Origin of the sequence: Mesorhizobium sp. M0062, from assembly GCF_040323125.1 — a bacterium.
GTDB lineage: Bacteria > Pseudomonadota > Alphaproteobacteria > Rhizobiales > Rhizobiaceae > Mesorhizobium.
In genome coordinates this window covers 1-54250 of sequence record NZ_JAMYUO010000017.1, presented here as the reverse complement: position 1 = coordinate 54250, position 54250 = coordinate 1, and the positions used below count along the sequence as shown (strand labels likewise).

Genomic DNA, 54250 nt, shown 5'->3' with positions numbered 1-54250 from the left:
GATCCGCTTCGTCGGCGAGCCCAAGCGCGCCGTCAACGGCGCCTTCGAGCTCAACTACCAGATCGACGACGACTATGGCGCGGCCACCGCCAAGGCGGTTTTCGCGCTGGCCGATCCGGCGGCGCCCGATGCGCATCCGCTCTACGGCCCGCCTGACCTGCCGCTGGCGCTGCCGCGCCGCGGCGGCAAGGCGAACGCCGCCAAGACCACCAAGGACCTCACCGAGCACGTCTGGGCCGGCGCCAGCATCAAGCTGTCGCTTGTCGCCACCGACGATGCCGGACACACCGCGACCAGCGAAACCAAGACTATTGTGATGCCGGAGCGGCCCTTCGCCAACCCGCTGGCGCGGGCCGTGGTCGAGCAGCGCCGCCTACTGGCGCTCGACGCCAATGCCAAGCCGCGCGTGCTCGACCTGATGGACGCCATCACGCTGCGGCCCGAGGACACGTTCGACAACATGTCGCATTACCTCGCCATCATGAGCGCCCGCAGCCGGCTGAAGATGTCGGACAGCGACGATCAGTTGCGCAACGAGGTTGCCTATCTCTGGGAAATCGCGCTCGGCATCGAGGAAGGCAATCTCTCGTCCGCCGAAAAGCGGCTCCGCCAAGCCCAGCAGGCGCTGCAGGACGCCATCAAGCGCGGCGCCAGCGACGAAGAGATCGAAAAGGCGATGAAGGAACTGCGCGAGGCGATGAACGAATTCCTGCAGGAATTCGCCGAGCGCGCCAAGCAGAACCCGAACGCGCCGCAGATGCAACAGAATGGTCGCGAGCTGCGTCAGAGTGATATCGACCGCATGATGGACCAGATCGAGAACCTGGCGAAGTCGGGCGACCGCGACAAGGCGCAGGAGCTGCTGTCGCAGCTGGAAAACATGATGAACAACCTGCAGGCCGGCCGTCAGCAGCAGGGCGGCGAGCAGGACAGCGAGATGCGCCAGCAGATGGACAAGCTGGGCGAGATCATGCGCCGCCAGCAGGAGATGATGAACGACACCTACCGCATGGACCAGATGCAGCGCGGAGATAATCAGCAGCCCGGCGAAGGCAATGGCGACGACCCGGACCAGCCGGGCGTCGGCAAGGATCGCGATCCTCTCGCCCGGCCGAAGTCGATGACACCGCAGGAATTCGCCGATGCGATGAAGCAGCTGCAGGAAGGCCAGGGCCAGTTGCAGAGCGAACTCGACAAGCTGAAGAAGGGCTTGGAAGGCATGGGCATGCAACCCAATGAGGGGTTTGGCGACGCTGGCAAATCCATGGGCAATGCCGAAAAGTCGCTTGGCGAAGGCGAAGGCGACCAAGCAGTCGGCCACCAGGGTCGCGCGCTGGAAGCGCTGCGCAAGGGCGCCAAGGAGATGATGAAGCAGCTGCAGGCGATGCAGGGGGACCAGGGCGGCAGCCAGGAAGGCGGCCGCCAACAGGACGCCGGCCGCGATCCGCTGGGCCGACCGCGCGCCAGCCGCGGACCCGATTTCGGCGATTCGGTGAAGGTGCCCGACGAGATCGACGTGCAGCGCGCCCGCCAGATTCTCGAGGCGATTCGCAAGCGGCTCGGCAACGCGCTCAGCCCCGACATCGAGCGCAGCTACCTCGAGCGGCTGCTGGAGCTGAAGTAGCCTCCAAGGCAACATCCGTCGAACTGAATGGTATCAGCGCCATGCCGAAACTCGGTGCCGTCACGCCCATCCTGCGCATCTTCGACATCGCCAAGGCACGCGAATTCTATGTCGACTTTCTCGGCTTCAAGGTCGAGTTCGAGCACCGCTTCGACGACAATGCGCCGCTCTACATGGGTGTAATCCGCGACGGCTGTGTCCTGCATCTGAGCGAACATCATGGCGACGGCGCGCCGGGTATAGCCATGCGCATCAAGGTCGAGGACATCGCGGCATTGCATCGCGAACTGATCGGCAAGAGATACCGCTACGCCCGGCCGGGCCTCGAAACCACGTCGTGGCAGACCCGTGAAGTGTCGGTCGGCGACCCCTTCGGCAATCGCCTGCATTTCTACGAGGATGCAACAGACTAAGCCGGCCGGTTGACGAACGCCTCGCGGATCGCCTCCTGCATGCCGTCGATAGCTTCGCCTGAGGCATTTGGGCTGCGGTGCATCACCACATTCGAGGAATCGATATGGCCGAACCCGTCAGCGGCGGTGAGTTCACGACAGCCATCCGGAATATTGCTGTGCGAGATCGGCGCGATCGCCAGGCCAGAGGTGACGGCGAGCTTCAGGCCGCCGGTGGTGTCGCTGGTATAGGCGACACGGTAGGCCAGCCCACGCTGCTCAAGCGATTTGATGGCAAAGTCCTTGCACCAGCCGGCCCGGTTGTAGAGCGCGATCGGCACCGGCCGCTCCTCATGCATGTGATGCAGGCTCGATGTCACCCACACGGTCGGATCGTGCATCAGCACCTCGCCGCCGGAAGGATCCTGCCATTCGAACACCACGGCGAGGTCGAGTTCACCGGCCGCCAACGCTGCCAGCTGGGCGCCCGAATGTGCATAGCGCACGGTGACCTCGACCTTGGTGTGACGCTTCGAGAAGGCGCCGAGCGCGCGCGACAGGATGGCGTGACCATATTCCTCGGGAATGCCGATGCGCACAGGCCCGCCAAGCGGTGCCGCCGCCATCGATGCCGCCGTCTCGTCGAGCAGAGAGACGATGCGGCGGGCATTGACGATCAGCTCGCCGCCACGGCGCGTCAGCGCCACGCCGCGCGAGCCGCGTTCGAACAGGCTGTCGCCGACCAGCTCCTCGAGCTTCTTCATCTGCATCGACACCGCCGACTGGGTGCGCCCGGCCTGCTCCGCCGCCCGGGTGAAATTGCCCGCTTCGGCAATGGCGACGAAGGTGCGCAGGAGATCGCTGTCGAGGGGTGGCCGCATCGAATCCGTCATAAGCAAATTTGATCGCTGGTATCATTCCAATTCGTTTGCAACATGTCAAACGCCCCAGCATAGTCCGCTCGCCCATTGGATATGCCGCCGCGAAATCGGCTGCGGACCAATCAAAGAGTCCTCACTCATACCCGCTGCCCGAAACGGTAGCGGGTTCTTTTTACCCCATGGCCGGGCGGCTGCGGGCAGTTAAGGCAAGGGCCGGCAGAACAACATGCGCAACCGGATCGTTCTCGGCATCATCAGCCTGTGCCTTGGCGTGCTGGTGTTCTCGCTCCAGGACCCGCTGGTCAAGGCGGTGTCGGCCGGCTATCCCGTGACCGAGGTGATGTGGATCCGCTCGATCGTCGCTTTGCCGATCCTGATCTTTCTCGTTCGCGCCGACGTCGGCCTGCGGGCCATCGCCTCGAAGCGGTTCGGCCTGCTGACGATACGCGCCTTCATCCAGTTCTCCTCCTATACGGTTTACTATCTGGCGATCGCTGCCTTGCCGCTCGCCGACGCGGTGGCGCTCTATTTCATGGCGCCCCTGTTCATCATGGCGATAGCCGGGCCCTATCTCGGCGAGCGGGTATCCTGGCAGGCTCTCGCCACCGTGCTGATCGGCATGCTGGGCGTGGTCGTGATGCTGCGCCCGGGCGCCGGCCTGTTCGACTGGGCGGCGCTGCTTTCGTTGGGCTCGGCTTTGCTCTACGGCTTTTCACAGCTGATGGCGCGCAAGATCGGCGACACCGAATCCTCCACCGTCATGGCCTTCTACCAGAACGGCGCCTATCTGGTCGGCGCCGCTGCGGTTGCCGGCACATTCTGGCTTGCCGGCATAACCCATGCTGTCCACCCCAGCCTCGAATTCCTGGTGCGGCCGTGGGTCTGGCCGACGACCCCGGATTTCCTCAAGATGGCGGCCTGCGGCTTCGTCGCTTCGGCCGGCATGATTCTGCTGTCGCAGGCCTACAGGCTGGCGCCCGCCAACCGCGTCGCCACCTTCGAATACACCGGGATTATCTGGTCGCCGCTGTGGGGCTTCCTGTTCTTCGACGAGGTGCCGCGCTCGACCACCGCCATCGGTGCGGCGCTGATCATCGGCGCCGGTCTGCTGGCGCTCAACACCGAACGGCGCCGGAGCGCTGCGCCTGTCCTCGCCGCGTCTCAGGATGCCGCCTGAAGCGTGTCAGGCGAAGCAGTCGAGCGCCTGGTCGACCCGCGAGCGGATTTCGGCCAGCGTGAAAGGCTTTTGCACGACGTCGATAATGATGCCGTTCAATTCCTCGGCGCGCTCGCGCTGGTCGGCATAGCCGGTCATCAGCAGGATCTTCATGTCAGGGAAAAGCCTGGCTGCGGCGATCGCCATCTCGATGCCATCCATTTCCGGCATGCGGATATCGGAGACGACGAGGTCGTAACCGCCGCCTGCAGCACTGACCATCGCCAGCCCCTGCGCGCCGTCGGCGGCGATATCGATCGAGTGCCCGGCGCGTTCGAGCGCGCGGGCGGCGAGGGTGCGGACGGACTCATCGTCCTCGACGATCAGAAGCTTTGCCATGGGCCGGAATTTGGCGGGCAAAAGTTGACTTTTTCTGAAAATTTGAAGCGTCGGGGGCCTTTTCTCAGGCATCGCCTTTGACGACACCGACAAACGGCAGTTCGCGAAAAGCGTGAGCGACGTCCATGCCGTAGCCGACGACGAAGTAATCGGGACAGTCGAAGCCGACATAGTCGGCGTTCAGCTCGGTCTGGCGGCGCATGCGCTTGTCCAACAGCACCGCGATGGCGCAGCTTTTGGCGCCGCGCGACAGCATCAGGTTGCGGGTGAAGGAGAGCGTCTTGCCCGACTCCAGGATATCGTCGATCAGCAGCACGTCGCGGCCGGCGACCTCATTGTCGATGTCGCGCAGCACCCTCACCTCGCCGCTGGTGGTGCCGGCGCCATAGCTGGAAATGAAGATGAACTCGACCTCGGGCGACAGCCCGACATCGTGCATGGCGCGGATCAAATCGGCGGCGAAGATGAACGAGCCCTTCAGCACCGAAATCACCAGCAGGTCGTGATAGTCGTGCTCGGCGATCTCCTTGGCGAGTTCGAGATTGCGCCGCGCGATCGCGGACGCCGAAAACAGGACCTCGATGTCCTTGCCGCGCACAACTGGCATCAACAACCTTTCCAGAGAACCGACTAGCCGGCGAAGGTGACCGCCACGGCCTTGACGCCGTTTCTAGGCACATCGAGGCGGCTGGAAAAGCCGAATCTTTCGCCGGGCGCCAGAGAACGGTTGGATGTCCCCAGAGTATAACGGGTGATGCGGCTGTCATTGCCGGTGACACGTATCTCCAGCGGCGGCAATTGTCCCGCCTTCAAACCGTCATTGACGGCCTCGCCATCCACGAACAGCACCGGGGCGGGTCCTGAGGCGTCGACACGCGACGTGACGCCGGCAATGCTGAGTACGGCGCCCTCCGGCTGTTCGACTGACCAGAACGGCGTCTGGCGCACCAGCGCATGGCCACCCGAGACCCAGAAGGCGGCAAGCGCCGCACCGATGCCGGCAATCCAGAAGATCGGCCCGCCACGCGATGCCGGCCGCCCGGCTGACGCATCTGATTTGCGCAGCATCTCCATGCCTTCCATCGACGGCGTCGCGATGTCGCGCGCCGGCGTCGGCATGGCTTCTATCAGTGGGATCAGCTGCGGCAGCACCTCATAATCCGCATCGACGATGTCGGTCGCCACAGGACGCGATTCCGGTGCGACACTTGTCCCGGTCATGATTTCGCCGGAAACCGGGCGCGCGGTTCGTTGCTCAGCCATCATGGCCCCGCTGTTGCCTTTTCGTTTCTTTTGCGTAAATGGAAATGGTTAACGCTTCCCCACCGGAACCCTTGTGACGCATTCAAAAACAGAGAAAATTAACCGACGGTTAACCATGGCGGCCGATGGTCGTTGGACAGAAAGGGTTGGCACGCCGCCGCCACACACCTCAGGTCGTCGCACGTGATCCGCTTCGAAAATGTCGGCCTTCGCTATGGCATGGGTCCGGAAATCCTCCGCGACATCTCCCTGCACATTCCGGAGAGCTCCTTCCAGTTCCTGAGCGGGCCCTCGGGCGCCGGCAAGACGACGCTGCTGCGCCTTCTGTTCATGTCGCTGAAGCCGACACGCGGGCTGATCACCATCTTCGGCAAGGACCGCTCGCGCATCTCGCGCGCTGAACTGCCGCATCTCAGGCGCCGCATCGGCGTGGTGTTCCAGGATTTCCGCCTGCTCGACCACATGACCACCTATGAGAATGTCGCTCTGCCGCTGCGCGTGCGCGGCCGCGAGGAAGCGAGCTACCGCACCGACGTCACCGAACTTTTGAAATGGGTCGGCCTGGGCGAGCGCATGCATGTGCTGCCGCCGGTCCTTTCGGGCGGCGAAAAGCAGCGCGCGGCAATCGCTCGGGCCTTGATCGAACAGCCCGAAATCCTGCTTGCCGACGAGCCGACCGGCAATGTCGACCCGCCGCTGGCGCGCCGGTTGCTCAGGCTGTTCATTGAGCTCAACCGGCTCGGCACCGCGGTGGTGATCGCCACTCACGATCTCGGCCTGATGGAGCAGGTCGACGCGCGCCGCATGATCCTGGCCGGCGGAAGGCTGGATATTTATGACTGAGCTATCGGCCGAACAGCTGCATGAAGACGCCGCCGAGCCCGCAACGACGACGCAGCGCGTCCAGCGCCGCATGGCGCCGATCGTGCCGGCGCAGAATATTGCCGGCCGCGCCTTGGTGCTGGTCATCGCCATCATGACCTTCCTGTCCTGCCTGACTTTCGGCGCCGTCACGCTGGTGCGCGACACTGCCTCGGTCTGGGAAAACCAGATCTCGCGCGAGGCGACGATTCAGATCAAGCCGGTCGACGGCCTCGACATGGAGGCAGCCCTTGCCCAGGCCTCGCAGATCGTCGGCGAATTCCCCGGCGTGAAGGAAACCCGGATCATCGATCGCGACGCCACCGCGCGCCTTTTGGAGCCATGGCTGGGCTCGGGCCTGAATATCGACGAATTGCCGGTGCCGCGCCTGATCATCGTCACCATCGACGAGACCAGCCCGCCCGACTTCAGCGCCATCCGTGCGGCGCTCACGCCCAAGCTGCCGAGTGCTTCGCTCGACGATCACCGTACATGGGTCGACCGGCTGGTCGCCATGGCCCGCACCACGGTCACCATCGGCATCGCCGTGCTGGTCCTGATGCTGTCGGCGACGGTGCTGACCGTAGTGTTTGCGACGCGCGGCGCCATGGCGGGTAACGGCCATATCATCGAAGTGCTGCATTTCGTCGGCGCCGAGGCGCGCTTCATCGCGCGCGAATTCCGCTGGCATTTCCTGGTCACCGGGATGAAGGGCGCAGCCGCCGGCGGCGCAGCCGCGATCCTGGTTTTCATCGTCTTTTCCTGGTGGTCGTCGCGCAACATGGCAACGCCGCAGGCCGACCAGGCCACCGCTTTGTTCGGCAATTTCGCCATCGGATCGGCAGGCTATCTCGGCGTCGGCCTGATGGTGCTGGTGATCGGCGGACTGACGGCGGCGACCTCGCACGCCACCGTCGTCGCCTATCTCAGCGACATCGATGTCCGCCAGCCGGATGCGGGGTGAACCGTGAGGGCAGAAGCGAAAACAGTTCGGGGGCAAGGACAGGAATGGAAGGGACGATCACGGATCGAAAACCGACGTAACGCAATGTGCGCTTTTTTCCTTACCAAAAAGGCATTTCAGGATTAACCATAGGATGATGAACGCGCGGGAGTCGACCGGAACGGCTGGACAGATGCCAGTGGTGCGTTCGCGTGTGCGCACCGGGCTGGGCCGTTTGCGCACCGCCCTGCGTCTCGCCTCCCTCTGTCTACTGCTGCTGGTGGCCCTGTTTGCCGGTGGCTTCGGCTGGTTCGCCAGCAAGGTCAGCCACATGACGACCCCGACCAACCCGGCCAAGGCCGATGCGATCATCGTCTTGACCGGCGGTCAGGCCCGCCTCGACGCAGCACTCGATCTGCTTGCCTCCGGCAAGGGCGAGCGGCTGCTGATCTCAGGCGTGCATCCCTCTGCCAGCCGCCGCCAATTGCAGGCTGCTACCGGCGGCGACAAGGCGCTGTTTTCCTGCTGTGTCGACATCGACCGCGCCGCGCTCGACACGATCGGCAATGCCGAGGAAAGCGCTAAATGGGTGGAGAGCCACGCCTATGGCAGCGTCATCCTCGTCACCAACAATTACCACATGCCGCGCAGCCTGCTCGAGATGGGCCGCCTGCTGCATGGCGCCAGGCTTGAACCCTATCCGGTGGTCAACACCAATCTGGACAATGGCGACTGGCTGACCAAGCCGGAAGCGCTACGCGTGCTTCTGACCGAATACAGCAAATACCTGCTGGCGCTGGCGCGCGGCGTCGTCCCGGTCCGCCAGACCGCCGACAGCGTCGCACTGGCCGAGGTTTCGACCGCCAAGGACTAAAGCAATTCCAGGAAAAGTGTGTAGCGGTTTTCCCGGGAAAAGCACGTACGCTTTCCCTTGGGAATTGCGTCCAAACAGACGACTCTGACGGCGCTCGATTACCCCTTGGCCGTGCCGTCTTCCGCGCCACGCAGCCGCGCAATCTCCTGTTCGAGGCTTTCAATCCGCTTGTCGCGTTCGGCGAGTGCGGCCGCGACATCGGCGGCCTCGAATCGCTGCGGAATGTGTTGCGGGCAATTGGCATCCCAGGCCGAGACGGTGAACAGGATGACCTGCTCGGGGCGCGCCTTGTAGTCCTGCGGCATCAGCCTTGCCAGAAGCTCGGCATCGTCCTCGACGACGCGCGCCGTGCCCCAGATCTTGACGCGCTGGCGATGCGCATAGTCGATCAGGAACAGGAATGCCTGGTTGTTGTCGGCGAGATTCCCCTGTGTGATGAACTGCCTGTTCCCGGAGAAATCGGCAAAGCCGATGGTCTTCTCGTCCAGCACCTTGAGGAAGCCAGCTGGCCCGCCGCGATGCTGGATATAGGGCTGACCCTCGCCATTTGCCGTCGACAGGAAGACGCTGGTCTGCGCCGCGATGAAGTCGGCGAGGTCGGGCGTGATATGGGCGCGCCATCCGCCGCGCTCCTCGGCGCTGGCATAGCCCTTGCGCGAACCTTTGCGGGTCTGGATCGCCTTGACCGTCGGCGTGAAGGCGACATCGCTGGTGAAAGTATGTGCATTCATGGAAGCCTCCGCGAGACCGAAACACGGCCATTGTACGCGAAGAAGTAGGTCCTTCCATGTTTTGGATGTAGATGGCATAGTTGCAAGCTATCCTCCCAATTTCCGGAAGAAGCTATGGATCGGCTCGAAGCCATGTCGCTGTTCGTCGCCGCGGTAGAAGCGGGCAGCCTTTCCGCTGCCGGCCGCCATTTCGGCATTCCACTGGCAACGGTCAGCCGCAAGGTTTCCGACCTCGAGAAGCACCTTCAGGCGCGCCTGCTGAACCGTTCGACCCGGCAGCTCACGCTGACCGATGCCGGCCAGGCCTATCTCGCCGCCTGCCGCCGCATCCTCGGCGAGGTCGGCGAAGCCGAACGCACCGCTGCCGGCGAATACAGCACGCCGACCGGCGACCTGTTCATCACCGCGCCGGTCGTCTTTGGTCGCCTGCACGTGCTGCCTGTCGTCACCGAATTCCTGGCGGCTTATCCTCAAGTCAACATTCGCCTGACGCTGGCTGACCGGATAACCCAACTGGCGGAGGAACATCTCGACCTTGCCATCCGCATCGGCGAGCTTGCGCCTTCGAGCCTCGTTGCCATCCGCGTCGGCGCGATCCGTCGCGTCGTGTGCGCCAGCCCCGCCTATATCGCCGCGCATGGCATGCCGCGGACGCCGGACGATATGGCCGCGCATGAATGCATCAGTTTCGAAGGGCCTGCAGCGCTCGCCAGCTGGAGCTTTGCCGGCGACAAGGGCGAACTGATCGTGCCGATCCACTCACGGCTGCGCGTCAACACGGCAGAAGCTGCAATCGATGCCGCGATTGCAGGCGCCGGGATGACGCGGGTGCTCTCCTACCAGATCGCGGACGCAGTACGTTCCGGCGTGCTCGTCCCGGTCTTGCGACCCTTCGAGCCGCAGCCGTGGCCGGTGAGCCTCGTCCATGCCGGCCAAGGCCTGCTGGCGGTGAAACTCAGGGCGTTCCTCGATTTCGCCGCTCCGCGGCTGAAGCAGCGGCTATTGCAGGCGACGTGGTGAGTTGAGACTGGCTTGAGTCAGTGGCGAGCCGGCCTATGTCAGGCCATTGCGGCGTTTCCTTTTTGCCCGCGCTTGGTGTAACCAACGCACACCTCCTCAACGGGCCCTTCCCCGCATGCTCTATATCCGCTCGCTGGCGTTCAACTTCGTCTTCTATGTCAATCTGATCGTCCAGATGGTCCTCTGGACCCCTTACTACTTCCTCTCGCCACGCCATCGCGCCTGGTTCGTGCCGAAATTCTGGTCGCGCACCAGCCTGTGGCTCTACGACAAGATCGCCGGCACCAGGAGCGACATCACCGGCGTCGAGAACCTGCCGGAGGGCTCTTTCATCCTGGCGCCGAAACACCAGTCGTTTTGGGACGCGATCGCTTTCTTTCCCTTCCTCCACGATCCGCTTTATATCCTGAAGCGCGAGCTGACCTGGATCCCCTTCTTCGGCTGGTACATCCTGAAGATGCGGATGATCCCGGTTCACCGCGGCAGCCGCTCCAAGGCGTTGAAGCAGGTCGTTGCATCGACAAAGCAGGAGATGGCGCGCAATCCGCGCCAGCTGATTATCTACCCCGAAGGCACGCGCCGAGCGCCAGGCGACGAGCCGGCTTACAAATACGGCATTGTCGAGCTCTATACGCAGCTTGGCGTCCCGGTGGTACCGGTCGCCCATGTCGCCGGCCTCTATTGGCCTCGCCGCAAATTCTTGCGCTTTCCCGGCACCATCAAGGCCCGCTTCCTGCCGCCGATTCCGCCCGGGCTCGGCAAGGACGAATTCATGGACCGGCTGATCGGCGATACGGAAGTCGCCTGCGACCAGCTGCTGATTGAGGCATCGCAGGCTCCTAACCCGCCGCAAATGCCGCCGACGGCGGTCAAGCGGCTGGCCGAACTCGCCGCGGCCGCCAAAGCAATTCCAGGAAAAGTGTGAGCGGTTTTTTCCGTCCTGAATTGCGCCAAAACAAAAAAGACCAAAGCTTGATCTCTTCTGCGGGCCGGCTCAAGGCCACGCCGCCAGCGCCGTGGTCAGCACCAGCGTCGCCGCGAAGGCCAGATTGATGATCCGCGACGCCAGCGGCTGGCGCAGGGTGCGGGCGAAGGCCGCGCCGGCCAGCAGCCACAGCATATGGATGGCTACGATCATCAGGGTGAGAACCGCCAGCCTGGCCGGGATGCCGAGAGCATCGGCGCCGGCTGCGGTCGCGGAGCCAGCAAGGACCGCAGCAATCGCCACATAGGCTTTCGGGTTGGCAACGGCGAGCAGGAAGCCGCCGAGGAAGGTCGGCAGAACCGCGCTGCTGTCACGCGCGGCCAGCGGCGGCGCTGTCGCTATTCTGTAGGCGAGGTAGAGAATATAGGCGGCGGAAGCGACCGCCAGCACTGGCGCTACGCCCGGCATCGAGGTGAGGATAGCCTTGATGCCGGTGGCCACGACCAGCAGCACCGCGACCGTGCCTAAAATGATCCCCGATGTGTAGTGAAGCGAATTGCGCAGGCCGAAGGCGGCCCCTATCGCCGTGACGCTGATCGTCGCCGGGCCAGGACTGCCCATGACGACGGTTGCCGCCAGCACCAGCGCCAGCAATTGCTGCCAGGGCTGCGCCTGCGAAAGAATGTCTGCGGCCATGCTGCCTCTTCTCCACAATAATGGAGAACAGTGTGGCAAGGCGGACAGCCGTCGTCTTGAACGATCGTGCCGAACCTGCGCGGCTAGGCGCTGGCCTTGTCCAGCGCCACGAGATCCTCCGCGCTGAGCTTCAGCGATGCGGCGCGCACCAGGCTGTCGACCTGGTCCAGCGTCGTGGCGCTGGCGATCGGCGCGGTGATGCCGGGCTGCGCCATCACCCAGGCGAGTGCTACTTCCGCCTGCTTGGCCGAATGGCGCGCCGCCACAGTGTCGAGTGCGGCCAGAATGCGCATGCCGCGCGCATTGAGATAAGCCTTCACGCCGCCGCCGCGTTCACTTTTGCCGAGATCGGCCTCGCTACGGTATTTGCCGCTCAAAAACCCCTTGGCGAGGCTGAAATAGGTGATGACGCCGATATCCTCGGCCACGCACAGATCATGCAGCGGCCCGTCGAAGGATGAGCGGTCGTAGAGATTGTATTCCGGCTGCAGCACGCTGTAGCGCGGCAGCCCGCGCAGGCTGGCAACATCGAGCGCGGCGCGCAGCTGGCCGGCGTCAAGATTCGAGGCGCCGATATGGCGGACCTTGCCGGCAGCGAGCAGCTTCTGGTAGGCGCCGAGCGTCTCCTCATAAGGGGTTGTCGGGTCCGGCCAATGCGAGAGATAAAGGTCGATCACGTCGGTCTGCAATCGCTTGAGCGACGCCTCGACTGCCCTTTCGATATGGGCAGCGGACAGATCCTTCTTGCCTTGTCCCATATCCGAGCCGACTTTGGTGATGACGATGATCTTGTCACGGTTGCCGCGGCTTTTCATCCATTTGCCGATGATGGTCTCGGACTCGCCGCCCGCGTGGCCGGGCACCCAGCGCGAATAGGCATCGGCCGTATCGACAGCGTTGAGGCCGGCGTCGCCGAACCGGTCGAGCAGGTCGAAGGAGGTCTTCTCGTCCGCGGTCCAGCCGAAGACATTGCCGCCCAGGACCAGCGGCGCGATGGAAAGGTCGGTTTGACCGAGACGGCGTTTTTGCAAGACGGGGCTCCGTGGGCTGGCGGCGGGCGACCCGAATGCTCCGGGCCGCAGCTAAGCTAGGTCTCGCCGCGCCGAGGTCAAAGGCCTCAGCCAATTTTTCCAGCGGGCCAGCGCTTCACAAAGGCGCAAGAGCTTCGCCTGCAGGCTCGCCGTGGTCTACTGGCTCACGAGGCGATCCGCTTCGCCACCTCTTCCAGCCAGTGGTCGCTGATACCCAGCGCCGCGAGATGCTGCAGCGTGTTGAGCACATAGTCCTCGTTGTTTCCGGACTGGCCGACGGCGCCACGGATAACACCTGCCGCATGCGCGGGGTCGAGCCCGCCGGCATACTGCTCATGCTGGCGGTCGACGATATAGGCGACCGCTTTCACTCTCTCTCCCGCAGCCGCCCCATTCCCGTCGAGGCTGATATCGAGCACACGCTCGAGGTAGACGCTGGTCACCAATTCGCGCTCGCGCAGATAGGTCAGCACCTCATCGCGCAGCTCGCCGGGCACGCGAAAGGCCAGCCCGATGCAGGAGCCGCCACGGTCGAGGCCTAGCACCAGGCCCGGCCGCTCGCGCGTGCCGCGATGCACGAAGGAATAGACGCACAGCGACCGGCGGTAGCCGTAAAGCCGCGCGCGCCGTGTCTCGACATGGGCGAATCCCGGTCGCCAGATCAGCGAGCCGTAGCCAAAAACCCAAAAATCGCCCATATCGCCAAGCCTGATTGCACGAGAGTGACGCCGCCGCATCGGAATCGGTGCTCTTCTGTTCTTTTTGCTTGTTGCGTAAGCCACAGTCCACCCGCAACACGCCCGCGTTAATGAAAGCCGCAGCATGACGTCAAGTGACGAGCGTCCGTCGAAGTTTCGCCGCCGGCTGATGTGGCTCGCTGCCTTGGTCGTTATGCTGTTCGGCGTCTACAGCGCGGTCTGGTTCTATGTCGCCGGTCGCGTCAGCAGCGAAGCCGACAAGGCGGTGGCCTCGCTCAAGGACAAAGGCATCGAGGCCGGCTGCGCCAACCTCACCGTCAGCGGCTACCCCCTGCGTTTTGCCATCTCCTGTGACAATCTGGCTTACGAGGACGACGCCAGGAACGTTGCCGCCTCGGCAGGCAGCTTCAACTTCGTTGCAGAGCTCATCCGGCCTTTGTCGCCTGCCGCCGAGTTGCGTGGGCCGCTGCGCACCTCGGTGCCGGGGATGGCGCCGCTATGGATCGACTGGGACAATCTGCAGGCCAATGCCAAGCTCTCCTGGCCCCTGCCCCGGAGCATTTCGCTGCAGGCGGAGAGCTTGTCCGGCCAGACGGATCCGGCCGACGACACTGATCCGGTTTCACTGTTCAGCGCCGGAACCGCGGCGGGCGAGTTGCGACCCGACGGCCAGGACATCGGCTACGTCGGCAGCTTCACCGATCTTGAGATCGACGCCGACGCGATCGGGGGGCGCGTGCTGCCGCCGCTCGACGGCAGCGGCGACGCGACGCTGAAGAACGGCGTCGCGCTGATGAAGACGCAGGCCAGGAGCCTGCGCGGCCAGGCGGTCGACATCCACAAGCTCGATCTGTCGTCGCGAACCGCGCGCATCACCGTCTCCGGCCCGGTGTCGGTCGACGCCAACGGCCAGGTCAATGCCGACCTGACGATCAAGCTGCAGGATCCCAAAGCCGTGGCGGCAATTCTCGCCACCGCAATCCCCGAGCAGAAGAGCCAGATCGAGCAAGGCTTTGCCGGTCTGGCGCTGCTCGGCAACGAACCGTCGATGCCGCTCAAGGTGGTGAAGGGCAAGGTCTCGCTCGGCTTCATTCCGCTGGGCAAGATCAAGCCGCTCGATTAGAGCAATTCCAGGAAAAGTGTGAGCGGTTTTCCGTCCGGAATTGCGTTAAAACAAAGAGATAGAGCATGATCGCAAAGAGCGGGAACGGCTTTTGGGGAGAGATCATGCTCGAGCAAGCCGACGCATGAACCGACCGGTGAAACTGCTGAGCGTTGGCGCGCTGACGCTGGATACCATCCTGCGCGTCGAAACCCTGCCCACGCATCAGGGCAAGTTCATCGCCTCGGACGGCATCCAGATCGCCTCGGGCATGGCGACAAGTGCTGCCTGCGCCGCCCGCCGTCTCGGCGCCGAGGTGTTCCTGTGGGCAAGTGCAGGTGACGATGCCGTCGGCGACCAATTGCTGGCCGGCATCGAGGCCGAGGGCGTCGATTGCGACTTTGTCCGCCGCGTCGAAGGCGCCCGCTCGGCGCTGGCCGCGATCCTGGTCGACGCTCATGGCGAGCGCATCATCGTGCCCTTCTACGACCCAAAGGCGCAGGCCGACCCCGAGGCGGTGCCTGTCGCCGATCTTTCCGGCTTCGATGCCGTGCTGGTCGATGTGCGCTGGCCGGGCGCCGCCGCTCTTGCCTTGACCGCCGCGCGCGACGCCGGTTGCCCGGCAATCCTCGACGCCGACACGGCGCCGCTGGAGGTGCTGGAGCGTCTGTTGCCGCTGGCGTCGCACATCGTCGCTTCGGAGACGGCTGCACGCATCGTCTGCGGCCATGCGCTGGACCCCGAAACCGCCTGCGCCGACCTCGCCAGCCGCACAGACGCCTTTGTCGCGGTGACCGGCGGCGCCGCGGGAAGCTGGTGGCATGACCGGTCCGCCGGATGCGTGCGCCACATCGCGGCGCCGAAGATCAAGGCGGTCGACACGCTTGCCGCCGGCGACGTGTTTCACGGTGCCTTTGCCGTCGGGCTTGCCGAAGCCATGCCTATCGAGCAGGCCTTGCGCTTTGCCAGCGCGGCGGCCGCGCTCAAATGCCAGCGCTTCGGCGGCCGGCTGGGCGCGCCGGACCGGGCCGAGACAATGGCCATGGTCGCGGCGACCTGGCCCGTCTGAAACAGATTTAACTTTTCGCCGGGTGCTCGACCGCCTGCCGGCCGAAATCCGGCACGTCGATATCCTGGCCGGCCTCGATGATCGAACGGCGAACGGCCCGGGTGCGGGTGAACAGGTCGAACAGCTTGTCGCCGTCGCCCCAGCGGATCGCCCGCTGCAGCGAGGCGAGGTCCTCCGAAAAGCGCGCCAGCATTTCCAGGATGGCATCCTTGTTGTGCAGGCACACGTCGCGCCACATGGTCGGGTCGGAGGCGGCCAGACGGGTGAAGTCGCGGAAACCGGAAGCCGAATATTTGATCACTTCCGACTTGGTCACCGATTCCAGATCGTCGGCCGTGCCGACGATGTTGTAGGCAATGATGTGCGGAAGATGCGAAACGATGGCCAGCGTCATGTCATGATGCTGCGGGTCCATCGTGTCGATGTTGGAGCCGCAGCGCCGCCAGAATTCCGACAGCTTTTCCAGCGCGGCCGGATCGGTTCCCGGCAGCGGCGTGAAGATGCACCAGCGGTTTTCGAACAGCTCGGCGAAACCCGCATCCGGGCCCGATTTCTCCGTACCCGCCAGCGGGTGTCCCGGAATGAAGTGCACGCCGTCCGGCACATAGGGCTGCATTTGCGCAATGACGGAGGCCTTGGTCGAACCGACATCGGTGAGGATGGCGCCTTTTTTCAGCGCCGCTGCGATCTCTTGCGCCACCTCGCCCGACGACCCCACTGGCACCGAGACGATGATCAGGTCGGCGTCGCGGACCGCTTCCCTGGCGTAGGTGGTGTAGCTCTCGCCAAGACCGAGCTCCTTCGCCCGCGCCAGCGTGGCCGGGCTGCGCGTCGCGATGGCGACATGGCGGGCCAGGCCCTCGCGGCGGATGATGCGGGCCAGCGACGAGCCGATCAGGCCGATGCCGACCAGCGCGATCTTTTCAAACATCGGTGCTGTCATTGTTTCAGCTTTTCAGGAATGTCGTGAGGGCATCGATGACGCCGCGATTTGCTTCTTCGGTGCCGACGCTCATGCGCAGCGCATTGGGAAAGCCATAGCCGGTAACGCGCCGCAATATATAGCCGCGCTGGGTGAGGTAATCGTCCGCCGCCTCAGCCGAATGCCTCTTGTCGTCGGGAAAGTGGATGAGGACGAAATTGCCGACGCTGGGCGTCACGCGCAGCCCAAGCTTCGTCAGTTCTTCATTCAGCCAGATAAGCCAGGTCTCGTTGTGCAACGAACTGCGCTCGACATGGGCGCGGTCGCGGATGGCGGCAATGCCGGCCTCGATCGCTGTTGCGTTGACGTTGAAAGGGCCGCGGATGCGGTTGATGGCATCGACGATGTGCAGTGGGCCATACATCCAGCCGATGCGCGCGCCGCCAAGGCCGAGCTTGGACAAGGTGCGGGTCATGACCACATTCTGTGCGCTGCCCGCCAGCTCGATGCCGGCCTCATAGTCATTGCGCCTGACATATTCGGCATAGGCCGCGTCCAGCACCAGAAGCACGTTGCCCGGGAGCGCGGCATGCAGGCGGCGGACCTCCTGGAACGGCAGATAGGTGCCGGTCGGGTTGTTGGGATTGGCGAGGAAGATGATTTTGGTCCGCGGCGTCACCGCGGCCAGGATCGCGTCGACGTCGGCGCGCTCCTCGGTTTCCTTCACAGCAACCGGCTTGGCCCCCGCCGACTGAATGTAGATCTTGTAGACCATGAAGGCATGTTCGGTAAAAATCGCCTCATCGCCTGGCGCAAGATAGGTCTGCGCCAGCAGGCCAAGTATCTCGTCGGAACCGTTGGAGCAGATGATGTTTGCCGGGTTGAGGCCGTGCACCTCGGCGATCGCCTCGCGCAGCCGGCGGGCGGTGCCGTCGGGATAGACATCGAGCTTGCTGGCCACTTCGCGCGCGGCCTCGATCGCCTTCGGCGACGGGCCGAGCGGGTTCTCGTTCGACGACAATTTATGGACCTTGGCGACGCCGGCCGGTGCCGTGCTCTTGCCCGGCACATAGGCGTCGATGTCCATAATGCCCGCGCGGGGCGTCGGCCGTGCCTTGTCCGCTGTCTTGTCCATGTCGCAAATCCATCGAGAATGCCTCCGTCCGGAGGCCGCAGCGGAAATACAAGCCGTAGCCGCGAATGTCGAGAGGCGGGCAATAGCTGGCCGTTGACGCCGGGCCGCACGAGTTCTAGAAGAACGCAACAGTTCCGTGGTGATTTGGCCGGTCGGCTTGCAGCCACGTTAAACAACTCGCTAAAGGGCCGTTTGCGTGACGTAACCGGCTTTGCGATCGCATTGCCGGTTTTTTATTGCCTGACGGCGGGCAAGGAGAGTCACATGGCCGCGCTCCGCGCTACAAAAACCAACAACGAGGCCGACAACCCGTCGAGCCCTGTGTTGCGTTTTGGCCCTGACAAGCCGCTGAAGCTCGACGCCGGCACGCTTTTGTCGCGGTTCCAGATCGCCTACCAGACATATGGCGCCCTCAACGATGCCCGCACCAACGCCATCCTGGTCTGCCACGCGCTGACCGGCGACCAGCATGTCGCCAGCACCAATCCGGTGACCGGCAAGCCCGGCTGGTGGGAAGTGCTGATCGGTCCCGGCAAGATCATCGACACCAACCGCTTCTTCGTCATTTGCTCCAACGTCATCGGCGGCTGCCTCGGCTCCACCGGTCCGGCCTCGACCAATCCCGCCACCGGCAAGCCCTACGGCCTCGACCTGCCAATCATCACCATCCGCGACATGGTGCGGGCGCAACTGATGCTGGTCGACCATTTCGGCATCGAAAAGCTGTTTTGCGTGCTCGGCGGCTCGATGGGCGGCATGCAGGTGCTGGAATGGGCGTCATGCTATTCCGAGCGCGTCTTCTCGGCCCTGCCGATCGCCACAGGCGCACGCCATTCCTCGCAAAACATCGCCTTCCACGAGGTCGGCCGCCAGGCTGTCATGGCTGATCCGGACTGGCATGGCGGCAAATATTTCGAGCACGGCAAGCGCCCGGAAAAGGGGCTCGCCGTGGCGCGCATGGCCGCCCACATCACCTATCTGTCGGAAGCCGCCCTGCATCGGAAATTCGGCCGCAATCTGCAGGACCGCGAAGCGCTGACCTTCGGTTTCGACGCAGATTTCCAGATCGAAAGCTATCTGCGCCACCAGGGCATGACATTCGTCGACCGCTTCGACGCCAACTCCTACCTCTACATGACCCGTTCGATGGATTATTTCGACCTCGCCGCCGACCATGGCGGCCGGTTGGCCGATGCCTTTGCCGGGACCAAGACCCGCTTCTGCCTGGTGTCCTTCACCTCGGACTGGTTGTTCCCGACCGAGGAGAGCCGCTCGATCGTGCATGCGCTCAACGCCGCCGGCGCCTCCGTCTCCTTTGTCGAGATCGACACCGACCGCGGCCATGATGCCTTCCTGCTCGATGAACCCGAACTGTTTGCCGCCATCAAGGGCTTCATCGGCTCGGCGGCCCGCGCAAGGGGGCTCGCCTCATGAGCGTCAATGGCAGCCAGCGCGTCGACCTCGAAGTCGTGGCCAACCTGATACCGCCGCAGTCGCGGGTGCTCGATGTCGGCTCCGGCGACGGCCTGCTGCTCGAACTCCTGCAGGAGACCAAGCAGGTCGACGGCCGCGGGCTGGAGCTGTCACAGCGAGGCGTCAATGAATGCGTTGCGCGCGGCCTCTCGGTCATCCAGGGCGATGCCGACACCGACCTCGAATTCTATCCGGACAAGGGTTTTGACTTCGTCGTCCTGTCACAGACGCTGCAGGCGACCCGCAACCCGAAGCTGGTGCTCGACGAGCTGCTACGAATCGGCAACCGCGCCATCGTCTCCTTCCCCAATTTCGGCCACTGGCGGGTGCGGCTGTCGCTGTTCGTCAAGGGCCGGATGCCGGTGACCGCGGACCTGCCCTATTCCTGGTACGACACGCCCAACATCCATTTCTGCACCATCCGCGACTTCGTCAATCTGGTCGAGGAACTCGGCGCTTCGGTCGAGAAAGCCACCGCGCTCGACGGCAACGGCCAGAAGATCGGCCTGTCAATGCCATGGTGGTTCTGGAATTTCTTCGGCCAGCAAGCGGTGTTCTTGCTGAAGCGGTAGTTTGCCCCTATTCCAGCACGTCCGTCGCCTTGTGCGGGTGCTGAACGCCATCGGCGATGATCACATCGGCGTGGGAGTTGTCGGTGCGCAAGACCAGAATCTCCCGATAGGCTGATGAATCGTACCAGCCCCACGCATGCGCCCTGTCCGGAAACTCGATGACGATCAGATGCCCGGGCCATTCGTTTTCGACCACGTCCATGTCGCCGCCGTGGACAAGGAAGCGGCCGCCGAACGGCTCCAATGTGGCGTCGATCCTCTGCAGATACTCGACAATCTGCGGGCCCATTGTGACTTGACGCATATGGGCGACGGCGTAGGCGGCCATGGCTGAACTCCCTGTGAGATCGAAGCCCGACGACCGGCTTCGTTGGCGCAATCTGCAGACATGATGGCCATCGGTCGATTACGTCTGGGGTAATCGGCCGGCTTACCGGCGTCCTGGCTCAACAGTTTGTGATGACATTGCCGCTGGTTTTTTGTAGCGTCGAATCGAATGCCATCCCGGGGTAAGGCTTGGACGGCGACCATCAAAACCTCCGGCCTCCAGGCATTTCGGGGCACAATCGAAGCAACATGTCCAAGGCAACCGACCTCGCTCCGCTGATCTCGGTGATCACACCGACGCACAATCGCCGCAGCAAGGTGGTGCGCGCCGTGGAGAGCGTGCTGGCGCAGAATTTTCCCCGGTTCGAACACATTGTCGTCGATGACGGCTCGACCGACGGTACGGCAGCCGCACTTGCCGAAATCCGCGATCCACGGCTGATCTATGTTGGCTCGAAATGGCGCGGCGCCAATGCCGCCCGCAATGCCGGCATCGAGCGGGCGCAGGCGCCGGTGGTGACATTCCTCGATTCCGACGACGTCTATTTGCCGGATCGCCTGGCGCGGACGCTGGAGCAGTTCGACAACAATCCCTCGCTCGAAGTGCTGATCAGTTCCTTCGTGTCGCTGAAGGGCAATCGCCGCACCAACTGCGTCAACCGCGAAGCGCTGCTGAGCCGCGACTCGCTGGAGCGGGCCCTTGTCGCGCAGACCATCTTCATTGCCGGGTCGGCAATCACCGCCCGGCGCGAGTCGCTGCTGGCCATCGGCGGCTACGACAGTGACGTCACGCGCATGCAGGATCGCGAATTGTTGCTGCGCTTTGCCCGTCGCAGCGGCGCGCAGCTGTCCGAAGTGATCGACTGGAAAAAGTACAACTCGGAGAATTCGATCTCCGGTCGCCGGGACGGCTATGTCGAAGCCTATGCGAGCTTGATCGACAAGCACCCCTATATCGCCGACCGCTACCCCTACATTCCGCCTTACATGATCGCCCGGCAGCTCATCGCCGATGCACTCAAGGGCAGGGTTTCGCAGGCGTTCTCCGGCTATATGGCCAACCGGTCGTCGAAGGCGCTTGGCTATTCGCTGCCGCAGCTGTTGCGTGGCTATGTCGGCGGCCGGCGCTGGCGCCGCGATCTCTATGCCGAATTTCGCGACAAATACGGTGCACGGCCGGCCTGAAGTTTGCCGACAAGCCGCGCAGCGGCTTTCCCCTCCGAACTGCCTCAAACCTCATTTGTCGAGTTCCGGCAGATATGGGTCGGAATATAGCCGCCGGTCGCGTTCGCCCTGCAGGCAGTCCATGGGTGCGGCGGCATCGATCGGGACCACGGTCGCATCGGCGATGCCGCTCACCTCCAGGATCAGCTTGCGGCGTATGGCGGTGGCGAATTCCGAGGCCGCATAGATCGGCAACACGAAGGAGCCGGGCCCACCGGTGACGCAGTCGTCATAATACTGGTCGAGATGGCTGAAGGTCGGCGACGGGCTGATCAGGATCGGCAGGCCGTTGATGACGATGCCCTTGGCCACCGCCGCATCGCGTGTCGTGGCGACGGGCAGCCCGGTGTTGTTGGGACCGTCGCCGGAAATGTCGATGACGCTGCGTGGCGCATCGAACCCCGTGCCCTCGAACAGCCCGGCGCCGAAGGCAAGCGCACCGGAAATCGAGGTGCCGCGAAAGCTGCGGAACGGCCGCGCTTCTATTCTGTCGGCGAAGGCGTTGGCGCTCTCTGCGCTGTCGATCACCTGCCAGGCGATGACGCCATCCTCGCGCACGACGCCCGCCCATTCGAAATAGGCAAGCGCGATGCGCCCGGTGGTTCCCGAGCGCACGGCCTTGATGAAATCGGGATGCCTGAGGGCCTCGACATAGCCAGCGCGCTGCAGCGCGAACTCCCTCTCGTCCATCGACTGTGAGATGTCGACGGCCAGCACCAGTTCGACATCCACGGCAACGGCCGGGGCAGCCACGGGCGTGGTGCAGGCAAGGCAAGCTAACAGACTGAACGCGTTGAGCATGGCCGCACCACCGATATTTCGATCCGTGATCTTCGCCGCGATCGCGGCGAAATAAAGCCCCTTCTACTTCTTTCGCCGCACGGCCGCTTTCGGCGGCGGGTCGATGGCGCCGGTCCTGACTCGGGCGGGTTTCAGTGGCGCAGCACCCGTATCCTTCACGATGTTCAATGCGCGTGGAAAGAAATGACCATTGTGCAGTCCGCGCCCGATGTTGAGGATCGCGGTTTCCGGCAGGCGTTTCTCCAGCATGGACAGTACCCTTCGCAGCGAAGGACCATCGAACGCGTCCATCGCTTCGTCGATGATCACCCATTTCGGCTGCCGCAAGGCCAGTCTGGCGAAGGCCAGCGACCGCTGTTCGTCATCGTTGAGTTCACGCTCCCAGCGTGCGGAACGGTCGAGCGAGGATGACAGCCGCTCGAGGCCGACCTCGGCCAGCACCGCCCCAAAATCAGCATCGCCAGCCGGCGCCGAGGCATTCGGATGCAGCACTTCGCGTAACGTGCCGGCAGGAAAATACGGAACACGCGGCACGAAAATCGGCGTTTCTCCGGCCGGCAAGCCGATCCGCCCGCTGCCCCAGGGCCAAAGGCCGGCAATGGCGCGGAAGAACAATGTCTTGCCGGCGCCTGGGTCGCCGGTGATCATGACGCGCTCGCCGGGATGGATCTCGACATGGCTGTCTGAAAGTTTGGTGCAGCCCTCCGGCGAGGCCACTTGGAGCTTCTCGAAGGTCAGGCTGCCATTGGCGTTATCGCCGAATTCGATGCGCTTTTCCTTGTCGTGCAACACATCGGTTTCATCGAGCGCAATGCGGAAGTCGGCAACGCGCATCAGCGTGGCGCGCCAGTCGGCGATGCCGCCGATATTGTTGATGAACCAGCGCAGCGACGAGTGCACCTGGTTGAAGGCGCCGACCGCCATCATCAACCCGCCAAAGCTGATATCGCCTGAAAAATAGACCGGCGATGCCACAAGGATCGGCGCCACCACGGTGATCCAGCCATAGGTATCGGTCACCCAGGACAGGTTGATCTGCGCTTTGTAGATGTTTCGCATCGCGCCCAGCACCGTGCCAAGGTCGATTTCGAGCCGTCTCTTGGCATCGGCTTCGCCGTGATAGAGCGCGATGGCGTCGACATTCTCGTTGACGCGCACCATCCCGGAACGCAGCTCGGCCTCGCGGGTGTAGCGGTCGCTGTTGAGGCGGATCAGCGGCCGCCCGACCAGCCAGCTCAGCCAGGAGGCGATGCCGGCATAGAGGAACGCGGCCCAGACCATGTAGCCCGGTATCGCCAGCGACCAGCCGTTGATGTGGAAGACGAAGCCCGACGAGAGTTGCCAAAGCACGCCGACGAACGACACCAGCAGGACGAAGGATTGCAGCAGGCCGACGCCGAGGTCCGTCGACAGATCGGACAGATGCGCAGCATCCTGCTGCATGCGCTGGTCGGGATTGACGCCGATGGCGCCGGCATTGGCGAGCCGGAAGGCCCGCGCCGGCCGCATCCATTGGTCGATCAGGTCGAGCGTCAGCGCCTCGCGCAGCTTCAGCCGGATCATCTGGTTGAGCCAGGTCTGAGCGATGTTGAGCAGCAGCAGCGTGCCGGCAATCACGGCAAAGATCATCAGCTGATGCAGGAAGGCCGCCATGTCGCGACGCGCCAGCGCATCGTAGAAAGGCTGGTTCCAGCGGTTGAGCAGAACCTGGCCGATCGACGTCGCGACGATGACCGCCATAATGCCGACCGACGTCCAGACCAGCCACTTGCGCACCGGTGAGCCTATCAGCGCCCGTTTTATCGTCGCCACCTGATCGCGCAGGCTGCTGGCTTCGACGGTTACCGGCTGAGCGGTGGCGGACTTGTCCGGTTGATCAGCCATGCACGAGGTCCTTGCGTTCAGAAGCGTTGCTGAAACCAGATGGAGAGACTTGAAGGCATCCGCCGCTCAAACGGACCGCGAATGCATCTGCGACAGATAGGTGGGAAAAACCCACGCAACACCAGTTTTCATGATGATCACGAAGGTGTCACCTGACGCGTCGTCGATGTCACCCCTTCCGCCCGGCGGCCAAGCCGCGTCGCACCGTGCGGTGACAGTACCGGCACGAAGACACGGCGCGAGGCGCGCTGCGCGACCGGCACGCCCTGATAGAGCCGCTTCTGCGCCTCGACCACGATGACGCCGGAAAAGATCGGCCAGAACCGCCGGCCGGCGCGCTCCAGCACATTGTGGAACCGCATCATGAAGCGCCGCGGCGATGGCGGGAAGAACAGCGCGTCGGACCAGGAAGCCGGTGTGAAATTCGCCTCGCGCAGCAATTCTGTCAGCTGGCCGCGCGAGAACGGCCGGCCATTGCCGAACGGCGTGTGCTCGAACCGCGCCCAGACACCGCGCCGGTTGGGCACGACGATGACGACGCGCCCTGCCGGCGACAGCACCCGCCAGATCTCGTTCAGCGTCTCGCGCGGGTTTTCGACATGTTCAAGCGAATGCACGAGCAGCATGCGGTCGATGCAGGAATCGACCAGCGGCAATTCCTCGTCGAAGACCAGCGCCGTCGCCGTCGGTCCGTTCGCCGGCCAGACGACGGCCCCTTGCGTGGCAGGCATGAAGGCAAACACCCGCTCGGCATCGGTGCCGAACCGCTCCAGCCACGGCAAGGTATAGCCGAGCCCGACCAGCCGCTCATTGGGCACTGTTGCCCATATTGAGGACAGCGCCATGGTGATCGAGCGTTCAGCCAGGCGGCCGAGCGTGGTCGAATAGAAGGAGCGGAGATCGACGATATCGGAATGCATGCGCGGGACGGTAGCTGCGATGCCGCCCAAGTTCAACAAAGCCGGCACGTTCTGCAAAGCTAGAGTGACATCGGCGGCCAAGCGCCCTATGTCTGCGCCAACAGATGGAGAGATGCCAATGCCCGTCGAAATCGAACAGTTCATGTGCCGCAGCGACAATTTCGGCGTGCTGGTGCATGACCCGAAAAGCGGCGAGACCGCCATTATCGACGCGCCCGAAGAAGCGCCGATCATTGCCGCGATCGAGCGTACCGGCTGGAAGCCGACGATGATCCTGACCACCCACCACCATGTAGACCATGTCGAGGCCAATCTGGCGCTGAAGGAGCGCTTCAAGCTGCGCATCGTCGGACCGGAGGCGGAAAAGGAAAAGATCCCCGGCATCGACGAGACCGTCGGGCAAGGCTCGGTCGTCCATCTCGGCGGTGAGCGGATCGATGTCATCGCCACGCCCGGCCACACAGCGGGCCATGTCTCCTATCATTTTCCGGCCTCGAAAGTGGCGTTCACCGCCGACACTTTGTTCGCGCTCGGCTGCGGCCGGCTGTTCGAATGCAAGCCGCCGGTGATGTATGAGTCGCTGAAGAAGCTCGCCGCACTCCCGGCCGACACGGTCATCTATTGCGGCCATGAGTATACGCTTTCGAACGCCCGCTTTGCGTTGACCGTCGACCCGACCAATTCGGCGCTGAAAGAACGCGCCGCCAAGATCGAGACCCTGCGCGCCGACAACAAGGCGACGCTGCCGACCACGATCGGCGAGGAATTGTCGACCAATCCGTTCCTGCGCTGGCACGACCCGGCGATCCGCAAGCATCTCGGTATGGAGGCGGCCTCCGACGCCGAAGTGTTCGCGGAAATCCGCAAGCGCAAGGACAATTTCTGAGCATCATTCCGGGATCAGCCATGACCAGCGCCGCTGAAATCATCGCCACGCTCGGCCTCAAGCCACATCCGGAAGGCGGCTGGTATGCCGAGACCTTTCGCGACGGCGCCGGGCGCGGCCATTCGACGGCGATCTATTTCCTCCTTGAACAGGACCAGATTTCGGCCTGGCACCGGGTCAAGGACGCGGCCGAGGTCTGGCACTTCCATGCCGGAGCGCCGCTGGCGCTGTCGATGTGCGAGGAAGGTAGTCCAATGCTTAACCAGGTGATCGAGCAGGTGCTCGGCATTGAGCTTGCGGCGGGCGAGCGGCCGCAGATCGTCGTGCCGGCCGGCTGGTGGCAATCGGCGCGCAGCCTCGGCGAATGGACGTTGGTCGGCTGCACCGTGGCGCCGGGCTTCGACTTCGCCGCGTTTGAAATGGCCGAGCCGGGCTGGCAGCCTTAGGCCAGAAGAAAACCAAGAGTTATGCAGAGCTGGGCGGCATAGTAGAGCACCCAGACCGCATAACGGATGCCGGCGCGATAGGGTGCTATTGCCGGAACCAGGAATTTCTCCGCGGCAAGCAGCCCGTCCGATGCCATGAACATAACAGCGCCGCCGATGACCCACGGATTGGCGAGCGTCAACGCCGAGATGCCCATCGCCAGAATGGCCGCGATATAGATGGCGATCGGCACCCGCAGGCCGGGACTGACACGGCGCCAGAGCGCCGCCAGCATGACGACTGCGAAGGCCGCCATGGCAAGCGCGATGGCGCCGCGCCATGTCTCGGTGCTGAGCACATCCAGCCCGCCGCCGCCGAGCAGGAAGAGCGGCACATAGAGGACATGCGCCGCAAGGAAGCTGGCCAGCCCGCCGAGGAAGGCCTTTTCGCCGTCACGCGACAGGAAGGCATCGCCGACGCCGCTGAGCAGCAGTGCGACGACGAGCAACAGCGGCCCACCTTGCATGAAGGCGAGTGCCGCAAGCATGGCCACGGCCAGCGTCTTTGCCGCCGAGCGGGCCAGCGTCGGCCGCATATCCAGGGTGAAGGCGTAGATCACTGCCGCCACCAGCGAAAAAATCAATGTTGCATTTGCGTTGGCGTCGATGCCGCCGGCAAACGGCATCGTCATGCGCTTGCCCCGCCAGTTGCCGCCTTGCGCAGGAACAACGATTTCGCCGCCAGCGCCGCGCCGCCGGTGATCAGTACGCAGGCAGCCAGGATACGCAGCGACGGCTCGGCAACGCCCGCCGCGATCAGCACCAATGTCGACAGCAGTGGCGCCGCATAGCTTGCCGCGCCGAGCACCTGGATGTTGCCTCGTTTGACGCCGATATCCCAGGCGTAGAAGGCGGCACCCACCGGCATCAACCCCAAACCAACCACCGCCAGCCACTGGCCGGGGCCATCGGGCAGCACCGTCTTTTCCAGCAGAAGATGGCAGATGAGGGACAGGGCTGCCGTGGCGGCGCAGAACCAGGTGACGATCGAGGTCGGCACCGCCGGAAAGCGCCGCGACAGCAGTGAATAGGACGACCACAGCAGCGCACAGACGGCCGCCATCGCATAGCCGAAGGTGTAGCGAGCATCGAAGGCGAGGCCGCCACCCTTGGTGACGATCAGCACGGTCCCGGCGAGCCCGAGCAGCGCGCCGACGACATGGTTCCAGGCCAGCTTCTCGCCCGGCATCAGCGCTGATCCCAGCACGATCAGCAGCGGCCACAGATAGGCGATCAGGCTTGCCTCGACCGCCGGCGCGTTGCGCAGCGCGGTGAAATAGAAGAAATGGTAGCCGAACAGTCCGGCAATGCCGATCACCCAGACCTGGCGTGGGATCTTCAGGCTTTTATCGGTCGCCGGCATGAACAGCCGGGCAACCAACCCGACGGCGGTGCCGATGGTGAAGGTGATGGCCGAGAGCAAGAATGGCGGCACGGCGCCCGACGCATCGGTGAGCAACGCCAGCAGCGCCCATATGGCGACCGCCGAGAAACCGATCAGTGTTGCGCGCCCCATGCCCGTCTCCGGCGACTCGCCCCATTCTATTCGGGTGGGCGCGTCTATTCAGTAGCTTCGAACCGCCCCGCGCTGACAGTCAAGGTGCCGATCTGCGTCCCGACCGTGGCGTGGATCGGCGCATATATGCCGGTTTGGCCGAGCGGTGCAAACGTCACCATCATCTGGCTCTTCTTCTTCAGGTAATTCAGCGCCTTGCGGCCCTTGCGGTAGCCTGCCACCGGCTCGAAGCTCATCTTGCAGGTAACGGTGTCGCCCTTGTAGCCCTTGACCGAGATCGATCCTTTCGAGGCGTAGGTCAGCGTCAGGTCGGCGCGCATCTCGCCGTCATAGAATTTCACCTTGCGCCCACAGACCTGGTCGAGGCTGTCAGCATGGATGACGGTAGCCGCCATCGGATCGAGCACCGATGCCAGATCGTTGCTGCCCAGCGGTATCCAGTTTTTGGGATTGCGCTTTTTCGGCTCGGGAATGATCTGGGTGGCGGTCACCGCGCCATTGGCAAAGCGGATATCGACCATGGAAGCCTTCTTGCCGGACTTATAATCGGCGCGAAATACCTGCGGCTGCATCTGCTTGCCCAGGATCTTGCCCTTTGACGAGATCGTGCCGCTCGTGTCGTCGAACAAGGTGGCGAGACCCGCGCTGGAGACGGTGCCGTCTATGGAATAGCTATCGCCTTCGTAGTGGCTGGAAAATGTCGCCTTGGCCACGGAAAGGCCCAGGAACGACACCGTGTATTCGCCCTTGAAGGACTGTGCGGTGGCTGCGGGCGCGGCGGCAAGGGTTGATGTTGGCAAGGCGGCGACAAATATGGCGACAACGGCATGTGACGGGCGAAGCATGGCGGGCTCGGTCCTTGATTTTTTTAACCGGAGGCGGGCGACTCCGGCTTGAAATGTCCCTGTCCGACCGCTTATAGGCTGAATTCCGGCCTTTATGTGAAACGCCCGTCACAGTCGTGGGCAAGCCGGAGCTTGACGCATTGGCGAAATGCAACTAAGGAACGCCAACTTTTCCATAAGGCCGCCTGACTGAAACCGCGCGCCACCCGGCGCGGGCGAACAAGGTTTGGCAGGCTAGACAGAACTGAAGGTTAGAACCATGTCCCGCACCTGCGAACTCACTGCCAAGGCAGTCCAGACCGGCAACAATGTGAGCCACGCCAACAACAAGACCAAGCGCCGCTTCCTGCCGAACCTCGTCAATGTGACGCTGATTTCGGAAGCGCTGAACCAGAATGTGCGCCTGCGCATTTCGGCCAACGCGCTGCGTTCGGTCGAGCATCGCGGCGGCCTCGACGCCTTCCTGGCCAAGGCCGACGCCAAGGAATTGTCGCAGCGCGCGCGCCTGTTGAAGAAGCAGATCGCCAAGAAGCTGGCCGACCAGCCCGCCGCTTAACGATATCAAGGCGGGGGACGACCGCCCTGAGCATCGGAGCAATCCGATGCTCAAAACTTCTAAGGCAGCAGCATCGGAGCAATCCGATGCTCAAAACTTGCAAGGCAGCGCGACCCGAACTTCGGCTAGCGCCTGGCTGGTTCCATTACCCAGGATAAAAAAATGACTTCCTTCTCGCGATATCTGCCCTTTGTGGCCGCCATGGCGCTTGTCGTCGTGGCATCGAACATCCTCGTGCAGTTCCCGATGCAGGGCCAGGCCGGCGGTCTGTCGCTGGGCGACATCCTGACCTGGGGCGCCTTCACCTATCCCTTCTCCTTCCTGGTCACCGACCTTGCCAACCGCCGCTACGGGCCGACCGTGGCGCGCCGCATCGTCCTTGTCGGCTTCATGACCGCTGTGGTCTGCTCGATCCTCGTCCCGCCCTTCCTGTTTCGCCACGGCCTGATCGAGTTCGAGACATCAGCCGACCGGCTGGTGCGCATCGCCACAGCTTCCGGCGCGGCCTTCCTTTGCGCGCAATTGCTCGACGTCACCGTGTTCAACCGGTTGCGCCGGCAGAGCTGGTGGCGCGCGCCGATCGTCGGCACGCTGGTCGGCTCGGTGTTCGACACCCTGGTGTTCTTCAGCATCGCCTTTTCGGCCGCCTTCGCTTTTGCCGGCCCGAACGACAGCTTTGCGCTGGAGACGGCGCCGCTGATGGGCGTGCTGCCGGTCGAGTCCATGCGCTGGGTCTCCTGGGCGCTGGGCGACCTCTCGGTGAAGCTGATCATCGCTGTTGTGGCCCTGATCCCCTACCGGCTGCTCGCCGCCCACTGGAGCCAGCCGGCCGTGGCTGTCTAGGCCGTGATTCCCTGGGTCCAGCTCGGCTCGGCCAAAACGCCTGACGGCGGACAGGAACTGCGCCTCAAGCAGCGCGGCAGCGAATTCTCGATCATGCTCGGCACCAATGAGCTGATGAACAGCCGCCTCAGCGGCTCCGAGGAAGCGCTGGCCAAGCTCTCCTGTGAAAAGATCGGCGGCCGCGCCCAACCGAGAATCCTGATCGGCGGCCTCGGCATGGGTTTTACGCTGCGCGCTGCGCTTGCCCAAATGGGCGCCGACGCAGGCATCACCGTTGCCGAGCTTGTCCCCGCCGTCATCGCCTGGGCGCGCGGCCCCATGGAGGCGGTCTTCGCCGGCTGTCTCGACGATCCCCGTGTGACGGTTCGCGAAGCCGACGCCGGGCACATCATAAGATCCGACAAGGCAGCCTGGGACGCCATCCTGCTCGATATCGACAATGGCCCCCAAGGCATCGTCTACAGGGGCAACGACGCCCTCTATGGCGCTGCCGGCCTCGGCGCGGCGCGTGCAGCGCTCAGGCCCGGGGGCGTGCTGGCTGTTTGGTCGCAAGGCCCCGATGCCGGCTTCACACTTAGGCTCAAGCAGGCGGGCTTTGTCGTGGACGAGGTGAAGACGCGCGCCAATGGCAAGCGCGGCGCGCGCCACGTCATCTGGATCGCCACCAAGCCTTAGGGCTCTCAATCCTGGTGCAGGATGAATTCCAGATAGAGGTTGCGCTGCAGGATCGAATGGTTGTCGTCCGAGATCAGCGACACCATCAGCGCTCCGTCATCGCGGGTCCAGACGTCGAGCCCTTCCATATTGTCGATCTGGTAGCCCATGTCGGCTTCCATCAGCACCGGCCCGTCGGCAACCGCGCCCTTCTCGACGCTATCGCCATAGATGCGCCTTAGCCGCATCCTGACACCGCCGGCCATCGAGAAACTGCGCTCCAAAAGCAGCAGGTCGCCATCCGGCAGGAAAGCGCCGTCGGTGATGTCGAAATCGCCGTTGCGCTTGATCGTGAAGACGCCCTTGTGCGGCCCTTCGATGATGGCGGCATAGATGTTGCCAGCCTTGTCCAAGCTCTTTTCCGAGACCACGACGAGGCCGCCCTCGTGCTGGCCGTTGGGATTGGCGTGGGTGACGGTCTCGAAACCGCGGTTCTGTCGCAGTTCGCGGGCTGGAACCAGAAAGTTCAGTTGCTTGAACGGCGCCGTCATGTTGCTGGGGTCGATCTTGAACTGGGCGACGCGGTGATCGCGCTCGAAGCCGACGGTGGCGATGCCGTCCTTGACTGCAAGGCCCTCGGCATCGACTTCCCATTTCCTGTCGATCGGCCGGCCCTTCTCATCGACCATCTGCTGCATGCGGAAATTCTGGATGCCGGACGGCCGCTTGTCGGCATTATGGGTGATAGAGCCGAAGAACCAGAAGCCCGTATCGGCGACGCCGATGAAATCGCTGCCGGGTTTGACGAACCGAAATGCCGACAGCGCGCCGAAATCGCGCGTCGTCGAGTTCATCTCAAGACCGCCGACGAATTCCAGCGGCCCAAACTGCTTGTCGGCGCTGCCGATATGGAAGGTGGTGATCGGCCGCGCCGAGACTTCGACCGGCTCGACCGCGCTTGGGCCGGCGGCGATGGCCGGCGCAAACGCCATGCCAGACAAGGCAGTGACCGCGAAGAGCATCTGCCGAAACCCGCCGCGCAAAAAAATCATCCGGCGCGCCGGTAGCCGCCGCGGCGTGTATCGCGCACGTTTTCCTCGGCGAACAGCGAGGCCAGCTGCTCGGTCATGGCGCCGGCCAGTTCCTCGGCATCGACGATGGTGACGGCGCGCCTGTAATAGCGGGTGACGTCGTGGCCGATGCCGATGGCCAGAAGCTCGACCGGCGAGCGCGTCTCGATCAGCTCGATGACGGCGCGCAGGTGCCGCTCGAGATAGTTGCCAGGATTGACCGACAGCGTCGAATCGTCAACCGGCGCGCCGTCCGAGATCATCATCAGGATCTTGCGCTGTTCGGGCCGGGCGATCAGCCGGTTGTGCGCCCATAACAACGCCTCGCCGTCGATGTTTTCCTTGAGCAGGCCCTCGCGCATCATCAGGCCGAGATTGCGCCGGGCGCGACGCCACGGATGATCGGCGGATTTGTAGATGATGTGGCGCAGATCGTTGAGCCGGCCGGGGTTCGGCGGCTTGCCGTCCTTCAGCCACTTCTCGCGAGCCTGTCCGCCCTTCCACGCCCGCGTGGTGAAGCCGAGGATCTCGACCGAGACGCCGCAGCGCTCCAGCGTGCGCGCCAGAATGTCGGCACAGGTGGCGGCAACCGTGATCGGCCGACCGCGCATCGAGCCCGAATTGTCGAGCACCAGCGTCACCACCGTGTCGCGGAATTTGGTGTCGCGCTCCTGCTTGAACGACAAGGGCTGCATCGGGTCGATGACGACACGAACCAGGCGTGCCGGATCGAGATAACCCTCTTCGAGGTCGAAATCCCAGGAACGGTTCTGCTGCGCCATCAGGCGGCGCTGCAGCCGGTTGGCGAGCCGTCCGACGACGCCGGAGAGATTGGCCAGTTGCTTGTCGAGGAAGGCGCGCAGCCGGTCGAGTTCTTCTTCCTCGCACAGCTCTTCCGCACCGACCGTCTCGTCGAAGGCGGTGGTGAAAACCTTGTAGTCGATCTCTTTCGGCAGGTTGGCGAACGGGTTGTCGTTACGGCGCGCCTCGCCCGGCGTTTCGGCGTCCGCATCGTCATCGTCGGAAAGATCGTCGGCAGTGGCGTCGGAGGCCTCAGTCTCGGACGACTGTTCGTCGTCGGCCGAGGCCTCGGCATCCTCGGATTGCGACTGCTCGGAGCCGGAATCCTCTTCGCCGCCCTCCTCGCTCTGCTCCTCGCCTTGCGGCTGGTTCTCGTCATTGTCCTCGGAGTCTTCGGTCTCCTGATCGTCGCCGAGTTCCTCGGCCATCTCCATGGACGCCAGCATCTCACGCACGACGCGGGCGAAGGCCTGCTGGTCGCCGAGCTTGGCCGACAGTCCGTCGAGATCGGCCTTGGCTTTTTCCTCGACCCAGGGCCGCCAGAGGTCGACCAGCCGTTCGCCGCTCTTCGGGATCGGCCGTCCGGTCAGCTTTTCGCGCACCATCAGCGCCAGCGCCTCCTCGATCGGCGCGTCGGCCTTGTCCTTGACGTCGACAAAGTTGGCCTTGGCGTATTTGTCCTCCAGCATCGAGCCGATATTGTCGGCGACGCCTTGCATGGCGCGGCTGCCGATCGCCTCGACGCGGGCCTGTTCCACGGCGTCATAGATCGAGCGCGCCAGCTTGCCTTCCGGCGCCAGTTTGGTGTGGATGCGCTGATCGTGGCAGGCGCGCTTCAGCGCCATGGAATCACCCAGGCCACGAGTAATCGCGATGTCTGTCTTGGACGCTTTCTTCGGCAGTTCGGGCAGTCGGGCGCGGCTGCCGGCGAGCGCCGGGCGGTCCTTGGCGAAACCGACTTCGAGCTCCTTGTCGCCGGCGATGGCGCGCATGCAGACGGTGACGGCACGCTTGAAGCTGTCGGCTTCAGACCCCGTCTTCGACTTGTTGCGCGTGTTGTCGCCCGGACCCGCCATCGAGGCTCTGCTCAGCCCAGCACCACGTTGGCGGCGCTCTCGGGCAGGTCCTCGCCGAAGGCGCGCTGGTAGAACTCGGCCACCACCGAACGCTCCAGCTCGTCGCACTTGTTGAGGAAGGTCAGCCGGAACGCCATGCCGATATTGCCGAAGATCTCGGCATTTTCGGCCCAGGTGATGACGGTACGCGGGCTCATCACGGTCGACAGATCGCCATTGATGAAGGCCGAGCGCGTCATGTCGGCGACCCGCACCATCTTGTTGACGATGTCCTTGCCCTTGCCGTCGCGATAGTGCTTGGCCTTGGCCAGCACTATGTTCACCTCATTGTCGTGCGGCAGGTAGTTCAGCGTGGTGACGATCGACCAGCGATCCATCTGCGCCTGGTTGATCTGCTGCGTGCCGTGATAGAGGCCGGTAGTGTCGCCGAGGCCGACCGTGTTGGCGGTCGAAAACAGCCGGAACGCCGGATGCGGGCGGATGACCCGGCTCTGGTCGAGCAGCGTCAGGCGGCCCGACGATTCCAGCACGCGCTGGATGACGAACATCACGTCCGGACGGCCTGCATCGTACTCGTCGAAGCAGAGCGCGACATTGTGCTGGTAGGCCCAGGGCAGGATGCCGTCGCGGAATTCGGTGATCTGCAGGCCATCCTTGACGACGATGGCGTCCTTGCCGACGAGGTCGATACGGCTGACGTGGCTGTCGAGGTTGACGCGCACGCAGGGCCAGTTAAGGCGGGCGGCGACCTGTTCGATATGGGTCGATTTGCCGGTGCCGTGATAGCCAGACACCATGACGCGGCGATTGTAGGCAAAGCCGGCAAGGATCGCCAGCGTCGTCGCCTTGTCGAACAGATAGTCCGGATCGATGTCCGGCACATGTTCCGAGGTCACCGAATAGGCCGGCACCACCATCTTGGACTCGAAGCCGAATTTGTCTTTCACCGACACCGTCGTGTCGGGCAAATTGGCGATGTCGCGATCGACCTTGTTCATCTCTATCCAAGTCTCCACTGGCGAAATGCCTGATTTCGCCGGCAATCGATTTTGTCCGGGGGCGGTCTTAGAGCCTTTTCCACCCTTATGAAAGTTGGAAAACGACACGAACCGTTAGGTTGCTCAGCACAAACCCGCCTGCTTGAGCACGCGATAGGCCTGCAGCACATCGCGGAACCGGTCTTCCGAACCTCTATCGCCGCCATTCGCATCCGGATGGTGGCGCTTCACAAGTTCCTTATAGCGCGCCTTGATGTCCTTGCCAGTCGCCTTTGTATCAAGGCCAAGCGTTTCCAGCGCCTTGGCCTCAAGCGGCTTGGCCTTGCGTTCGCGCGCCTCGCGCGGGTCCTTCGGCCCTTTGAACAGGTCGAAAGGATCGCGCATGCGGTTGTAATAGCCGGCGCGACCGGAACGCTGCTGGGCGAAATCGGGCGAGGAGCGCGTCGAGGCGCCGGCGACGCCCATCTTCCATGTCGGCCGGTGGCCGGTCATCGCTTCCTTCTGGAAGCGGGCTATCTCGGTGTCCGGCACGCCGGAGAAGTAGTTGAAACCCTTGTTGTATTCGCGCACATGATCGAAGCAGAACTGAAAATACTCGCCTTCCTTCATGCGTCCGACCGGCGCCCGGTGGGTACCGGCCTCCTTGCAGCCGTCCCACTGGCAGATCGGCGAGTGCGACTTCAGCTCCGCATCCTTGTCGGGACGGACCCGAATTTTCTCGAAATATTTGGGGTACGGTTTCATCTCACCCATTTATGGGCTGTTCGCACGTGCGAAACAAGAATTGACATTTTCGCGATCATCGCCCTAACCGCTGAATCGCGGCATAAAGCAGGGCGAAATGGCGATTTTTTGAGGCGGCCCGGCGGGATCGATCCCGATTTCCCGATCACGCCTTGCAGATATGGTGAAGGGAGATGGCGATGTCCATACAGGCGACTATGGAAGACAAGCTGAACAAGGCGTTTTCGCCGGAGCGCCTGGCGATCGTCAATGAAAGCCATCTCCATGCCGGTCATCACCACCACGGCTCCGACCATCACGCTGCCTATGACGGCACTGGCGAGACGCATTTTCGCGTCCGCATCGTCTCATCCGTCTTTGCCGGCATGAGCCGCATCGACCGCCACCGCGCCGTCAACGAATTGCTGGCAGCGGAGCTGCAAGCCGGCGTCCATGCGCTGGCAATCGAACCGGCTGCACCCGGCGAAAAGACCCGTTGGTAAGTCTCTCCGCCTCAGATCACCGCTTCGATGAGAAACGGTCCCGGACGCGACAGGGCACTGTCGAGCAGCGCGTCGAACCGCTCGCACGTGTCGGCGCGGGCCGCCTCGACGCCCATGCCTTTGGCCAGCGCAACCCAGTCCAGCGCCGGATGGTCGAGATCGAGCATGCGCCTGGCGTTCTCGCCGATCTCATTGACCCCGACATTCTTCATTTCGCCATGCAGGATGGCGTAGGTCCGGTTGGAAAAGATGATGGTCACGACGTCAAGCTTTTCCCTGGCCTGGGTCCACAGTCCCTGCACCGTGTACATGCCACTGCCGTCGGCTTCGAGATTGATCACCTTGCGGTCCGGGCAGGCGATCGCCGCGCCGGTAGCCATGGGAATGCCGCCGCCGATCGATCCGCCCGTACCCATCATGTAGTCGTGCGGCGCCGCAAAGGCGGATAGCGTGAAGAACCGTCTCGCCGAGGTGACTGCTTCGTCGCAGACGATGGCATTGGCCGGAAGTTTGCGCGCCACCGACAGCGCGATGGCATCGTCCGTCAGTCTGCCGCTCAGCGTCGGTTCGTCTGGAAAGGCGGTTGCGGCGGCGAATTGCTGCGTCGGCTTGATGCCGAGCTCGTCGGCCAGCGCCTCCAGCGCCGCTTTCAGATCCTGGCCATGCGCCGCCAGCGAAAGCACCTTGCAATCGTCCCGAACCAGCCGCCCGGGCTTGCCGGGATAAGCGAAGAAGGCAACCGGCTCCTTGGCGCCGACCAGCACCAGCAAATCGATATCCCGGAGCGTGGCCGTCGCCGCATCGACCGGATAGGGAATGCGGGTCGGGGCGAACCGCCCGCGGCCGCGCTGCATGCGGGCGATCAGAACCTCACTGAACAGCCTGACATCGCTTCCCGATGAGATTCTCCCTGCGATTTCAAGTCCATCGGCGCGCGCCGCCTGCCCACGCACCACCATGCCGACACGGCCCGGCGCGGCGCGGATTGCTTCGGCGATCGTGCGCACAACAGCCATGTCGACGGCGGGCGGCGGCTCCAGCTCCACCTTGCCAGGTGAAATCGCAGCAACTTCGCCCCAGGCGGCATCCGCAGGCAGGATCAGCGTCGTGACGCCAGGCGGCGTGAGTGAGGCGCGGAAAGCCGCCTCTGCGGCCGGCACAATATCGGCCGGCCCCTTGACGCGGCCAACCCAGTTCGACATCGGCGACGCCAGGCCTTCTATGTCGCTGGTCAGCGGGGCATCGAGCGGCAGATGGTAAGAAGCATGGTCGCCGACAATGTTGATCATCGGGCTGCGCGCACGCCTTGCGTTGTGCATGTTGGCCAAACCGTTGGCGAGACCCGGTCCGGTATGCAGCAACGTTGCTGCCGGGCGGTCGGTCATGCGCGCATAGCCGTCGGCGGCGCCGGTCACCACGCCCTCGAACAGGCCGAGCACGCAGCGCATCTGAGGTTTGCGGTCCAGTGCGGCAACGAAATGCATTTCGGATGTGCCAGGATTGGCGAAGCAGACCGTGACGTCATTGGCCAGGAGCACGTCGCACAGCAGATCGGCGCCATTCATGATTTTCTTTCCCAATCGACAATTCAGGAACAATTGCACCTGTAGGCGCCGGGTCGGCAATGTCCCGCCGGGGCTTTTGGTCTGATCCAGGACGCCTCGCGGGGATCCGGGATCAACCGACGGTCCATTCAGGAATGGCCAGCATCGCGGCGGTCAACGCGTCGCCGTCCTCGCCGAAGTCGTGATTGATCGACATATGCGTGTAGGCGTTGCCGTCGAACAGCGTCACTTCAGTGCCGGTGGCGCGCAGGCGTTTGGCAAAGCCTTCGATTGGTCGTCGCGGCCTTCGGCGCGCGAATAGGCGATGAAGGTCGGCGGATGCTTGTGTCCATCGAGATAGCTGGCCGGCGACAACGCCGCCCATCAACTCCGCAGCACCGGGCAACCCACCATTCCAGCCACTCCGAATGTTTCCTCCCAAGCCTTCTACCCGGATTGCAGCCACTCTCCTTCATGTGAAGGGAACCAACAATGCTTTCCGACAGTTGAAGGTGATGAGGCGATTGGAATCCAGATCGGCTCCGAGGGCAGAACATCATGCGTGCAACCCAATCCGACGTCTTCGATCTTTTTTCGGAAATTTATGCCAATGCGGCGGACGAAGAGGTCAGCATCCAACAGTATCTTCTTGCCTGTCGGGAAGACAAATCGATGTACGCTTCGGCGCCCGAAAGGATGGTCGACGCAATCGGCGAACCAAAACTGGTTGACACCAGCAAAGACGAGCGGCTCGGCCGCATTTTCTCGAATCGGACCCTCAAGGTCTACCCTCATTTTTCCGACTTCTATGGAATGGAGGATACGATCGAGCGCATAGCCGGATATTTCCGCTATGCCTCGCAGGGGCTCGAAGAACGCAAGCAGATCCTCTATCTCCTCGGCCCGGTCGGCGGCGGCAAATCCTCTCTGGCCGAGCGTCTGAAGAAACTGATGGAGCAGCGCCCGATCTACACGCTGAAGGTCGGCAACCAGATCAGCCCGGTTTTCGAGTCGCCGCTTGGGCTGTTCCATCCCGATCACATGGGTGATCTGCTAGAGGATAAATACGGCATAGCCCGGCGCCGGCTGAACGGATTGATTTCGCCATGGGCGGCCAAGCGCCTCGACGAATTGTCTGGCGACATTTCCAAATTCAGCGTCGTCAAGCTGATGCCTTCGCGGCTGCGCCAGATCGGCATTGCCAAGACCGAACCTGGCGATGAGAACAATCAGGATGTCTCGGCCCTGGTCGGCAAGGTCGACATCAGGCAATTGGAAAATTTTAGCCAGTCCGACCCCGATGCCTATTCCTATAGCGGTGGCCTGAACCGGACCACGCAAGGTCTGCTTGAATTCGTCGAGATGTTCAAGGCACCCATCAAGGTTCTGCATCCGCTGCTGACCGCGACACAGGAAGGCAGCTACAACGGCACTGAAAATTTCGGCGCCTTTCCCTACCAGGGGATCATCGTCGCCCATTCCAACGAGTCGGAATGGCAACAGTTCAAGAGCAACAAGAACAACGAGGCGTTTCTCGATCGCATCCTGGTGGTCAAGGTACCCTATTGCCTGCGGATCACCGAAGAGAGGCAGATCTATGAGAAATTGCTGCGTGAGAGCGAGTTGGCCGCCAGCCCCTGTGCCCCTGAAGTTTTGGACATCCTCAGCCGCTTTGCAGTTTCGACGCGCTTGGCCGAGCACGACAACTCGCCGCTCTACACCAAGATGCGCGCCTATGACGGCGAAAATCTGAAGGAAGTCGATCCCAGGGCAAAGTCGGTCCAAGAATATCGCGACGCCGCCGGCGTCGATGAAGGCATGACGGGCGTCAGCACGCGCTTTGCCTTTAAGATCCTTTCGCAGACATTCAACTTCGATAATGAGGAGGTGGCCGCCGATCCTGTGCATCTGATGTACATTCTGGAGGAGGCGATCAAGCGGGAGCAGTTCCCGAAGGAAACGGAAGCGGCCTATCTTGAATTCATCAAGTCGGAGCTTGCGGCGCGCTACGCCGAGTTCATCGGCCACGAAATCCAGAAGGCCTATCTGGAGTCCTATAGCGAATACGGCCAGAACCTCTTCGACCGCTACATCGCCTATGCGGATGCCTGGATTGAGGACCAGGACTACAAGGACCCCGACACCGGCCAGATCCTCAACCGGGAGATCCTGGACAACGAACTTTCGCAGGTCGAGAAACCGGCAGGCATCGCCAATCCCAAGGACTTCCGTAACGAGGTGGTGAAGTTCACTCTGCGCGCTCGCGCAAGAAACCACGGCCGCAACCCGTCATGGACCAGCTATGAAAAACTGCGCGAGGTCATCGAGAAGCGGATGTTCGGACAGGTCGAGGACCTCTTGCCGGTGATCAGCTTCGGCTCCAAGCAAGACAGCGTTACGGAAAAGCGCCATAACGAATTCGTACAGCGCATGATCGAGCGTGGCTACACAGAACGGCAGGTACGCCGGCTGGTGGACTGGTACATGCGGGTGAACAAGGCGGGTTGACAGAGCCGGATGGTTCCATGCCGATCTTCATCGACCGTCGCCTGAACCCCAAGGACAAGAGTCTTGGCAATCGACAGCGCTTCCTCAGGCGTGCTCGCGAGGAGTTGAAGCGGAGCATTCGCGATCAAATCCGCACTGGCAGGATCGCCGACGTGGATACCGAGCACGCCGTGCCCATGCCTGAAAGGAAAACAGCCGAGCCGAGCTTCAACGATGACAGGGCCAGCGGACGGCGCCGACACATCCTTCCGGGCAACAGGCATTTTTCCCCTGGAGACCTGCTCCCGAAGCCGCATGGGGGCGGCGCGGCGTCGTCGCCAGGAAACACGGCGTCGGAAGACGATTTTCGTTTCGTGCTGTCACGCGAGGAGGTGCTCGAACTCTTTTTTGAGGATCTCGAACTGCCCGACCTGGTTAAGCTCAATCTCAAGGAAATCCTTGCCTTCAAGCCGCGCCGGGCCGGCTTCGCGGCAACCGGTTCCCCGACCAACATCAATGCCGGCCGCACCATGCGCAACAGCCTAGGCCGGCGCATTGCGCTGAGGCGCCCCACGCAGCAGGAACTGGAGGCGATCCTCCGGGAAATCGTCACGCTTGAGTCGGCCCCGGCCGGCGCGGCGGTGCGCCAGCGCATCGCGGAATTACGCGACGAGCTTGACCGGCTGGAGCGACGGCGCAGGCGAATTGCCTTTGTCGATCCGGTCGATATCCGATTCAACCGCTTCGACGCCCGGCCGGTGCCGAATGCCAATGCCGTCATGTTCTGCCTTATGGACGTGTCCGGATCGATGGGCCAACGCGAAAAGGACTTGGCCAAACGCTTCTTCGTGCTGCTGCACCTGTTCTTGAAACGGCGCTACGAACGCACGGAGATCGTCTTCATCCGCCATACCCATGAGGCGCACGAAGTGGATGAGGACACGTTCTTCTACAACACGCAGAGCGGCGGTACGATCGTCTCCACCGCGCTCGACGAAATGCACCGCATTATCGGCCAGCGCTATCCTGCCAGCGAGTGGAACATTTACGCCGCGCAGGCCTCTGACGGGGACAATTTCACCACCGATTCCGAGCGATGCATAGAGCTCATGAACGGCAAGCTCATGCGCCTGTGCCAGTATTTCGCCTATGTCGAGATCATCGACGAACGCGAGAGCCACATATTCGGTGCTACCGAAAACGGGACGTCGCTTTGGCGCGCCTACAGTACGATCGAGCTGAAATGGCCCAACTTCCAGATGAGCCGCATCGCTGCTCCCGCGGATATTTACCCGGTCTTCCACCGGCTCTTCGCCAGGCAGCCGGTGTCCATCAAGAGCGCTTGAGAGAGAGAGATGGTCAGGCGAGCCAACGAAACGAATTTGTTGTTTTCCGGTTCCGACTGGAATTTCGAGAAATTATCGCGGGCTTTTGAAGAGATCGAGGCGATCGCGGTCGACGAGTTGCATCTCGATACTTACCCGGTCCAGATGGAGATAATCTCCTCCCAGCAGATGCTCGACGCCTACTCATCTATCGGCATGCCACTGATGTATCGGCATTGGTCGTTCGGCAAACATTTCCTTCACCAGGAGCTTCTTTACCGTAAGGGTGGTCGGGGGCTGGCCTATGAACTGGTCATCAACTCCAATCCCTGCATCGTCTACCTCATGGAGGAAAACACCATGGCGTTGCAGGCCCTTGTGACGGCCCACGCGGCGCTTGGCCACAATCATTTCTTCAAGAACAATCATCTGTTTCAGCAATGGACCGACGCCGGGGCAATCCTGGGTTATCTGGACTTCGCCAAGGGCTACATCGCCCGGTGCGAGGAGCGGCACGGCCTTGCAGCAGTGGAGGCCATTCTCGATTCCGCCCATGCGCTGATGGAACAAGGGGTGTTCCGCTACCACCGGCCGCCAAAGCTCTCGTCGGAGCGACAGCGCGAAGGGCTTCGCGAGCGCCTCGAATACGAAGAGCGCTCCTACAACGATCTGTGGCGCACGCTGCCGCCGTCGCAGAACAAAAACAAGTCCGGCAATGAGGATCAAGGGATGGCGGAGCGCAAGAGATCGCTCAACCTGCCCGAGGAAAACCTCCTGTATTTCCTCGAGAAGAACAGCCTGATCCTGGAACCCTGGCAGCGCGAGATCATCAGGATCGTCCGCGTCATCGCGCAATATTTCTACCCGCAGCGACAGACTCAAGTGATGAATGAAGGCTGCGCCACCTTCGTGCATTATACGCTCATGAACATGCTATTCGATCGTGGCCGGATCGGCGAAGGTGCCATGCTCGAAATCCTGCGCAACCATTCGAACGTGATCTTCCAGCCGGCCTTTGACGATCCCCGGTTTTCAGGCATCAATCCCTATGCCCTCGGCCTCGACATGATGCAGGACATACAGCGCATTTCGACCGAGCCGACGGCGGAGGACCGCGACTGGTTCCCGGACATTGCAGGACATGGCAACTGGCGCGAGGTCCTGCTTGAGGCTTGGGCCAACCACCGCGATGAATCCTTTATCCGCCAGTATCTCAGCCCGAGCTTGATCCGAAAATGGCGGTTCTTCGTGCTTGGCGATGGAGCCGACCAACCGCATTTCGAAGTCGCCTCGATCCACAACGAACGTGGCTATCACAAGATACGCGCCCAGCTAGCCCACGGTTACGACCTTGGAGCGAATCGGCCGGACATCCAGGTGATTGATGTCGACCTGCTCGGCGACCGGCAGTTGCGGCTGCAACACAGGGTAAAGGATGGTGTTGTGCTCGAAGGGGCCAGCCGTGACGCGACGCTCCGCCATGTCCGCAGCCTCTGGGGCTACGAGGTCAGCCTGGTCGCAGTTGACGCTCAAACCGGTGCGACAATCCACGAACGGTCTACGAGCCAGATCGCGGCATAAGCTCGGCAAAGAGCGTCCTGTTGCGGGCCTGCTCGTTACCTCAGGCTTCGCCCGCCGGCCTGATCCTGATCCTTGCGATCCGGTTCTTGTCGCGCTTCATCACCACGAAGCGCTTGCCGTGGAAGGTGAAAGCCTGCTTTTCCTCGGGGATCGACTGCGTCTCGTGGATGACCAGGCCGGCAATGGTGGTCGCTTCCTCATCAGGCAGGTTCCAGTCGAGCGCCCGGTTGAGATCGCGGATCGGCACGGTGCCGTCGACGACCACGGAACCGTCCGCCTCCTGCTTGACGCCCTGAATGTCGACATCGTGCTCGTCGGCGATCTCGCCAACGATCTCCTCGATAATGTCCTCCAGCGTCACCAGCCCTTCGACCTCGCCATATTCGTCGACGACGATGGCGAAATGCGCCTTGGCGCGCAGGAAGGCGTTGAGCTGTTCCTGCAGCGTGGTGGTGTCGGGCACGAACCAAGGCTTCGAAGCGATCTTCATCACGTCGATCCGGGAAAAGTCGTTGCCGACCTCGTTCAGCGCTCGCAGCAGGTCCTTGGCGTGCAGCACGCCGACAATGTTGTCGAGAGAGCCTTTCCACAACGGCATGCGGGTGTGCGGGCTTTGCAGGATCTCGCGTACCACCGCTTCCGGCCCATTGTCGGCATTGACCGAGCGCATATTGGTGCGGTGGACCATGATGTCGGAGACTTCGAGCTCGGCGAGATCGAACAGCCCGCCGACGCGGTCGCGGTCCTCTCGCACCATCTGGCCGTCGCGGCGGAAATCGTCGACCGCGCCGCGCAACTCGTCCTGGGTCGAGCGCTGCGGCTCGATGCGCGACAACTCATAGCCGAACATGGCAAGCAGGCGCGTGCGCACGGCCAGGACCAGCAGGATGAGGATGGCAAGGAAGGCGACGACGGTCCAGCCGGGCTCGTTGATCATCGCGACCGGCTTTCCTGGCCCGGGTGGTTCTCCCTGAGGAACGAAAGCACTTCCGACGCCGGTACATCCTTGGCAATAAAAGCCTGGCCAACGCCGCGCGTCAGGATGAAGGTCAGCGCGCCGCGCGACACTTTCTTGTCCTGGGTGATGAAGCCAAGCAGCGCCTCGGCATCGGGCAACTCACCAGGGATGTCGGCCATCCGCCAGGGTAGACCGACGGCGCGAAGATGCGCCTCGACCCGCGCCGCGTCGTCCGGGCTGGCCAGATTGAGCCTTGCGGAAAAGCGGTGCGCCAGCGCCATGCCGATGGCGACGCCTTCGCCATGGACGAGGCGGGCGCCATCATACTGTGTGGCGCCTTCCAGCGCATGGCCGAACGTGTGGCCAAGATTGAGCAGTGCGCGGTCGCCGGTTTCGAACTCGTCGCGGGCGACGACATCGGCCTTGGCGCGGCAGGCCTCGGCAATCGCCTCCGCCCGTTCCGCACCACCGGCGAACACCTTTTCCCAGTTCGCTTCCAGCCAGGCGAAAAACGCCGGTCGGTCGATCAACCCGTATTTGGCAAGCTCGGCATAGCCGGCGCGAAATTCGCGGATCGGCAGCGTGTCGAGCACTTCGGTGTCTGCCAGCACCAGCTTCGGCTGATGGAAGACGCCGACCAGATTCTTGCCGCGCGGGCTGTTGATGCCGGTCTTCCCACCGACCGAGGAATCGACCTGCGCCAGCAGCGAGGTTGGAATCTGGACGAAATTCATGCCGCGGCGCACGATGCCGGCGGCAAAGCCGGTGAGGTCGCCGATGACGCCACCGCCGAGCGCAATGACGACATCGCCGCGCTCCAGCTTGGCGGCGAGCACGCCGTCGACCACCTCTTCGAGATGGGCAAAGCTCTTGGTCTTTTCGCCGGCCGGCAAAGTGATGACGGCAGGCTGGATGCCGCGTGTTTCCAGACCGGCCTTCAGCGCGTCGAGATGTGCCGCCGCGACATTATCGTCCGTGACCACCGCCGCTCTCGTGCCGGGCAGGCGGCGCGAAATCTCGGCGCCGGCGCGCGCCAAAAGGCCGGGGCCGATCAGGATGTCATAGGCACGCTCGCCAAGGCCGACCTCTACAGTGACCGGTTCGCTCACAGCCGCACCTCGCCCGGCGCAGTCGGAGCCGGAATGCCGAAATGCCCGCACAGCGCGTCGACAACCTCGGTCGCAATGACCTCCTTGCGGTCGTCGCGTGTCGGCACGGTGATGTTGGACGTGGCATAGACCGGGTAGCGCTCGCCCATCAGTCGCTCGAGCACGGCGCGCGGATCGGCGCTTTTGAGCAACGGCCGGTTCTGCTTCTTGGACACGCGTTCCATCAATAGGTCGATCTCGGCCTTCAGCCACACCGACACGCCATGCCCGGCGATCGCTTCCCGCGTCTGCGCATTCATGAACGCGCCGCCGCCGGTCGACAGCACCTGCGGCCCACTCTCCAGCACGCGCAGGATGACGCGCTGCTCCAATGCCCGGAATTCGGTCTCGCCATAGCGTTCGAACAGTTCCGGCACCGTCATGCGCGACACGGTTTCGATCTCCTGGTCGCTGTCGACGAAGGGCAGCGACAGCATCGTCGCCACCTTGCGGCCGATCGCCGTCTTGCCGGCGCCCATCAGGCCGACAAAGACGATCGAGCGGCTTCCCAGCCTGTCGAGCAGCGCGGCATGGCTATCGCCGGGAGGATTTGCTGGTAACGCGTTCATGAGACCATGCTGTTTCTAAGCCGTCTTTGCCGGCGTATCGACATCAAAAGCCCGTTTGCGTCAAGCATAGCGCCTTTCGCACGCAGAGCCCTTCGTCCTTGAATTGACGGAATTAGCGTCCCATAAGGACACGGGCTTGGAATCGCAGAGCAAGAAGACGGGCGAAGATTGATGCCGACACTGTTCCGCTTTGTCGTGACGATGATGATTCTTGCCGGCATTGCCTATGGTACGATGGTGGCGCTGGCGATGTTCGTCGAGCCGAAAAAAGCCGAAATCACCGTGCGCATCCCACCGGAAAAGCTGAACCCCAAGAAAAACTGACCCAAACTGACCCCTGGAACATGAACAGCGCGGCTCGCATCGAAGCCTTTCTCGAGATGATGAGCGCCGAACGCGGTGCCGCTGCAAACACGCTGTCTTCCTACCGCCGTGATCTCGAAGACGCATCGCAGCAGATTGCCGGCGGGCTTGCCGCTGCCGCCGCAGCCGACATCCGCGCCTATCTCGACGATATCGCGGCGCGCGGCTTTGCGTCGACGTCGCAGGCGCGCAAACTGTCGGCGATCCGCCAGTTCTTCAAGTTTCTCTACGCCGAGGGCTTGCGCGGCGACGACCCGACCGGCACGCTGGACAGTCCGAAAAAGGGCCGGCCGCTGCCCAAGACGATGAGCGAGGCCGATACCGGTCGGCTGCTCGACCGTGCGGCGCTTGAGACAGGCGATGGCGTCAATGGCGACCGGGTGGCGGCACTGCGCCTGCACGCTTTGGTCGAGGTGCTCTATGCCACCGGCCTGCGCGTCTCCGAACTTGTCGGCCTGCCGGTGACCGTCGCCCAGCGCGACGACCGCTTCTTCATGGTGCGCGGCAAGGGCGACAAGGAGCGCATGGTGCCGCTGTCGGCCAAGGCCCGCATGGCAATGCGGGCATGGCTCACGGCCCGGGCGTCGGTGCCGGCTTTCGCCGACAGCCCGTTTCTGTTCCCGGCCGCCGGCGACAGCGGCTTTCTCTCCCGGCAGGTCTTTGCCCGCGATCTCAAAGGCCTTGCCGCGCGAGCCGGCATATCGGCGGCGAAAATATCGCCGCATGTGCTGCGCCATGCTTTTGCCAGCCATCTCCTGCAGAACGGCGCCGATCTCAGGGCGGTGCAGCAGCTGCTCGGCCACGCCGATATCTCGACCACGCAGATTTACACGCATGTGCTGGAAGAGCGGCTGGTGCGTCTGGTCAACGATCATCATCCGCTTGCCGACTAGGCCTCATATCGCTATGTGAGGGCAACGTGCCCGCGCGGAGCCTACGTCTGCGCGATGTTTGCCTTCCGACGCATCGGTCCGCTCAAGAATGTACAATTACCTCGATTTCGAAAAGCCGGTGCAGGACCTTGAACTCAAGATCCTCGAGCTGAAGAAGCTTGCCGAGAATGGCGAGGCGGTCGATGTCGGCGACGAAATCAGCCGGCTCGAGAAGCGCGTGCGCGACGCGCTGCGCGACATCTACAAGGCGCTGACGCCGTGGCAGAAGGTGCAGGTCGCGCGCCACACCGACAGGCCGCATTGCCTCGACTACATCAAGGGCCTGTTCAGCGATTTCACGCCGCTCGCCGGCGACCGCAATTTCGGCGAGGACCAGGCGATCATCGGCGGCTTCGCTCGCTTCCGCGGCGAACCGGTGGCCGTCATCGGCCAGGAAAAGGGCTCCGACACGGCGAGCCGGCTCAAGCACAATTTCGGCTCGGTGCGTCCTGAAGGCTACCGCAAGGCCGTGCGGCTGATGGAACTTGCCGACCGCTTCCGGATTCCACTTCTGACGCTGGTCGACACCGCCGGCGCCTACCCCGGCGTTGGCGCCGAGGAACGCGGCCAGGCTGAAGCCATCGCCCGCTCAACCTCGGCCTGCCTCGGCCTCAAAGTGCCATCGATTTCGGTCGTCATCGGCGAAGGCGGTTCGGGCGGCGCCATCGCGATCGCCACCGCCAACCGCGTCTACATGCTGGAACACGCCATCTATTCGGTGATCTCGCCGGAAGGCGCTGCCTCGATCCTGTGGCGCGACACGACGCGCTCGAAAGATGCGGCGACCAACATGAAGATCACCGCCCAGGACCTTCTGGAAATGAAGATCATCGACGCCATCATTGCCGAGCCGCTCGGCGGCGCCCAGCGCGCGCCCGAAACGGTGATCGCCGCCACCGGCGACCTCATCGCCAAGACGATGAAGGATTTTGCCGGCGCCAACACCGATTTTCGCGAACAGCGCCGCGAAAAATACCTGGCGATGGGCCGCAGCCTCTGATTTTGGCCGGCAGCGCACCGCAATGTGGCGTCAAGGAGCAATTTCGCCACAAAAATGCCGCCGCATTCGGCTCAATAAAAAATCCATGACACCGGGCGAATTGCCGTGGGGGGCGCCGTCCGACGCTTGCGGTAAGGAATTTTCAAGGTTAACGGGCTTAGGGTCCGTCAGTGTTCAGCATGCAGGCCCGGGCGCTATCCGGCCGTGCCGCGAGAAAAAGACATAGCCGTATCCATGTTTACCAAGCTTGCCCGCACTGGACTTCTGATCGCCGCGCTTGGCGTTGCCGGCTGCAACGATTCCTCTATGAAGAATTTTGCGCCGGAAGCCAGCAAACCGCTGCCGGACAAGATCCTGGCCGACATGAAGGCCAAGGGCATGATCCGCACCTCGTCGGTGATGGCTCGCATCTTCAAGGAAGAAGGCAAGCTCGAAATCTGGAAGGCCAAGACCACCGGCCGCTACGAGATGGTCGCCAGCTACGACATCTGCAAATGGTCGGGCAAGCTCGGCCCGAAATACACCGAGGGCGACCGCCAGGCGCCGGAAGGTTTCTATACGGTCCGCCCGTCGCAGATGAATCCGCGCTCGAACTATCACCTGTCCTTCAACATCGGCTATCCCAACGCCTATGACCGTGCCAATGGCCGCACCGGCGCCAATCTGATGGTGCACGGCGCCTGCTCGTCGTCGGGCTGTTATTCGATGACCGATCCGCAGATCGAGCAGATCTACGCTTTTGGTCGCGATGCCTTCCAGGGCGGCCAGACCGAGTTCCAGATCCAGGCCTTCCCATTCCGCATGACCGCCGCCAACATGGCGCGTTACCGCAACGACCCGAACTATGAGTTCTGGAAGATGCTGAAGGTCGGTTACGACAATTTCGAGATCACCAAGGTGCCGCCGAAAGTCGATGTCTGCGACAAGCGCTATGTCTTCAACCAGGTGGCGCCCGAGGGCACGACATTCGATCCGACCGGCGCCTGCCCGGCGACCACGCAGCCGGATTCGCTGAAGAGCGCACTCAACGCCTATCAAAGCAGCTATGACGCGGCCTTCACCGGCGCGGTCAAAGCCAGCGTGCCGGCGCCCAAGCCGACCATTGCCGGCATCAAGGAAGCCGCCATCGTTTCCGAATGGTCGAAGCGCCGCGCCCGGGGCGAGCGCGTGCCGATCGAACCGCCGTCGCTGAATTCCGACGGCACGCTGACCGAGACGGCGCGCATGGGCCGCATCGATTCGCCCGCCGGCCGCAAGATGGCGGCGCTGGACGCAGAGAAGGAAGCCAAGCGCAAGGCCGAGGAACAGCGGGTTGCTGCCATCGAGGCTGCGAAAGCCGCCAAGGCCCAGGCACTGGCTGAAAAGCAAGCCGCAAAGGCCCAAGCGCTGGCCGAAAAGGAAGCAGCCAAGCAGGCCCCCCAGCAGCCGGTCGCCACTGCGAGCGTCGAGGCGGCGCCTGCAGAACCGCCGGCGGACGAAAGCCGGATGTCGAAGATCAAGAACAAGCTGCTAGGCATGTTCGGCGGCTGAGGTTTTCGCCTTGCCGATGCATGCCGCCCAAAAGTGCGCAGCGGTTTTGGGACAAAGACATGCATGAAAACAAACAAACAAATCACACCGCAATCTATGACCTCAAGGGCCTGAACTGCCCCCTGCCCGTTCTCAAGGCGAAAAAACGCCTGGCGGCAATGCAGCCGGGCAGCCGGCTTTGGCTGGAGACCACCGACCCGCTGGCGGTCATCGACATCCCCGCCTTTTGCGCCGACGCTGGTCACCAACTGGTTGAAACGTCAGCCGTCAGCGGCGGCCACCGCTTCCTGGTCGAACGCGGCGCAGAGCGAGCCTGAGAATCAGCCCCCGGCTATCGCCAGCGGATTGCTCTCCAGCGCCGCGCGATCCGGCGTGTCGATCGACGGCCGGTTGGTGAAAGCGGAAAACAGCCGGCGCACATAATCTTCCGGCATATCGAGCGTGATCAGCACCAGCCTGGTGCCGCGTTGGCCGTCCGACCAGGCCAGTAGCCGCGCCGGCGGATGCAGGATCTTCTGTACCCCGTGGACGACAAGCGGCCGCGACGGGTCCTCCGCAAGCTCGATGACGCCCTTCATCCGCAAAAGCTTGTCGCCATGCGCAGAACGCAGCAGGTCGAGGAACATCTCGATCGCCGAAAACGGCACCGGGCCGTCATGGACCAGCGAGTAGGAGCGCACGCGGGAATCGTGGTGGTGCTCATGCTCGCCGTGATCATGATGATGATGGTGGTGCTCATGGGCGGCTTCTTCGCCGAGCCAGCGCCGGACATCGGCGGATTTGGTCGCCGGATTGTAGAGGCCGCAGTCGAACAGAGCCGCGACGCCGGTTCGGCCGTCGCCGGCGTCCAGCACCACGGCGCCTGGATTGAGCTGATGGAGTCGCGTTCGCAAAGCATCGACGTCGCCGGGATCGCTGGCCAGATCGACCTTGGTCAGCACGATGCGATCGGCGACCGCCACCTGCTTGACCGCCTCGACATGGCCGTCGAGCGTCGCATTGCCGTTGACCGCGTCGACCAGCGTGATGACGCCATCAAGTCGGAAGGCCTGCACAAGGGCGGGATGCGCCATGATCGACTGCAGCACCGGCGCCGGATCGGCGAGCCCGGTGGTTTCGACGACGACGCGGGCGAGGCGGGCGATACGGCCCGTCTGCAGCCGGTCGACGAGGTCAGCCAGCGTGTCGACCAGTTCGCCGCGCACCGTGCAGCATAGACACCCGTCGGACAGCTGGATGATGCCGTCCGAGGCCTGCTCGACCAGAAGGTGGTCGATCGCCACCTCACCGAATTCGTTGATGATGACGGCCGTGTCGACCAGTGCCGGATCTTTGAGCAGCCGGTTGAGCAATGTCGTCTTGCCGGCGCCGAGGAAGCCGGTGACCACCGTGACGGGTATCGGAAAGCCAGCCATCGCCTAGTTCGCGGCTTTGACCAGCTGGTCGCCCTGCACCGCGGTTGCCTGGCCCCCCACGGCCGGTTCGGCGCCCTTTGGCGCCGGAATGTCTGGCCGCCAGCTCGGCAGCGGCACATCGGCGAATTCCTGGCCGCCCTGGTCGAGCATCGCCTTCGGCGCCGGCCCGGTGGCGCCGCCGAGGCCCACGGCAACCAGCGTCGGCACGTGGTCGAGCTTTTCCTGATAGGGCGATTTCGGCACGTCGGCGCCCTTCGCGGCCACCGGCGGAGCCGCCTCGGACTGCTCGTGCGGCGCCTTCTTCCTGCAGATCTCATCATGCATGTCGTTGGGTGACATGGTATCGCCATAGGAAGGCATGGCCGCGACCGTGAGCCAGTTCGGGTCGGGCATGGCAAAGCCCTGGTCAAGCAGCCTGGCGGCGGTCTCGGCACGGCTGATCGCCGATTTTTCGCCGAGCACGACCGCGACCAGCGTGCGGCCATTGCGTGTCGCCGAGCCGATCATGTTGAAGCCCGAGGGACAGACGAACCCGGTTTTCATGCCGTCGGCGCCGGGATAGCGCCCGATCAAGAGATTGTAGTTGGAGATCGCCTTCTTGCCGACGGCAAGGCCTTCGATCGAGAACCAGGGGGCGTATTGCGGGAATTCCTTGCGGATCGCCATCACCAGCAGGGCAAGATCGCGCGCCGTCGTGTACTGCTCCGGCGAAAACAGGCCGTTCGGATTGACGAAATGCGTTCCGGTCATGCCAAGCCGCGCCGCCTCCGCATTCATGCGAACGGCGAATCCGGCCTGCGAGCCGCCTATGTTTTCGCCGATGGCCATGGCGATATCGTTGGCCGATTTGACCAGCATCATCTTCAACGCATTGTCGAGCCGCATCACCGAGCCCGGCTTGAAGCCCATCTTGCTCGGCGGTTCGCCCGCCGAATGCTTGGTCACCTTGATCGGTGAATCGAGCTGGACCTCGCCGGCGGCAATCGCCCGGAAGGTGACATAGGCGGTCATCAGCTTGCTCAGCGAAGCGGGATACCAGCGCTTGAAGGCGTCCTGGTGCTGCAGAACCTTGCCGCTGTTGAGGTCGAACAGGATCACCGGATTGGCCAAAGCTGGCCCAGCCAGCATAGGTAGCGCCAAGCCGCCCGTTAGCAGTAATTTGAGGATATGGCTGTGCCGCATCATGGAATCCGAAATCGCCTCTTGCCGTAGTCGCCCCTGGCTCCGTAAGATTTCGTTACGCGATGGCCAGCATGACCTGATCCGGCCCTCAATTTCCGGATCACATTGTCTGGGGTGCTATTTACCCTATGTGACGCCAAGATGGCAAAGTGCCAAGATGGCAACAAGCATGGCAATCACAATTGCAATCAAGCAGGCCAGATCGTCTGCTCCAACAGCGAGATGGAACCATTATGCCGATTCTCAACCGCGCCGCCGAGATGCAGGATGAAGTTGCCGGCTGGCGACGCCATCTGCACCAAACGCCAGAACTGAATTTTGATGTCTTCAAGACCGCCGCCTTCGTCACCGAGAAGCTGAAGGAATTCGGCTGCGACGACGTGGTGACGGGCCTCGGCAAGACCGGCGTCGTCGGCATCATCCATGGCCGCAAGGGGCAAGGCGCGACCATCGGCTTGCGCGCCGACATGGATGCGCTGCCGATCAACGAGATCACCGGCAAGCCCTATGCCTCGACCGTTCCCGGCAAAATGCACGCCTGCGGCCATGACGGCCATACGGCGATGCTTTTGGGCGCCGCCAAATATCTGACCGAAACGCGCAATTTCGCCGGTTCGGTCGCGGTTATCTTCCAGCCGGCCGAAGAGGGCGGCGGCGGCGGCAACGAGATGGTCAAGGACGGCATGATGGAGCGTTTCGACATTTCGCGCGTCTTTGGCATGCACAACATGCCGGGCCTGCCGGTGGGCCAGTTCGCCATCCGGCCGGGCCCGATCATGGCGGCGACCGCCGAGTTCACCATCACCGTGAAGGGCCGCGGCGGCCATGCGGCGATGCCGCACGGCACGATCGACCCGATCGTCATCACCAGCCAGTTGGTCGGCGCCCTTCAGACGGTCGCTTCGCGCAGCACCGATCCGGTCGAGGCGGTGGTGGTTTCGGTGACGAAGTTCCACGCCGGCGACGCCTACAACGTCATTCCCGAGACCGCCGAGATTGCCGGCACGGTGCGCACACTGAAGAAAGAGATCGCCAAGAAGTCGGAAGAGCGCATCCGCACCATCTGCGAAGGAATAGCCACCGCCTTCGGCGCGACGATCACTGTCGACTATGACGCCAACTATCCCGTGACCTTCAATCATCCGGAAGAAACGGTCTTTGCCGGCGATGTCGCGGCACATGTCGCCGGCGACACCCAGGTCCACCGCGCCATCCAGCCGGTGATGGGCGGCGAAGACTTCTCCTACATGCTGGAAGCCCGACCTGGCGCCTTCATCTTCATCGGCAATGGCGAGACCGCCGGCCTCCATCATCCGGCCTACGACTTCAACGACGAAGTCATACCGCACGGCATGAGCTACTGGGTGAAACTGGCCGAAACGGCGCTGGCAGCCTGACCTGCCCCGACGAAAGGCCGGCCGATTAGCCTTCGGCCGGCCTCTTCATTGCCTTCGGCGAGCCTCTTGGCGAAACGATCGGAAGCGGCTATGTGTCGGGCCGCGTGGTCCCGTAGCTCAGTAGGATAGAGCGGCAGATTCCTAATCTGTAGGTCACAGGTTCGATTCCTGTCGGGATCACCAGCAAGATCAAAGGCTTGGTGACTGAGATAGCCTGTCGGCATGTTGCAGCACTGATGGACTGGTTTTCGGTGATTTTCACGGACGCGACCAAGCAAGCAGCCTGACTTTAGTTCCATAGAAAAGTCCATCCCTGAGGTCTCAGGAGCGAGCTTTAAGCATCTACAGCCGCGAAGAGAATCGACCTCTTGCAAGTACAATTCCAGATCGAGCGATGGTTCCCAGTCGATCCGTTACGGTCTGAGTTCGGCGCCGCCAACTCAACCAAGCCGGCCGTATCCTAGCTGGCAACCAGGGGCACCGTGACGGTCGTGGCGTAATTTATCGGATACTGGTCGAAATACGGGAAAGCGATGACGAAGGCATAGCTGGCGGTCAGATGCGCCATCTTGAAACCGCCGCTGGCAGGGTCAGTCGCGATCGTCACAATGACGTTCTTCAGACCCAGGTTCACCAATTTCTGCGTGGCGATGGCCTGGATGTCGCTCTGCGAAAGCGTGTTGTTCAGCTGCAGCGCCCGGGAAGAGGTTTCCAGTGTATAGCGGACGGTCGACACGGCATTCATGGCCCAGCCGAAGGCGAAGATTCCGAACAAAAGCATCACCAGGAAAGGCGCGATCAAGGCGAATTCCAGCCCGGCTGCGCCGGAGCAGTCACGGCGCCACCTGGATCCGGTCCTTTCAGCGGACACGGATCACCTGCTGATGACTGATCGCGCGCGGGTCCGGGAAGACACCGAAGTTAAACGGGGGCACCCAGG

58 protein-coding genes, 1 tRNA gene and 1 riboswitch (1 of these 60 cut by a window edge) are annotated in these 54250 nt (G+C 63.1%); of the genes, 30 read left to right on the top strand and 29 right to left on the bottom strand.

The features are described from left to right. On the top strand, nt 1-1624 hold the 3' portion of the coding sequence (locus NKJ64_RS20050; RefSeq protein WP_023711721.1) for a TIGR02302 family protein. 965 nt of this gene lie to the left of the window's left edge; only the last 1624 of its 2589 coding nucleotides appear in the window; the start codon falls outside the window, past its left edge; the stop codon is at nt 1622-1624. A 41-nt stretch (nt 1625-1665) separates the two neighbouring features. Beyond that, a complete protein-coding gene (locus NKJ64_RS20045; protein WP_023685340.1) occupies nt 1666-2037 on the top strand; it encodes a glyoxalase superfamily protein in 372 nt (123 codons plus the stop codon). Here the strand turns inward: NKJ64_RS20045 and NKJ64_RS20040 are convergent. Continuing rightward, the gene (locus tag NKJ64_RS20040) at nt 2034-2897 is read right to left on the bottom strand and encodes a LysR family transcriptional regulator (protein ID WP_023698713.1); all 864 of its coding nucleotides are present in this window, start codon (nt 2895-2897) and stop codon (nt 2034-2036) included. The genes NKJ64_RS20045 and NKJ64_RS20040 overlap by 4 nt on opposite strands. 226 nt (nt 2898-3123) lie before the next feature. Here NKJ64_RS20040 and NKJ64_RS20035 point away from each other — a divergent pair, with 226 nt between their 5' ends. Continuing rightward, nucleotides 3124-4074, top strand: a complete 951-nt coding sequence (locus NKJ64_RS20035) for a DMT family transporter (protein WP_023694029.1) — start codon at nt 3124-3126, stop codon at nt 4072-4074. 6 nt (nt 4075-4080) lie between these two features. On the opposite strand, the gene NKJ64_RS20030 is transcribed toward NKJ64_RS20035, so the two are convergent. The 3 genes from NKJ64_RS20030 to NKJ64_RS20020 all read right to left on the bottom strand — a co-directional run bounded on the left by NKJ64_RS20030 (nt 4081) and on the right by NKJ64_RS20020 (nt 5718). Next, the gene (locus tag NKJ64_RS20030; RefSeq protein WP_352463203.1) at nt 4081-4452 is read right to left on the bottom strand and encodes a response regulator; all 372 of its coding nucleotides are present in this window, start codon (nt 4450-4452) and stop codon (nt 4081-4083) included. Nucleotides 4453-4516: 64 nt separating this feature from the next. Further along, nucleotides 4517-5059, bottom strand: coding sequence for a hypoxanthine phosphoribosyltransferase (gene hpt / locus NKJ64_RS20025; protein WP_023673315.1), 543 nt, complete (start codon nt 5057-5059; stop codon nt 4517-4519). Nucleotides 5060-5082: 23 nt separating this feature from the next. Further along, nucleotides 5083-5718, bottom strand: coding sequence for a hypothetical protein (locus NKJ64_RS20020; protein ID WP_023685343.1), 636 nt, complete (start codon nt 5716-5718; stop codon nt 5083-5085). 180 nt (nt 5719-5898) lie between these two features. On the opposite strand from NKJ64_RS20020, the gene ftsE reads away from it, so the two are divergent. The 3 genes from ftsE to NKJ64_RS20005 all read left to right on the top strand — a co-directional run bounded on the left by ftsE (nt 5899) and on the right by NKJ64_RS20005 (nt 8393). Continuing rightward, nucleotides 5899-6558, top strand: coding sequence for a cell division ATP-binding protein FtsE (ftsE, locus tag NKJ64_RS20015; RefSeq protein ID WP_023685344.1), 660 nt, complete (start codon nt 5899-5901; stop codon nt 6556-6558). After that, complete coding sequence (locus NKJ64_RS20010; protein ID WP_023673312.1) at nt 6551-7540, top strand: cell division protein FtsX; 990 nt, start codon at nt 6551-6553, stop codon at nt 7538-7540. The genes ftsE and NKJ64_RS20010 overlap by 8 nt, the downstream gene beginning before the upstream one ends. Before the next feature lie 133 nt (nt 7541-7673). Beyond that, nucleotides 7674-8393 (top strand): YdcF family protein, encoded by a 720-nt coding sequence (locus NKJ64_RS20005; RefSeq protein WP_023737444.1) that lies wholly within the window; start codon nt 7674-7676, stop codon nt 8391-8393. A gap of 98 nt (nt 8394-8491) precedes the next feature. On the opposite strand, the gene NKJ64_RS20000 is transcribed toward NKJ64_RS20005, so the two are convergent. Then, nucleotides 8492-9124, bottom strand: a complete 633-nt coding sequence (locus NKJ64_RS20000; protein ID WP_023748504.1) for a pyridoxamine 5'-phosphate oxidase family protein — start codon at nt 9122-9124, stop codon at nt 8492-8494. Between the two features lie 114 nt (nt 9125-9238). Here NKJ64_RS20000 and NKJ64_RS19995 point away from each other — a divergent pair, with 114 nt between their 5' ends. Next, a complete protein-coding gene (locus tag NKJ64_RS19995; RefSeq protein WP_023748505.1) occupies nt 9239-10144 on the top strand; it encodes a LysR family transcriptional regulator in 906 nt (301 codons plus the stop codon). Between the two features lie 115 nt (nt 10145-10259). Next, entirely contained in the window at nt 10260-11069 is an 810-nt protein-coding gene (locus NKJ64_RS19990) for a lysophospholipid acyltransferase family protein (RefSeq protein ID WP_023748506.1), read from the top strand. Nucleotides 11070-11138: 69 nt separating this feature from the next. Here the strand turns inward: NKJ64_RS19990 and NKJ64_RS19985 are convergent, their stop codons facing one another. From NKJ64_RS19985 to NKJ64_RS19975, 3 genes are all read right to left on the bottom strand, one after another. Then, nucleotides 11139-11765 (bottom strand): LysE family translocator, encoded by a 627-nt coding sequence (locus tag NKJ64_RS19985; RefSeq protein WP_352463202.1) that lies wholly within the window; start codon nt 11763-11765, stop codon nt 11139-11141. Nucleotides 11766-11848: 83 nt separating this feature from the next. Continuing rightward, nucleotides 11849-12796, bottom strand: a complete 948-nt coding sequence (locus NKJ64_RS19980) for an aldo/keto reductase (protein WP_352463201.1) — start codon at nt 12794-12796, stop codon at nt 11849-11851. A 164-nt stretch (nt 12797-12960) separates the two neighbouring features. Then, on the bottom strand, nt 12961-13494 hold the full coding sequence (locus NKJ64_RS19975; RefSeq protein WP_352463200.1) for a gamma-glutamylcyclotransferase: 534 nt from the start codon (nt 13492-13494) through the stop codon (nt 12961-12963). Nucleotides 13495-13618: 124 nt separating this feature from the next. Between NKJ64_RS19975 and NKJ64_RS19970 the strand changes: the two genes are divergently transcribed. Both NKJ64_RS19970 and NKJ64_RS19965 read left to right on the top strand, forming a co-directional pair. Then, nucleotides 13619-14617 carry a DUF2125 domain-containing protein gene (locus NKJ64_RS19970; RefSeq protein ID WP_352463199.1) on the top strand — a complete coding sequence of 333 codons (999 nt, stop codon included), beginning with the start codon at nt 13619-13621 and terminating at the stop codon, nt 14615-14617. Nucleotides 14618-14741: 124 nt separating this feature from the next. Next, on the top strand, nt 14742-15665 hold the full coding sequence (locus tag NKJ64_RS19965; RefSeq protein ID WP_352463198.1) for a sugar kinase: 924 nt from the start codon (nt 14742-14744) through the stop codon (nt 15663-15665). Nucleotides 15666-15672: 7 nt separating this feature from the next. Here the strand turns inward: NKJ64_RS19965 and NKJ64_RS19960 are convergent, their stop codons facing one another. Then, nucleotides 15673-16608 (bottom strand): prephenate/arogenate dehydrogenase family protein, encoded by a 936-nt coding sequence (locus tag NKJ64_RS19960; RefSeq protein ID WP_352463197.1) that lies wholly within the window; start codon nt 16606-16608, stop codon nt 15673-15675. A 4-nt stretch (nt 16609-16612) separates the two neighbouring features. Next, a complete protein-coding gene (gene hisC / locus NKJ64_RS19955; RefSeq protein ID WP_352463196.1) occupies nt 16613-17722 on the bottom strand; it encodes a histidinol-phosphate transaminase in 1110 nt (369 codons plus the stop codon). A 126-nt stretch (nt 17723-17848) separates the two neighbouring features. Next, nucleotides 17849-17926: riboswitch (SAM riboswitch) on the top strand. 60 nt (nt 17927-17986) lie between these two features. Between hisC and metX the strand changes: the two genes are divergently transcribed. Together metX and metW are read left to right on the top strand one after the other, a co-directional pair. Continuing rightward, nucleotides 17987-19156: a homoserine O-acetyltransferase MetX gene (gene metX, locus NKJ64_RS19950; protein WP_352463195.1), complete on the top strand. Its 1170-nt coding sequence runs from the start codon at nt 17987-17989 to the stop codon at nt 19154-19156. Continuing rightward, the gene (gene metW, locus NKJ64_RS19945) at nt 19153-19767 is read left to right on the top strand and encodes a methionine biosynthesis protein MetW (protein WP_023685353.1); all 615 of its coding nucleotides are present in this window, start codon (nt 19153-19155) and stop codon (nt 19765-19767) included. The genes metX and metW overlap by 4 nt, the downstream gene beginning before the upstream one ends. A gap of 7 nt (nt 19768-19774) precedes the next feature. Here metW and NKJ64_RS19940 read toward each other — a convergent pair whose 3' ends face one another. Next, nucleotides 19775-20095, bottom strand: a complete 321-nt coding sequence (locus tag NKJ64_RS19940) for a DUF1330 domain-containing protein (RefSeq protein ID WP_023826245.1) — start codon at nt 20093-20095, stop codon at nt 19775-19777. A gap of 248 nt (nt 20096-20343) precedes the next feature. On the opposite strand from NKJ64_RS19940, the gene NKJ64_RS19935 reads away from it, so the two are divergent. Continuing rightward, nucleotides 20344-21279: a glycosyltransferase family 2 protein gene (locus tag NKJ64_RS19935; RefSeq protein WP_023673297.1), complete on the top strand. Its 936-nt coding sequence runs from the start codon at nt 20344-20346 to the stop codon at nt 21277-21279. Nucleotides 21280-21330: 51 nt separating this feature from the next. Here the strand turns inward: NKJ64_RS19935 and NKJ64_RS19930 are convergent, their stop codons facing one another. From NKJ64_RS19930 to NKJ64_RS19920, 3 genes are all read right to left on the bottom strand, one after another. Continuing rightward, a complete protein-coding gene (locus NKJ64_RS19930; RefSeq protein WP_352463194.1) occupies nt 21331-22119 on the bottom strand; it encodes a DUF1194 domain-containing protein in 789 nt (262 codons plus the stop codon). Between the two features lie 63 nt (nt 22120-22182). After that, nucleotides 22183-24003, bottom strand: coding sequence for an ABC transporter ATP-binding protein/permease (locus NKJ64_RS19925; RefSeq protein ID WP_352463193.1), 1821 nt, complete (start codon nt 24001-24003; stop codon nt 22183-22185). Between the two features lie 137 nt (nt 24004-24140). Beyond that, nucleotides 24141-24923 (bottom strand): class I SAM-dependent methyltransferase, encoded by a 783-nt coding sequence (locus NKJ64_RS19920; protein ID WP_023670688.1) that lies wholly within the window; start codon nt 24921-24923, stop codon nt 24141-24143. Between the two features lie 118 nt (nt 24924-25041). On the opposite strand from NKJ64_RS19920, the gene gloB reads away from it, so the two are divergent. Together gloB and NKJ64_RS19910 are read left to right on the top strand one after the other, a co-directional pair. Then, complete coding sequence (gloB, locus tag NKJ64_RS19915; RefSeq protein WP_023706326.1) at nt 25042-25809, top strand: hydroxyacylglutathione hydrolase; 768 nt, start codon at nt 25042-25044, stop codon at nt 25807-25809. Between the two features lie 20 nt (nt 25810-25829). Next, the gene (locus NKJ64_RS19910) at nt 25830-26255 is read left to right on the top strand and encodes a cupin domain-containing protein (protein ID WP_023706325.1); all 426 of its coding nucleotides are present in this window, start codon (nt 25830-25832) and stop codon (nt 26253-26255) included. Here the strand turns inward: NKJ64_RS19910 and NKJ64_RS19905 are convergent. The 3 genes from NKJ64_RS19905 to NKJ64_RS19895 are packed head-to-tail and all read right to left on the bottom strand — an operon-like array spanning nt 26252 to nt 28655. Then, entirely contained in the window at nt 26252-26926 is a 675-nt protein-coding gene (locus NKJ64_RS19905) for a lysoplasmalogenase family protein (RefSeq protein WP_023699113.1), read from the bottom strand. The two genes, NKJ64_RS19910 and NKJ64_RS19905, sit on opposite strands and share 4 nt — an antisense overlap. Beyond that, nucleotides 26923-27810 carry an aromatic amino acid exporter YddG gene (gene yddG / locus NKJ64_RS19900; RefSeq protein ID WP_352463192.1) on the bottom strand — a complete coding sequence of 296 codons (888 nt, stop codon included), beginning with the start codon at nt 27808-27810 and terminating at the stop codon, nt 26923-26925. The genes NKJ64_RS19905 and yddG overlap by 4 nt, the downstream gene beginning before the upstream one ends. Nucleotides 27811-27854: 44 nt before the next feature. Next, the gene (locus NKJ64_RS19895) at nt 27855-28655 is read right to left on the bottom strand and encodes a DUF3108 domain-containing protein (RefSeq protein WP_023685359.1); all 801 of its coding nucleotides are present in this window, start codon (nt 28653-28655) and stop codon (nt 27855-27857) included. Between the two features lie 259 nt (nt 28656-28914). Between NKJ64_RS19895 and rpmB the strand changes: the two genes are divergently transcribed. The 3 genes from rpmB (at nt 28915) to NKJ64_RS19880 (ending at nt 30729) form a co-directional block, all read left to right on the top strand. Continuing rightward, nucleotides 28915-29211 (top strand): 50S ribosomal protein L28, encoded by a 297-nt coding sequence (gene rpmB / locus NKJ64_RS19890; RefSeq protein WP_023670682.1) that lies wholly within the window; start codon nt 28915-28917, stop codon nt 29209-29211. Nucleotides 29212-29373: 162 nt separating this feature from the next. Beyond that, entirely contained in the window at nt 29374-30054 is a 681-nt protein-coding gene (locus NKJ64_RS19885; RefSeq protein ID WP_023731082.1) for a queuosine precursor transporter, read from the top strand. Between the two features lie 3 nt (nt 30055-30057). After that, nucleotides 30058-30729: a polyamine aminopropyltransferase gene (locus NKJ64_RS19880; protein ID WP_023742899.1), complete on the top strand. Its 672-nt coding sequence runs from the start codon at nt 30058-30060 to the stop codon at nt 30727-30729. Nucleotides 30730-30734: 5 nt separating this feature from the next. On the opposite strand, the gene NKJ64_RS19875 is transcribed toward NKJ64_RS19880, so the two are convergent. The 4 genes from NKJ64_RS19875 to NKJ64_RS19860 all read right to left on the bottom strand — a co-directional run bounded on the left by NKJ64_RS19875 (nt 30735) and on the right by NKJ64_RS19860 (nt 35406). Then, entirely contained in the window at nt 30735-31760 is a 1026-nt protein-coding gene (locus tag NKJ64_RS19875) for an esterase-like activity of phytase family protein (protein ID WP_352463191.1), read from the bottom strand. Then, a complete protein-coding gene (gene cobT / locus NKJ64_RS19870) occupies nt 31757-33655 on the bottom strand; it encodes a cobaltochelatase subunit CobT (protein ID WP_352463190.1) in 1899 nt (632 codons plus the stop codon). Before cobT ends, NKJ64_RS19875 begins: the two co-directional genes overlap by 4 nt. 11 nt (nt 33656-33666) lie before the next feature. Beyond that, nucleotides 33667-34653, bottom strand: a complete 987-nt coding sequence (gene cobS, locus NKJ64_RS19865) for a cobaltochelatase subunit CobS (RefSeq protein ID WP_023670677.1) — start codon at nt 34651-34653, stop codon at nt 33667-33669. A 123-nt stretch (nt 34654-34776) separates the two neighbouring features. After that, a complete protein-coding gene (locus NKJ64_RS19860; RefSeq protein WP_032887126.1) occupies nt 34777-35406 on the bottom strand; it encodes a J domain-containing protein in 630 nt (209 codons plus the stop codon). Between the two features lie 170 nt (nt 35407-35576). Between NKJ64_RS19860 and NKJ64_RS19855 the strand changes: the two genes are divergently transcribed. Next, nucleotides 35577-35879: a BolA family protein gene (locus NKJ64_RS19855; RefSeq protein ID WP_023711704.1), complete on the top strand. Its 303-nt coding sequence runs from the start codon at nt 35577-35579 to the stop codon at nt 35877-35879. An 11-nt stretch (nt 35880-35890) separates the two neighbouring features. On the opposite strand, the gene NKJ64_RS19850 is transcribed toward NKJ64_RS19855, so the two are convergent. Together NKJ64_RS19850 and NKJ64_RS19845 are read right to left on the bottom strand one after the other, a co-directional pair. Continuing rightward, nucleotides 35891-37444 carry an acetolactate synthase large subunit gene (locus tag NKJ64_RS19850; protein WP_023711703.1) on the bottom strand — a complete coding sequence of 518 codons (1554 nt, stop codon included), beginning with the start codon at nt 37442-37444 and terminating at the stop codon, nt 35891-35893. A gap of 112 nt (nt 37445-37556) precedes the next feature. Beyond that, entirely contained in the window at nt 37557-37808 is a 252-nt protein-coding gene (locus tag NKJ64_RS19845) for a hypothetical protein (RefSeq protein ID WP_352443956.1), read from the bottom strand. Nucleotides 37809-37981: 173 nt separating this feature from the next. On the opposite strand from NKJ64_RS19845, the gene NKJ64_RS19840 reads away from it, so the two are divergent. Genes NKJ64_RS19840 through NKJ64_RS19830 form a run of 3 tightly spaced genes read left to right on the top strand, consistent with a single transcriptional unit; the run spans nt 37982 to nt 42816 of the window. Then, nucleotides 37982-39931: a PrkA family serine protein kinase gene (locus NKJ64_RS19840; RefSeq protein WP_023714986.1), complete on the top strand. Its 1950-nt coding sequence runs from the start codon at nt 37982-37984 to the stop codon at nt 39929-39931. A 17-nt stretch (nt 39932-39948) separates the two neighbouring features. Then, entirely contained in the window at nt 39949-41256 is a 1308-nt protein-coding gene (locus tag NKJ64_RS19835) for a YeaH/YhbH family protein (RefSeq protein WP_352443957.1), read from the top strand. A 9-nt stretch (nt 41257-41265) separates the two neighbouring features. Beyond that, nucleotides 41266-42816 (top strand): SpoVR family protein, encoded by a 1551-nt coding sequence (locus NKJ64_RS19830; RefSeq protein WP_352443958.1) that lies wholly within the window; start codon nt 41266-41268, stop codon nt 42814-42816. A gap of 40 nt (nt 42817-42856) precedes the next feature. On the opposite strand, the gene NKJ64_RS19825 is transcribed toward NKJ64_RS19830, so the two are convergent. From NKJ64_RS19825 to NKJ64_RS19815, 3 genes are read right to left on the bottom strand one after another with little or no spacing between them, the layout of a single operon-like run. After that, complete coding sequence (locus tag NKJ64_RS19825; protein ID WP_023711701.1) at nt 42857-43753, bottom strand: HlyC/CorC family transporter; 897 nt, start codon at nt 43751-43753, stop codon at nt 42857-42859. Continuing rightward, on the bottom strand, nt 43750-44883 hold the full coding sequence (gene aroB / locus NKJ64_RS19820; protein ID WP_352443959.1) for a 3-dehydroquinate synthase: 1134 nt from the start codon (nt 44881-44883) through the stop codon (nt 43750-43752). The genes NKJ64_RS19825 and aroB overlap by 4 nt, the downstream gene beginning before the upstream one ends. After that, the gene (locus NKJ64_RS19815) at nt 44880-45491 is read right to left on the bottom strand and encodes a shikimate kinase (RefSeq protein ID WP_023670667.1); all 612 of its coding nucleotides are present in this window, start codon (nt 45489-45491) and stop codon (nt 44880-44882) included. The genes aroB and NKJ64_RS19815 overlap by 4 nt, the downstream gene beginning before the upstream one ends. 171 nt (nt 45492-45662) lie before the next feature. On the opposite strand from NKJ64_RS19815, the gene NKJ64_RS19810 reads away from it, so the two are divergent. From NKJ64_RS19810 to NKJ64_RS19790, 5 genes are all read left to right on the top strand, one after another. Next, entirely contained in the window at nt 45663-45815 is a 153-nt protein-coding gene (locus tag NKJ64_RS19810) for a hypothetical protein (RefSeq protein ID WP_023670666.1), read from the top strand. Between the two features lie 20 nt (nt 45816-45835). Continuing rightward, nucleotides 45836-46747: a site-specific tyrosine recombinase XerD gene (locus tag NKJ64_RS19805; protein WP_286439652.1), complete on the top strand. Its 912-nt coding sequence runs from the start codon at nt 45836-45838 to the stop codon at nt 46745-46747. Nucleotides 46748-46835: 88 nt separating this feature from the next. Next, on the top strand, nt 46836-47786 hold the full coding sequence (locus NKJ64_RS19800; RefSeq protein WP_352463189.1) for an acetyl-CoA carboxylase carboxyltransferase subunit alpha: 951 nt from the start codon (nt 46836-46838) through the stop codon (nt 47784-47786). Nucleotides 47787-48020: 234 nt separating this feature from the next. Continuing rightward, entirely contained in the window at nt 48021-49316 is a 1296-nt protein-coding gene (locus NKJ64_RS19795) for a L,D-transpeptidase family protein (protein ID WP_023714988.1), read from the top strand. A gap of 59 nt (nt 49317-49375) precedes the next feature. Then, on the top strand, nt 49376-49633 hold the full coding sequence (locus tag NKJ64_RS19790) for a sulfurtransferase TusA family protein (RefSeq protein ID WP_352463188.1): 258 nt from the start codon (nt 49376-49378) through the stop codon (nt 49631-49633). Nucleotides 49634-49636: 3 nt separating this feature from the next. Here the strand turns inward: NKJ64_RS19790 and NKJ64_RS19785 are convergent, their stop codons facing one another. Both NKJ64_RS19785 and NKJ64_RS19780 read right to left on the bottom strand, forming a co-directional pair. Continuing rightward, nucleotides 49637-50731, bottom strand: a complete 1095-nt coding sequence (locus NKJ64_RS19785; RefSeq protein WP_352463187.1) for a CobW family GTP-binding protein — start codon at nt 50729-50731, stop codon at nt 49637-49639. A 3-nt stretch (nt 50732-50734) separates the two neighbouring features. Beyond that, nucleotides 50735-51913 carry a D-alanyl-D-alanine carboxypeptidase family protein gene (locus tag NKJ64_RS19780; RefSeq protein ID WP_352463220.1) on the bottom strand — a complete coding sequence of 393 codons (1179 nt, stop codon included), beginning with the start codon at nt 51911-51913 and terminating at the stop codon, nt 50735-50737. A 233-nt stretch (nt 51914-52146) separates the two neighbouring features. Here NKJ64_RS19780 and NKJ64_RS19775 point away from each other — a divergent pair, with 233 nt between their 5' ends. Both NKJ64_RS19775 and NKJ64_RS19770 read left to right on the top strand, forming a co-directional pair. Then, nucleotides 52147-53310, top strand: a complete 1164-nt coding sequence (locus NKJ64_RS19775; protein ID WP_352463186.1) for a M20 aminoacylase family protein — start codon at nt 52147-52149, stop codon at nt 53308-53310. Nucleotides 53311-53416: 106 nt separating this feature from the next. Further along, nucleotides 53417-53493 (top strand) — tRNA-Arg (locus NKJ64_RS19770). A 277-nt stretch (nt 53494-53770) separates the two neighbouring features. Here the strand turns inward: NKJ64_RS19770 and NKJ64_RS19765 are convergent. Continuing rightward, on the bottom strand, nt 53771-54091 hold the full coding sequence (locus NKJ64_RS19765) for a pilus assembly protein TadE (protein WP_084634041.1): 321 nt from the start codon (nt 54089-54091) through the stop codon (nt 53771-53773). Here NKJ64_RS19765 and NKJ64_RS19760 point away from each other — a divergent pair. Beyond that, nucleotides 54054-54250: hypothetical protein (locus NKJ64_RS19760; RefSeq protein WP_352463223.1), on the top strand; the 197-nt coding region annotated here is incomplete at its 3' end. The genes NKJ64_RS19765 and NKJ64_RS19760 overlap by 38 nt on opposite strands.

Excerpts from the sequence above, each read along its gene's own strand:
- NKJ64_RS19795 (WP_023714988.1), top strand. The coding sequence starts at position 48,021 with ATGTTTACCAAGCTTGCCCGCACTGGACTTCTGATCGCCGCGCTTGGC.
- NKJ64_RS19825 (WP_023711701.1), bottom strand. The coding sequence starts at position 43,753 with ATGATCAACGAGCCCGGCTGGACCGTCGTCGCCTTCCTTGCCATCCTC.
- NKJ64_RS19855 (WP_023711704.1), top strand. The coding sequence starts at position 35,577 with ATGTCCATACAGGCGACTATGGAAGACAAGCTGAACAAGGCGTTTTCG.
- NKJ64_RS19985 (WP_352463202.1), bottom strand. The coding sequence starts at position 11,765 with ATGGCCGCAGACATTCTTTCGCAGGCGCAGCCCTGGCAGCAATTGCTG.
- gloB (WP_023706326.1), top strand. The coding sequence starts at position 25,042 with ATGCCCGTCGAAATCGAACAGTTCATGTGCCGCAGCGACAATTTCGGC.
- NKJ64_RS20020 (WP_023685343.1), bottom strand. The coding sequence starts at position 5,718 with ATGATGGCTGAGCAACGAACCGCGCGCCCGGTTTCCGGCGAAATCATG.
- hisC (WP_352463196.1), bottom strand. The coding sequence starts at position 17,722 with ATGGACAAGACAGCGGACAAGGCACGGCCGACGCCCCGCGCGGGCATT.
- metW (WP_023685353.1), top strand. The coding sequence starts at position 19,153 with ATGAGCGTCAATGGCAGCCAGCGCGTCGACCTCGAAGTCGTGGCCAAC.
- NKJ64_RS19830 (WP_352443958.1), top strand. The coding sequence starts at position 41,266 with ATGGTCAGGCGAGCCAACGAAACGAATTTGTTGTTTTCCGGTTCCGAC.
- NKJ64_RS20005 (WP_023737444.1), top strand. The coding sequence starts at position 7,674 with ATGATGAACGCGCGGGAGTCGACCGGAACGGCTGGACAGATGCCAGTG.
- NKJ64_RS20010 (WP_023673312.1), top strand. The coding sequence starts at position 6,551 with ATGACTGAGCTATCGGCCGAACAGCTGCATGAAGACGCCGCCGAGCCC.
- NKJ64_RS19800 (WP_352463189.1), top strand. The coding sequence starts at position 46,836 with ATGTACAATTACCTCGATTTCGAAAAGCCGGTGCAGGACCTTGAACTC.
- NKJ64_RS19775 (WP_352463186.1), top strand. The coding sequence starts at position 52,147 with ATGCCGATTCTCAACCGCGCCGCCGAGATGCAGGATGAAGTTGCCGGC.
- NKJ64_RS19905 (WP_023699113.1), bottom strand. The coding sequence starts at position 26,926 with ATGACGATGCCGTTTGCCGGCGGCATCGACGCCAACGCAAATGCAACA.
- NKJ64_RS20000 (WP_023748504.1), bottom strand. The coding sequence starts at position 9,124 with ATGAATGCACATACTTTCACCAGCGATGTCGCCTTCACGCCGACGGTC.
- NKJ64_RS19860 (WP_032887126.1), bottom strand. The coding sequence starts at position 35,406 with ATGGGTGAGATGAAACCGTACCCCAAATATTTCGAGAAAATTCGGGTC.
- NKJ64_RS19790 (WP_352463188.1), top strand. The coding sequence starts at position 49,376 with ATGCATGAAAACAAACAAACAAATCACACCGCAATCTATGACCTCAAG.
- NKJ64_RS19935 (WP_023673297.1), top strand. The coding sequence starts at position 20,344 with ATGTCCAAGGCAACCGACCTCGCTCCGCTGATCTCGGTGATCACACCG.
- NKJ64_RS19925 (WP_352463193.1), bottom strand. The coding sequence starts at position 24,003 with ATGGCTGATCAACCGGACAAGTCCGCCACCGCTCAGCCGGTAACCGTC.
- hpt (WP_023673315.1), bottom strand. The coding sequence starts at position 5,059 with ATGCCAGTTGTGCGCGGCAAGGACATCGAGGTCCTGTTTTCGGCGTCC.
- NKJ64_RS19895 (WP_023685359.1), bottom strand. The coding sequence starts at position 28,655 with ATGCTTCGCCCGTCACATGCCGTTGTCGCCATATTTGTCGCCGCCTTG.
- NKJ64_RS19845 (WP_352443956.1), bottom strand. The coding sequence starts at position 37,808 with ATGGGCGGCGTTGTCGCCGGCCAGCTATCTCGATGGACACAAGCATCC.
- NKJ64_RS19885 (WP_023731082.1), top strand. The coding sequence starts at position 29,374 with ATGACTTCCTTCTCGCGATATCTGCCCTTTGTGGCCGCCATGGCGCTT.
- cobT (WP_352463190.1), bottom strand. The coding sequence starts at position 33,655 with ATGGCGGGTCCGGGCGACAACACGCGCAACAAGTCGAAGACGGGGTCT.
- NKJ64_RS19970 (WP_352463199.1), top strand. The coding sequence starts at position 13,619 with ATGACGTCAAGTGACGAGCGTCCGTCGAAGTTTCGCCGCCGGCTGATG.
- NKJ64_RS20045 (WP_023685340.1), top strand. The coding sequence starts at position 1,666 with ATGCCGAAACTCGGTGCCGTCACGCCCATCCTGCGCATCTTCGACATC.
- NKJ64_RS19815 (WP_023670667.1), bottom strand. The coding sequence starts at position 45,491 with ATGAACGCGTTACCAGCAAATCCTCCCGGCGATAGCCATGCCGCGCTG.
- NKJ64_RS20035 (WP_023694029.1), top strand. The coding sequence starts at position 3,124 with ATGCGCAACCGGATCGTTCTCGGCATCATCAGCCTGTGCCTTGGCGTG.
- NKJ64_RS19785 (WP_352463187.1), bottom strand. The coding sequence starts at position 50,731 with ATGGCTGGCTTTCCGATACCCGTCACGGTGGTCACCGGCTTCCTCGGC.
- NKJ64_RS19765 (WP_084634041.1), bottom strand. The coding sequence starts at position 54,091 with ATGCTTTTGTTCGGAATCTTCGCCTTCGGCTGGGCCATGAATGCCGTG.
- NKJ64_RS19840 (WP_023714986.1), top strand. The coding sequence starts at position 37,982 with ATGCGTGCAACCCAATCCGACGTCTTCGATCTTTTTTCGGAAATTTAT.
- rpmB (WP_023670682.1), top strand. The coding sequence starts at position 28,915 with ATGTCCCGCACCTGCGAACTCACTGCCAAGGCAGTCCAGACCGGCAAC.
- NKJ64_RS19835 (WP_352443957.1), top strand. The coding sequence starts at position 39,949 with ATGCCGATCTTCATCGACCGTCGCCTGAACCCCAAGGACAAGAGTCTT.
- NKJ64_RS19990 (WP_023748506.1), top strand. The coding sequence starts at position 10,260 with ATGCTCTATATCCGCTCGCTGGCGTTCAACTTCGTCTTCTATGTCAAT.
- NKJ64_RS19965 (WP_352463198.1), top strand. The coding sequence starts at position 14,742 with ATGAACCGACCGGTGAAACTGCTGAGCGTTGGCGCGCTGACGCTGGAT.
- NKJ64_RS19875 (WP_352463191.1), bottom strand. The coding sequence starts at position 31,760 with ATGATTTTTTTGCGCGGCGGGTTTCGGCAGATGCTCTTCGCGGTCACT.
- NKJ64_RS19995 (WP_023748505.1), top strand. The coding sequence starts at position 9,239 with ATGGATCGGCTCGAAGCCATGTCGCTGTTCGTCGCCGCGGTAGAAGCG.
- NKJ64_RS19850 (WP_023711703.1), bottom strand. The coding sequence starts at position 37,444 with ATGAATGGCGCCGATCTGCTGTGCGACGTGCTCCTGGCCAATGACGTC.
- NKJ64_RS19930 (WP_352463194.1), bottom strand. The coding sequence starts at position 22,119 with ATGCTCAACGCGTTCAGTCTGTTAGCTTGCCTTGCCTGCACCACGCCC.
- NKJ64_RS20040 (WP_023698713.1), bottom strand. The coding sequence starts at position 2,897 with ATGCGGCCACCCCTCGACAGCGATCTCCTGCGCACCTTCGTCGCCATT.
- yddG (WP_352463192.1), bottom strand. The coding sequence starts at position 27,810 with ATGGGGCGCGCAACACTGATCGGTTTCTCGGCGGTCGCCATATGGGCG.
- NKJ64_RS19910 (WP_023706325.1), top strand. The coding sequence starts at position 25,830 with ATGACCAGCGCCGCTGAAATCATCGCCACGCTCGGCCTCAAGCCACAT.
- NKJ64_RS19940 (WP_023826245.1), bottom strand. The coding sequence starts at position 20,095 with ATGGCCGCCTACGCCGTCGCCCATATGCGTCAAGTCACAATGGGCCCG.
- NKJ64_RS20030 (WP_352463203.1), bottom strand. The coding sequence starts at position 4,452 with ATGGCAAAGCTTCTGATCGTCGAGGACGATGAGTCCGTCCGCACCCTC.
- NKJ64_RS19920 (WP_023670688.1), bottom strand. The coding sequence starts at position 24,923 with ATGCATTCCGATATCGTCGATCTCCGCTCCTTCTATTCGACCACGCTC.
- NKJ64_RS19960 (WP_352463197.1), bottom strand. The coding sequence starts at position 16,608 with ATGACAGCACCGATGTTTGAAAAGATCGCGCTGGTCGGCATCGGCCTG.
- metX (WP_352463195.1), top strand. The coding sequence starts at position 17,987 with ATGGCCGCGCTCCGCGCTACAAAAACCAACAACGAGGCCGACAACCCG.
- cobS (WP_023670677.1), bottom strand. The coding sequence starts at position 34,653 with ATGAACAAGGTCGATCGCGACATCGCCAATTTGCCCGACACGACGGTG.
- NKJ64_RS19780 (WP_352463220.1), bottom strand. The coding sequence starts at position 51,913 with ATGCGGCACAGCCATATCCTCAAATTACTGCTAACGGGCGGCTTGGCG.
- NKJ64_RS19810 (WP_023670666.1), top strand. The coding sequence starts at position 45,663 with ATGCCGACACTGTTCCGCTTTGTCGTGACGATGATGATTCTTGCCGGC.
- NKJ64_RS19975 (WP_352463200.1), bottom strand. The coding sequence starts at position 13,494 with ATGGGCGATTTTTGGGTTTTTGGCTACGGCTCGCTGATCTGGCGACCG.
- NKJ64_RS19805 (WP_286439652.1), top strand. The coding sequence starts at position 45,836 with ATGAACAGCGCGGCTCGCATCGAAGCCTTTCTCGAGATGATGAGCGCC.